Origin of the sequence: Pseudomonas nitroreducens TX1, from assembly GCF_000313755.1 — a bacterium.
GTDB lineage: Bacteria > Pseudomonadota > Gammaproteobacteria > Pseudomonadales > Pseudomonadaceae > Pseudomonas > Pseudomonas nitroreducens_A.
The window spans coordinates 57,672-105,451 of sequence record NZ_AMZB01000111.1 but is presented as its reverse complement, the minus strand read 5'-3'; the positions used below and the strand labels follow the sequence as shown (position 1 = coordinate 105,451).

At 62.1% G+C, this 47,780-nt stretch carries 37 protein-coding genes, 1 other RNA gene and 6 pseudogenes (1 of these 44 only partly in view); 18 read left to right on the top strand and 26 right to left on the bottom strand.

What is annotated here, in order from left to right:
- Nucleotides 1-103 precede the first annotated feature (103 nt).
- Both C167_RS0114525 and C167_RS0114520 read right to left on the bottom strand, forming a co-directional pair.
- The gene (locus C167_RS0114525; protein WP_017518999.1) at nucleotides 104-1,336 is read right to left on the bottom strand and encodes an MFS transporter; all 1,233 of its coding nucleotides are present in this window, start codon (nucleotides 1,334-1,336) and stop codon (nucleotides 104-106) included.
- A 13-nt stretch (nucleotides 1,337-1,349) separates the two neighbouring features.
- On the bottom strand, nucleotides 1,350-1,976 hold the full coding sequence (locus C167_RS0114520; RefSeq protein ID WP_026079051.1) for an isochorismatase family cysteine hydrolase: 627 nt from the start codon (nucleotides 1,974-1,976) through the stop codon (nucleotides 1,350-1,352).
- Nucleotides 1,977-2,188: 212 nt separating this feature from the next.
- On the opposite strand from C167_RS0114520, the gene C167_RS0114515 reads away from it, so the two are divergent.
- Nucleotides 2,189-2,686, top strand: coding sequence for a winged helix-turn-helix transcriptional regulator (locus C167_RS0114515; protein WP_017518997.1), 498 nt, complete (start codon nucleotides 2,189-2,191; stop codon nucleotides 2,684-2,686).
- 270 nt (nucleotides 2,687-2,956) lie between these two features.
- On the opposite strand, the pseudogene C167_RS33740 reads toward C167_RS0114515, so the two are convergent.
- A pseudogene (locus C167_RS33740) lies at nucleotides 2,957-3,121 on the bottom strand (GABA permease); the annotation flags it as partial.
- Between the two features lie 388 nt (nucleotides 3,122-3,509).
- Between C167_RS33740 and C167_RS0114510 the strand changes: the two are divergent.
- Nucleotides 3,510-4,523 (top strand): helix-turn-helix transcriptional regulator, encoded by a 1,014-nt coding sequence (locus tag C167_RS0114510; protein ID WP_017518996.1) that lies wholly within the window; start codon nucleotides 3,510-3,512, stop codon nucleotides 4,521-4,523.
- A gap of 157 nt (nucleotides 4,524-4,680) precedes the next feature.
- Nucleotides 4,681-5,784 (top strand): GTPase, encoded by a 1,104-nt coding sequence (locus C167_RS0114505; protein WP_017518995.1) that lies wholly within the window; start codon nucleotides 4,681-4,683, stop codon nucleotides 5,782-5,784.
- 265 nt (nucleotides 5,785-6,049) lie between these two features.
- Here the strand turns inward: C167_RS0114505 and C167_RS35120 are convergent.
- A pseudogene (locus tag C167_RS35120) lies at nucleotides 6,050-6,415 on the bottom strand (hypothetical protein); the annotation flags it as partial.
- Between the two features lie 68 nt (nucleotides 6,416-6,483).
- Here C167_RS35120 and C167_RS32585 point away from each other — a divergent pair.
- The gene (locus tag C167_RS32585) at nucleotides 6,484-6,957 is read left to right on the top strand and encodes a hypothetical protein (RefSeq protein WP_017518993.1); all 474 of its coding nucleotides are present in this window, start codon (nucleotides 6,484-6,486) and stop codon (nucleotides 6,955-6,957) included.
- A gap of 13 nt (nucleotides 6,958-6,970) precedes the next feature.
- Entirely contained in the window at nucleotides 6,971-7,093 is a 123-nt protein-coding gene (locus C167_RS35300; protein ID WP_017518992.1) for a hypothetical protein, read from the top strand.
- Between the two features lie 730 nt (nucleotides 7,094-7,823).
- On the opposite strand, the pseudogene C167_RS35475 reads toward C167_RS35300, so the two are convergent.
- Both C167_RS35475 and recC read right to left on the bottom strand, forming a co-directional pair.
- Nucleotides 7,824-8,327, bottom strand: a pseudogene (locus C167_RS35475) (ATP-binding domain-containing protein); the annotation flags it as partial.
- Nucleotides 8,326-10,671: pseudogene (recC, locus tag C167_RS0114475) on the bottom strand (exodeoxyribonuclease V subunit gamma); the annotation flags it as partial. The pseudogenes recC and C167_RS35475, both read right to left, overlap by 2 nt.
- A 79-nt stretch (nucleotides 10,672-10,750) precedes the next feature.
- Between recC and C167_RS34785 the strand changes: the two are divergent.
- Nucleotides 10,751-11,164, top strand: a complete 414-nt coding sequence (locus tag C167_RS34785) for a hypothetical protein (protein WP_235154321.1) — start codon at nucleotides 10,751-10,753, stop codon at nucleotides 11,162-11,164.
- 62 nt (nucleotides 11,165-11,226) lie between these two features.
- Nucleotides 11,227-11,904, top strand: a pseudogene (locus C167_RS32580) (IS3 family transposase); the annotation flags it as partial.
- Between the two features lie 30 nt (nucleotides 11,905-11,934).
- On the opposite strand, the gene C167_RS0114460 reads toward C167_RS32580, so the two are convergent.
- Together C167_RS0114460 and C167_RS32575 are read right to left on the bottom strand one after the other, a co-directional pair.
- Entirely contained in the window at nucleotides 11,935-12,513 is a 579-nt protein-coding gene (locus C167_RS0114460) for a plasmid pRiA4b ORF-3 family protein (protein ID WP_003291613.1), read from the bottom strand.
- Between the two features lie 3 nt (nucleotides 12,514-12,516).
- A complete protein-coding gene (locus C167_RS32575) occupies nucleotides 12,517-13,935 on the bottom strand; it encodes an ATP-dependent nuclease (RefSeq protein ID WP_017518987.1) in 1,419 nt (472 codons plus the stop codon).
- 552 nt (nucleotides 13,936-14,487) lie between these two features.
- On the opposite strand from C167_RS32575, the gene C167_RS35110 reads away from it, so the two are divergent.
- Together C167_RS35110 and C167_RS35105 are read left to right on the top strand one after the other, a co-directional pair.
- On the top strand, nucleotides 14,488-14,652 hold the full coding sequence (locus tag C167_RS35110; RefSeq protein WP_017518986.1) for an OprD family outer membrane porin: 165 nt from the start codon (nucleotides 14,488-14,490) through the stop codon (nucleotides 14,650-14,652).
- A gap of 40 nt (nucleotides 14,653-14,692) precedes the next feature.
- Nucleotides 14,693-14,929 (top strand): annotated as a pseudogene (locus C167_RS35105) (transposase); the annotation flags it as partial.
- A 7-nt stretch (nucleotides 14,930-14,936) separates the two neighbouring features.
- Here C167_RS35105 and C167_RS0114440 read toward each other — a convergent pair.
- The 3 genes from C167_RS0114440 to C167_RS0114430 are packed head-to-tail and all read right to left on the bottom strand — an operon-like array spanning nucleotide 14,937 to nucleotide 16,686.
- Nucleotides 14,937-15,509 (bottom strand): antitoxin Xre/MbcA/ParS toxin-binding domain-containing protein, encoded by a 573-nt coding sequence (locus tag C167_RS0114440; protein WP_017518984.1) that lies wholly within the window; start codon nucleotides 15,507-15,509, stop codon nucleotides 14,937-14,939.
- A 43-nt stretch (nucleotides 15,510-15,552) separates the two neighbouring features.
- Nucleotides 15,553-16,158, bottom strand: a complete 606-nt coding sequence (locus C167_RS0114435; RefSeq protein WP_017518983.1) for an MbcA/ParS/Xre antitoxin family protein — start codon at nucleotides 16,156-16,158, stop codon at nucleotides 15,553-15,555.
- A gap of 42 nt (nucleotides 16,159-16,200) precedes the next feature.
- The gene (locus C167_RS0114430; protein WP_017518982.1) at nucleotides 16,201-16,686 is read right to left on the bottom strand and encodes a hypothetical protein; all 486 of its coding nucleotides are present in this window, start codon (nucleotides 16,684-16,686) and stop codon (nucleotides 16,201-16,203) included.
- 439 nt (nucleotides 16,687-17,125) lie between these two features.
- Between C167_RS0114430 and C167_RS33725 the strand changes: the two genes are divergently transcribed.
- A complete protein-coding gene (locus C167_RS33725; RefSeq protein WP_081596674.1) occupies nucleotides 17,126-17,431 on the top strand; it encodes a MobC family plasmid mobilization relaxosome protein in 306 nt (101 codons plus the stop codon).
- Nucleotides 17,421-19,748: a relaxase/mobilization nuclease domain-containing protein gene (locus tag C167_RS33720; protein ID WP_157791843.1), complete on the top strand. Its 2,328-nt coding sequence runs from the start codon at nucleotides 17,421-17,423 to the stop codon at nucleotides 19,746-19,748. Before C167_RS33725 ends, C167_RS33720 begins: the two co-directional genes overlap by 11 nt.
- 124 nt (nucleotides 19,749-19,872) lie before the next feature.
- On the opposite strand, the gene C167_RS33320 is transcribed toward C167_RS33720, so the two are convergent.
- The 12 genes from C167_RS33320 to C167_RS0114355 form a co-directional block, all read right to left on the bottom strand.
- Nucleotides 19,873-21,180: a site-specific integrase gene (locus tag C167_RS33320; RefSeq protein WP_017518977.1), complete on the bottom strand. Its 1,308-nt coding sequence runs from the start codon at nucleotides 21,178-21,180 to the stop codon at nucleotides 19,873-19,875.
- 307 nt (nucleotides 21,181-21,487) lie between these two features.
- Nucleotides 21,488-23,950 (bottom strand): site-specific integrase, encoded by a 2,463-nt coding sequence (locus C167_RS33315; RefSeq protein WP_017518976.1) that lies wholly within the window; start codon nucleotides 23,948-23,950, stop codon nucleotides 21,488-21,490.
- A gap of 104 nt (nucleotides 23,951-24,054) precedes the next feature.
- Nucleotides 24,055-24,412, bottom strand: a transfer-messenger RNA (tmRNA) gene (gene ssrA, locus C167_RS33715).
- A gap of 74 nt (nucleotides 24,413-24,486) precedes the next feature.
- Nucleotides 24,487-25,164, bottom strand: coding sequence for a type 1 glutamine amidotransferase domain-containing protein (locus C167_RS0114395; protein WP_017518975.1), 678 nt, complete (start codon nucleotides 25,162-25,164; stop codon nucleotides 24,487-24,489).
- Nucleotides 25,165-25,250: 86 nt separating this feature from the next.
- On the bottom strand, nucleotides 25,251-26,264 hold the full coding sequence (locus C167_RS0114390) for a sodium:calcium antiporter (protein ID WP_017518974.1): 1,014 nt from the start codon (nucleotides 26,262-26,264) through the stop codon (nucleotides 25,251-25,253).
- A gap of 397 nt (nucleotides 26,265-26,661) precedes the next feature.
- The gene (locus C167_RS0114385) at nucleotides 26,662-29,946 is read right to left on the bottom strand and encodes an acetyl-CoA carboxylase family protein (protein WP_017518973.1); all 3,285 of its coding nucleotides are present in this window, start codon (nucleotides 29,944-29,946) and stop codon (nucleotides 26,662-26,664) included.
- A 151-nt stretch (nucleotides 29,947-30,097) separates the two neighbouring features.
- Nucleotides 30,098-30,364 (bottom strand): hypothetical protein, encoded by a 267-nt coding sequence (locus C167_RS0114380; RefSeq protein ID WP_017518972.1) that lies wholly within the window; start codon nucleotides 30,362-30,364, stop codon nucleotides 30,098-30,100.
- A gap of 86 nt (nucleotides 30,365-30,450) precedes the next feature.
- Nucleotides 30,451-31,851, bottom strand: coding sequence for a sensor histidine kinase (locus tag C167_RS0114375; RefSeq protein ID WP_017518971.1), 1,401 nt, complete (start codon nucleotides 31,849-31,851; stop codon nucleotides 30,451-30,453).
- Complete coding sequence (locus tag C167_RS0114370) at nucleotides 31,848-32,525, bottom strand: response regulator (RefSeq protein ID WP_026079049.1); 678 nt, start codon at nucleotides 32,523-32,525, stop codon at nucleotides 31,848-31,850. The genes C167_RS0114375 and C167_RS0114370 overlap by 4 nt, the downstream gene beginning before the upstream one ends.
- A 376-nt stretch (nucleotides 32,526-32,901) precedes the next feature.
- A complete protein-coding gene (locus tag C167_RS0114365; protein ID WP_017518969.1) occupies nucleotides 32,902-35,718 on the bottom strand; it encodes an FAD-binding and (Fe-S)-binding domain-containing protein in 2,817 nt (938 codons plus the stop codon).
- Between the two features lie 174 nt (nucleotides 35,719-35,892).
- Nucleotides 35,893-37,038 (bottom strand): FMN-dependent L-lactate dehydrogenase LldD, encoded by a 1,146-nt coding sequence (lldD, locus tag C167_RS0114360; RefSeq protein WP_017518968.1) that lies wholly within the window; start codon nucleotides 37,036-37,038, stop codon nucleotides 35,893-35,895.
- 155 nt (nucleotides 37,039-37,193) lie between these two features.
- The gene (locus C167_RS0114355) at nucleotides 37,194-38,870 is read right to left on the bottom strand and encodes a lactate permease LctP family transporter (RefSeq protein WP_017518967.1); all 1,677 of its coding nucleotides are present in this window, start codon (nucleotides 38,868-38,870) and stop codon (nucleotides 37,194-37,196) included.
- Nucleotides 38,871-39,213: 343 nt separating this feature from the next.
- On the opposite strand from C167_RS0114355, the gene C167_RS0114350 reads away from it, so the two are divergent.
- On the top strand, nucleotides 39,214-39,990 hold the full coding sequence (locus C167_RS0114350) for an FCD domain-containing protein (protein WP_017518966.1): 777 nt from the start codon (nucleotides 39,214-39,216) through the stop codon (nucleotides 39,988-39,990).
- Between the two features lie 36 nt (nucleotides 39,991-40,026).
- On the opposite strand, the gene smpB is transcribed toward C167_RS0114350, so the two are convergent.
- Complete coding sequence (gene smpB / locus C167_RS0114345) at nucleotides 40,027-40,506, bottom strand: SsrA-binding protein SmpB (RefSeq protein WP_017518965.1); 480 nt, start codon at nucleotides 40,504-40,506, stop codon at nucleotides 40,027-40,029.
- 164 nt (nucleotides 40,507-40,670) lie between these two features.
- On the opposite strand from smpB, the gene C167_RS0114340 reads away from it, so the two are divergent.
- Complete coding sequence (locus C167_RS0114340) at nucleotides 40,671-41,105, top strand: type II toxin-antitoxin system RatA family toxin (RefSeq protein WP_017518964.1); 435 nt, start codon at nucleotides 40,671-40,673, stop codon at nucleotides 41,103-41,105.
- Nucleotides 41,098-41,406, top strand: a complete 309-nt coding sequence (locus C167_RS0114335; RefSeq protein WP_017518963.1) for an RnfH family protein — start codon at nucleotides 41,098-41,100, stop codon at nucleotides 41,404-41,406. Before C167_RS0114340 ends, C167_RS0114335 begins: the two co-directional genes overlap by 8 nt.
- Nucleotides 41,407-41,477: 71 nt before the next feature.
- Here the strand turns inward: C167_RS0114335 and C167_RS0114330 are convergent, their stop codons facing one another.
- The gene (locus C167_RS0114330) at nucleotides 41,478-42,014 is read right to left on the bottom strand and encodes an outer membrane protein assembly factor BamE (protein WP_017518962.1); all 537 of its coding nucleotides are present in this window, start codon (nucleotides 42,012-42,014) and stop codon (nucleotides 41,478-41,480) included.
- 96 nt (nucleotides 42,015-42,110) lie between these two features.
- On the opposite strand from C167_RS0114330, the gene fur reads away from it, so the two are divergent.
- Nucleotides 42,111-42,515: a ferric iron uptake transcriptional regulator gene (fur, locus tag C167_RS0114325; protein ID WP_015478949.1), complete on the top strand. Its 405-nt coding sequence runs from the start codon at nucleotides 42,111-42,113 to the stop codon at nucleotides 42,513-42,515.
- Between the two features lie 150 nt (nucleotides 42,516-42,665).
- On the opposite strand, the gene recN is transcribed toward fur, so the two are convergent.
- Complete coding sequence (gene recN / locus C167_RS0114320; RefSeq protein WP_017518961.1) at nucleotides 42,666-44,342, bottom strand: DNA repair protein RecN; 1,677 nt, start codon at nucleotides 44,340-44,342, stop codon at nucleotides 42,666-42,668.
- 199 nt (nucleotides 44,343-44,541) lie between these two features.
- On the opposite strand from recN, the gene grpE reads away from it, so the two are divergent.
- The 3 genes from grpE to dnaJ form a co-directional block, all read left to right on the top strand.
- Complete coding sequence (gene grpE, locus C167_RS0114315; RefSeq protein WP_017518960.1) at nucleotides 44,542-45,105, top strand: nucleotide exchange factor GrpE; 564 nt, start codon at nucleotides 44,542-44,544, stop codon at nucleotides 45,103-45,105.
- A gap of 90 nt (nucleotides 45,106-45,195) precedes the next feature.
- Nucleotides 45,196-47,112 carry a molecular chaperone DnaK gene (gene dnaK / locus C167_RS0114310; RefSeq protein WP_017518959.1) on the top strand — a complete coding sequence of 639 codons (1,917 nt, stop codon included), beginning with the start codon at nucleotides 45,196-45,198 and terminating at the stop codon, nucleotides 47,110-47,112.
- Between the two features lie 123 nt (nucleotides 47,113-47,235).
- Nucleotides 47,236-47,780 carry the 5' portion of a molecular chaperone DnaJ gene (gene dnaJ / locus C167_RS0114305; protein WP_017518958.1) on the top strand. 589 nt of this gene lie beyond the right edge of the window, so only the first 545 of its 1,134 coding nucleotides appear in the window; the start codon lies at nucleotides 47,236-47,238; its stop codon lies off the right edge, out of view.

Here is a 47,780-nt window from a genome sequence, read left to right as displayed (position 1 = left end):
CCTCGGCCAGAGAATTTTGTTGGTTCGTACAGAGGCTGCTTCTGGCCGGTAGCGGTTTCTCGACAAGGGTAACAATTGGCTGATAGTCGTCAGTGGGAATGGCCTAGGGCACATCCTGAACGTCTGATTCAGAGCGAGTGTCATTGTGCGCGGCGCTGGAGTGGCGGGGAGAGAGCGCGTTAATCGCCATTGCGGCCAGCGCCAGCACGGCTCCTACGGTCGCCAAGCCGGCCCAGGCAGCCTGGTGAGCGCCATAGTTCCCCAATGCCGCGCCGATCGCGCCTCCCAGGAAATACGCCCCCATGAAAACCGTGTTGAGTCGATTACGAGCCTCGGGTCGCAAAGTATGGACGCGTGTTTGGTTGGCAATCAGGCCGGCACGGTTGCCGAAGTCGAGCAACACCATGCCGGGGATCAGCGCGACCAGGCTGTATCCACCAGCGGAAATGAACGCAAAGCCCACGGTTAGCGCCAGCGTGCCCGCCAGGACCATGGCGCGGGCGCCCAGGCGATCGGCTAGTGCCCCGATACGTGGCGAGGCGACGATGCCGACCAGCGCGGACAGACCAAACAGGCCAATGGTTGCCACACCGAAGCCGTAGGGTGGTTGTGAAAGAAGTGCAGCAAGTGAAGCCCACAGTGCGCTGAACGCGGCGAATATCAGGAAACCACTTGCGGCGCAGAAGCGCAGCACGGGCTCCTCGCGCAGCAGGCTGCCAAGCGAGCGCATTAGGCCGGCGTAGCTGATGATGCTCAGGGTCGCGGCGTCAGGCAGGCGCCTGGTCACGATGATCAGTAGCAGCAGGTCGATCAGCGAGGCCAGCACGAAGACGAATCGCCACCCGGTGTATTCGCCGAGGAAACCGCCGATGGTGCGTGCCAGGAGCAACCCCGCGGAGAGGCCGCTGAGCAGCATGCCGACGACACGCCCGCGTGCAGCGGGCGTCGCCAGGCCCGATAGAGCGGGAATGATGATCTGCGCGGTGATCGCCGTCACCCCGACGGCGAAACTGCTGGCGCACAGCAGCGCAAAGCTCGGTGCGAGTGCAGAGGAAAGCAGCGCGAGCGCATTCGCCGCAATCGCCAGCACCGCGAGCCTGCGCGGCTGCCGGCAATCGGCAAGTGGAACGATGAGTAGCAGGCCGGCCGCATAGCCGAGCTGCGTTAGGGTGGCGATCAACCCGGCCTGAGTTGGCGCAAGGCCGAAGGAGGCAGCCATCTGCGGCAGCAGGGGCTGATGGTAGTAAATGGTCGATACGGCGATCGCGCAGCAAACGGCCATCGTGGCGGCCAAACGAGCGGAGACTCCGCTCGTGGCAGCGGTTGGGATGGACATGGCAGCGTCCTCGTCAGTGCTGTTGCAGGGCCTGTACCAATCCCCGGGTGTCGACGATGTTGTGGGCGAAGGTCGGCCCGTTCAGCTCGTGCGCTGCATGCATCATTTCATGGCTGAATGCCGCGGTTGCATCACGGACCAGGGTGACGTGGAACCCAAGCTCCATGGCAAAGCGCGCGGTGGATTCGATGCAGGTGTTCGCCAGCAGTCCCACCACGATGACATGGGTGATGCCGTGCTGCTTGAGCTGGAGGTCGAGATCGGTGTTGGCGAATCCGCTCTGGCCCCAGTGTTCCTGGATGATGATGTCGCCGTGCTGCGGTACGAAGTCCGGATGCCATTCGCCGCCCCAGGTCCCTTTCGCGAATGTGTGGCGCTTCTGGATCAGGCGTTGAGTCGGGCTGGGATGGTCCCAGTGGTCGTAGTCACCGGGTTGCCAGCGACGGTGCGGTACGTAGAACACCTGGATGCCCTGTTCGCGCGCGGTGGCGACTGAGGTGCGCAGGTTCACGAGCAGGCGAACCTCCTCCGCGATGTCTTTCAGCATGGGGAATACCTTGCCGCCCTCGGACAGGAAGTCGTTATAGGGGTCGACCAGCAGCAGGCCGGTCCGCTCCGGGGAATACACAGGATGGGTCATTTCGGTGCTCCAGTTGAAGAACGTGCGCTTCAGGTCGCCTCTCACCAAGCGGCTTCTGTTTCGATGTCGCAGTTCGTGAGGCGGTGGAGATCATGGTAACTATGAAAATCATAGTGTCAACTGGGGTGGTGCTTACAGGCGATCAGAGGTGCTCTCACAAATCTTCGTGGTGTTACTATGAAAATAATAGGGTCTTCTAGGAGAGCGGCGTGATGCCCGTGCTGGACGAGACGATCGATACGGTGTGCCCGGTGGCGCGCTCGGTGGATGTGGTCGGGGACAAGTGGACGATCTTGGTGCTGCGTGAGCTGTACATGGGGGCGACGCGCTTCGAGGAAATGCAGATCCAGACCGCGGCGACGCCCCAGATGCTGACCTCGCGCCTGAAAGCGCTGGAAACCAACGGCCTGGTCGAGCGCCGGCCCTACAACGCAAAGCCGCTGCGCTACGAATACCATCTGACCGACAAGGGATGGGACTTCTACCCCGTCATCTACGCGCTGCGCGCCTGGGGCGAGACGTGGTGCAAGAGCGAGGATGAGGGCCTGGCCGTGCATTTCGTGCACCGCGCGTGCGGCCATGATGTGGGCGTGGCCAGCGTTTGTCCCCACTGCGGCACCCCGGTGGAACGCAAGGACCTGGAGGCGTCGATCAGCAATCTTTTCCTTGGCGAACGCGAGTCTCGCCGGGAGGCCTTCAAGCGGAAGTAGCTGATTCTGAGCGTCCGCTAATGGCCGGAAGCAGTCCCGATAGTTGATCAGACTCGTCTGCAATCGACGATTCTGTCTGACGATGCTGCAACATTTGTCTTAAGGATCTGAGCATCAACGTTTATGGATTTTGGTGATCCCATGACCAATGCACCCTTATCGGGGGCTGTGTGATGAGCAGCGGACGTGGCTTGAGCGAGCACTCATCCCGCGCTAAGTGCCACGGCGCGCCATCCATATCGCTCTTCCTTAGGATGCTTGGCATACCGGAATGACTGGGAACCATGCATGGAGGATGATTCCGGCGACATTTGCCTCCAATGGCAGCACAAGCACCCAGAACCACCAGTAAAGCCAACCGATAGTGAACCCAGCCCAGGGACCGATGGCGCGCTCTGCATAAGTCGAAAACGAACCAGTATCTGGCAATGCAACGGGCTTCCCGGGCTCCTCCACACACCCGCGACAGAATTTGACGCCGCCTCCAAGTACTGTGTCCTCCATCCACCCGATAGAGGAGACGCGGCAAATGCGAAAGGCACTGACCCATTGCTGCCAATGCTGTGACTGGCAGCAGACGTCGATGCTCGGCGACGGGGAAAGCATGCAGCAAGAGCTCTTCGATCACTGCCCCCAGTGCCGATCACCTCACCCACTTATGCGGCAGGCAACCCGACTGGAGGCCCTGGGGGCTGCCGCCGCCCGGTCGAGAAGAGCCACTACCTATCAGAACCATGGCAAACTGCCATCGAATAGGGGTAAATTCGCCATATAAGTGACGCCAACAAATGTCACTCCAGTTCAAGACGACAAGGAAGTAGTTATGTCCGAAGCCAAGGACACCCTCCTCAGGCAACTGACCCTTTTGCGCCTGATCCCCGAGTACCCGCGCTACACCTCTTCCCAGACGTTGCACGAAAAGCTGAAGGACCGTGGCTACAAGGTAGAGCTCCGTACTGTACAGCGGGATCTGAACCGGCTTTCCGCGCCCTTCTCGCTGACCAACAGCAAGAAGGGTGGGCGCAATGAATGGAGCTACACAAAAGGCACGCCGCTGGATCTGAGAGATATGGAGCCCTCGACGGCGCTAGCCCTCTACCTGGCCGAAAGCCACCTGAGCACGCTGCTGCCGCAGAGCGTACTGGACCTGCTGGGACCGCAGTTCAACAGGGCTCGCAACTACCTCGACAACCTCGGCCAGAACGATCTTGCTCACTGGGCCCGACGCGTCCGCACCCATCCCAACGGCAAGGCCCTGCAGCCCGCCCAGGTCGACGCCGACGTCTGGCGGGCAGTCTCCGGCGCACTGCTGGCGGCCCGCCAGCTGCAGGTCGACTACCTAAGCCGCAGCAAGGGCGAGCCCAAGACGCTGCTGATCCACCCCGCCGGCCTGGTCTCCCGCCAATCCATTGGCTACCTGATCGGCACCGTCGATGGCTACGACGACCTGCGCCAGTTCGCCCTGCATCGCATTCGTAAGGCCGAGTGCCTGGAAGCCCCGGCCCGCGTCCGTGACGACTTCGATATCGACCGCTACATCCGCCAGGATCTCAACACCACCGCACCCATCGAACATGTAGAACTGGTCGCCGATGTATCAGCGCAGATCGCCTGGCTGCTCGGTGAAACTCCGTTGAGCCCGAAACAGAGTCTGGAGCCGCTACCCGATAGCGACTGGCAACGGCTCCGCGCTGTCGTGCCGGATGATCAGGAGACGCTGTGGTGGGTGTTTGGGCTGGGGGAGAACGTGAGGGTTTGGGAGCCGCAGGGGTGGTGCAAAGCTATCAGCAACAAAGCAAATAAGCTGGGGGCCTTGTATGCGCATCAACTTTCATAAGGCGGCAACTGCGCGAGAAGCTGAACTCCCTACGATGAAGCCGACCCTCTCACCAAGACGCGATCTTCACTTGATAAATACCACTCTCGGCAAGCAAGACAACGAAGCCGGATACCGCAAAATTTACTAAGCAAAAACCCAGATATGGAGCATTCCTGTGAGCACACCAGAAATCCAGAAACAAATTGATGATGCGATCAAAGACGCTGTAAGAGGTTCTGGCAAAGTGAACGTAATTGTGGCAGGAAAGACCGGGGTTGGCAAAAGCACATTGATCAACAGCGTGTTCCGTGGCGAGCTGGCAAAAACAGGCTCCGGACAACCGGTCACACAACGAATAGAAGAAATTTCCAAGGAAGGCCATCCGATTGTAATCATCGATTCCAAAGGCCTGGAGCTTAAAGATTACGAAAAAATCATCAGCGAACTGCGCGATGAGATAACCGAGCGTTCACAACACCACGACGAAAACAAACATATTCATGTGGCCTGGATTTGCATACATGAAGACGGCCGGAGAATTGAAGAGGCCGAGCAACACCTGTGCGAGATGCTCAAAGAAAAAGGCATCCCCGTCATCGTAGCGATTACCAAGTCTCGCTCAGACAACGGCTTCCGCGAGCAAGTCAGGGCCGCACTGCCGTCGGCCAAAGCTGTCGTGTCGGTCAGAGCCATCCCCGAGAAAATTGAAGATGACGGCGAAGTCATAACGCTCAAGGAAAAAGGCATCAACGAACTGATAACCGAAACAGCCAAACTCTTGCCTGATGCAAAGCAGAGAGCCTATGCCAACGCACTCAACTCGCGGCATACCGCAGCGACCAAGCTGAAAATCGAGCAAGCCGAACGTGAAGTCAATATTGCTGCCACGGCCGCCGCTGCAGCTGGCGCAACCCCCATTCCTTTTGCCGATGCCGCACTTCTGGTGCCGATCCAGGTCGGCATGCTGGCGAAAATCGGCATTACGTTCGGTATGGAAACCAGCACCACTGCACTGACGACCCTCGTAACCTCCGCATTGGGCGCTGGAGCTGCCACCCTGGCAGGCCGCACGGTTGTAACTGGCATCTTGAAAATGATCCCGGGAGTCGGGACCTTGGCGGGCGGTGCTATTGCCGCAACGACCGCAGCAGCCCTTACCAAAGGACTGGGAGCTGCCTACATCTCGATTCTGACCAGTTTCATCGAGAAGAACCCCGGCAAACCACTGGATATGGATCTGATTGCCAGCGAGCTGAAAAATAAGCTCTCGTTCTCCTAGCGAACTATCGATTCGGGCCAGGTGCTCATGGAGAGCGCCTGTCTGAATCATTCTGCCGCTCAATTAAAGCTCTGAACGCTGAAGTGAACAGCGTAACGGTCAATATTCGCTTTTTTTCGGAAGAGCACCACAGCCACTACCTCTCTCGGTTTGAACGGCGAACTCGGCTGCTCAAACATGTTCTGACCGACCAAACATCAGATTGACAGGTGCACACGATGCAAAAAGAAACCATCTTCCAGAAGCTGCAAAGGTCCATTGATAACCTGCAGATATACAAGCGGTTGAACAGTACACCGAGCAGCGCCGGGGTGTTACTGCTGGCCAGGGCTAGATGAGCGGCTCGCTTGCCGCTGGCGAAACGGGTTTTCCAGGTGCTTTCGTCAATCTTGCCGCTCTGGTGATCCCAGAAGCTCTGGAACACGTACTGGTTATCCAGCAGCGCGCGGATGCTGCTGGAAAATTCCTGCCAGATCAGCGCATCGATGCGCTTCTTCTCGTCCAGCAAGCAGAGTTTTTCCAGAAAGGCCTTGAAGGTCTCCTGCTCCGAGAGACGCTGCCGATCGTCGATCTCGCTGGCATAGGCGGCGTTGAAGGCGATCCACAGGAAGATGAAGCGACCGTCGAGGTCAAAGTAGTACGAACCAGTGGTTCTACGAGGAAAAGGGCGAACGCAAGGGTGGCGCCAGCGAACAGGAGATGGTCGAGCTGATCCGTACTGGTCGTCTCGGCTACGGCAGCTCCGTGTGGATGAACGGTTTCCGCGAGTGGGCGAAGCTGGAGGACACCCCGCTGCGGCAACATCTGCTGCAGACACCGCCACCACTGGTTGGCGGCCAGGTGAACAACACCCTGGTCTGGGTGCTCGCCTTCGCGCCCATCATCGGCTACCTGATGGAATGGTTCGCCGCAGGCGCGCTCAATGGCAGCGAAGCGGCGGCGGCGCGAGCGATGGAAAACGCCAGTTACTGGTACATCACGCTGGCGCTCAACCTGCTGCTGTCCTTCTTCGACGAGAAGCGTCTGCAAAAGGCCGGGCACAATACCAGCCGCTTCAGAGGCTGGGTCTGGCTGGTACCGGTGTACCTGTATCAACGCGCCAAGAATCTGCAGCAAAACCTGGCCTACTTCGTTGTCTGGCTGGTGTGTTTCGCGCTGGTTCTTCTGGCCTGACGGAGTCCACCGCATGCTCAAGAACATTCTTGCCACCGTAGGGTTGGCTGTCGTACTCAAGGCTGCCTTCGAACACTACTGCGAGTTCCGCGAGCTGAAGCGCGAGAAACGGGAACGTACGGAGCCGACCACCTGAATACTGCGAGTTTCGGAGCAGCGACTGGCCGTTTCGGTTGATTGCGACCGATCTCCAGCCTGCTCCGAAACTGGCGATCATGGTGATCTGGCGACAGCCTTACCCCTCGTTGCGCACGACCCGAAGCGCTCCTCACCCTCCCCCACGTTCGGGAGGCAAGACCATCGCCTCATGACACAATCACTTCTAAAGGTCCCCGGCGCGGATCGGGTCGAGTTTTTCCGGAAGCGATTCCAATGGTGGAGCTTACGCCGGATTGATTTGCCGAGATGTCACTAACTCGGTGGCCAGCGTCTTATCGAAGGTCCACTGATAGCGTGCATCCGCCATCCGCATGCATGAATAAAGCGGTGTAGATAATCAGCCACGGCTGCTGCGTGTTGCATGAAAACTCTTTGAATGCACGAAGAATAGGAATGCTCTCGACATCAGTACCGAGTTGGCCTGAACATCCGCCTGAGTTTGGCTTTGAGAATTTCCGCCTGAGAAGCCGGCCGCCACCCCAGTACCTCACATCCACATTGAGGGCATTTGTCGAACCAGTCTCGTCCGAGGTCTAGGACATCGCTGAGCGGAATGACGGTTTTCTTCCAGGAACAACCTGTACAGCTGTAAACACTGGGCTGAGAAGGCATCGGCATGGAAAGCACTCATGAGAACCAGGTACAGCCAGCCTGCCGGACGGGTACGACAAACCCTGTCGCACCCGTCACCGTTGCGGCTCGATGAGCTAGCCATCACCCAGCAGTGATTCCCTCAATCCGCTGCGTCGCTCGACGCGGCGCTGTACGGCCTGCTCGAAGATGCCGGCGCAGCTCTCGATCAGGCTGAACCAGTGCCGCGCGCGGGTGATGCCGGTGTAAACCAGTTCCTTGGTCAGGACCGGATTCAGGGTGTCCGGCAGGATCAGCGCACCATGGGCGAATTCCGAGCCCTGGGACTTATGCACCGTCATGGCGAACACGGTTTCCACCGCTCCCAATCGACTCGGCAGGATATGCCGCAGCGCGCCGCTGCCATCGTTGCGCGGGAACACCACCCTTAGCACCTGCCTCAGCGGCGCACCGGGGAACTCCGGCGGTTCCGGCAGACGCAGTGCGATACCGATGTCGCCGTTCATCAGCCCCAGACCGTAGTCGTTGCGCGTCACCATCACCGGGCGCCCCTCGTACCAACCGTGGTCCTGTTCCAGCAGCCCCTGGCGCTGCAGTGCCTGTGCGATGCGCTCGTTCAGCGGCGACGACATGCAGCACATAAGGACGCAGCAGGCGATGCCACTTCCAGGTCTTTTCCTTGGCCAGCGCGCCGGGCGACAGCTCAAGGCGCGCCAGGCCACCATCGGCTTTCTTGCGCAGGCCGCCGAGCCAGCCATCCAACTGCACCTCGCCCAACTTGAAACTCAACTGCTGGGGCGACTCCAGCAGCTCCGGCCAAAGCACGCAGAGGCGTTCATGGCGGAGCAACTGTGCCGGAAGCGGCTCCAGCAGGCCGCGACGATACTGATCGCCAAAACCGGCCAGGGGCAGGACGCCGCTGCGCTGCAGCCGGTCGGCGGCCTCGGTCAGGGCGACCTGTGCATCACCGTCCCGGGCGAGCACGGCGGACTTCAACAGGCGCTCCTGCAACTGGTAGTGTTCCAGGGCGTTGAGGGCGAACGGGATGGCGCGCATCGGCATCAGGGTGCAGAAGTTCACCGCGCCGGCGAGGAAGCGCTGACTCAGGCGGCCCTGGTCAAGGTCGCCGAGCCAGGCCTCGCGCACCACCGGCAGCGGCAGCGCTTCTTCCAGGCCGCCGGCTTCGCAGAGCGCCAGCCAGCCGTCGAGGGCATCCAGCAACCGGGTGTGCAACACCTCCTCGCGATCGCCCCGGGGCAGGAAGAACCTGTCCAGCAGGCCGCGCAGGCGTTCCCCCCAGAGCACCGGCGAAGCGGGCTCGCGAAGCTGTTCCAGTTGACGGTCGAGGGCTTCCAGCAGACGGGTTAGCGGACCGATCAGGGCAGCGTCGAGGCCGCCGATTTCGTCGTAGGGCTCGATACCGGCATAGGCGCCCGCGTCGCCGACGGTATAACCCAGCAGCATGCGGCGCAGGCCAAAGCGCCAGGTGTTCTGCTCGAGCCCTTCGCCCAGGCCCAGGGACTCACGCTGGTGGGCATCCAGGCCCCAGCGGATGCCCGCGCCTTCCAGCCAGCGACGCAGGGTGGGCAACTGGTCTTCGGCAATGCCGAAGCGCATGCGCAAGGCTGCGACGTCCAGCAGATCAAGTACCTCGCTGACGCTGAAGCGGCTGTCCGGCAGCTGCATGAGATGCTCCAGGGCGATCACCAGCGGCTCCTTTCCGCGCAGCCCTTGGTCCGCGAGGGTGAAGGGGATGTGCCGCGGATCGTCGCTGGCGAACTGGCCAAACACCGCCTGGATGTGCGGCGCATAGGTATTCACGTCCGGCACCATGACGATCACGTCGCGCGGGAGCAGGGTCGGGTCTTCGCTGAAGGAGGCGAGCAACTGATCGTGCAGCACCTCCACCTCACGCTGGGCACTGTGGGCCACGTGGAAGCGCAGGGAACTGTCGTGAGCCGGGTCCACGGGCGGCCATGCCTTGCGGGTTTCCGCCAGGGGGCGCAGATCGAGGATGTCGTTCTGCAGTTGACCGAGCAGGCTGTCCTCCCGTGCCGGGCTGAACAGATCGATGCGCTCGAACTGCTCGCGGTAGCGCTGGGGCTCGTCGTACTGGTCCAGCAGGTTGATGTAGTCGCGGCCCTGCTTGCCCCAGGCGGCCAGCAGCGGCTGGGCGTGCTGGTGCAGCGTTGCCTGATCGAACAGGCCGATCTGGCCGGCGCCGCCGCCCTTGCGCTGCTGGCGGCGGTACTCGTGGCGCAGCAGGTCCTTGTCTTCGACTATGTCGCCCCAGTGGTGCTGGCAGGGGTTGTGCACGTAGAGCATCACCTGGCTGAAACGGGCGATGGCAGTCAGCGCCTCCAGCACCTGGGCGGGTAGCGAGGAAATGCCGAACACCGTGACGCGGCGGGGCAGGCCGGGCGGCGGCGCATCCAGCTCCCGCAGGCGAGCGACGAAGCGCAGGTGTACACCGGCGCGGCTTTCCGCCAGATGCTCCTCGCCCACATCGGCCAGCAGCGCGCGCCACAAGGCCGGCTGCCAGCGCGAGGCGTCGTCCAGCTCGCGCTCGCCGCCACGCGAGGTACGCAGAATGTCGCGACCTTCAGCCCAATCGGCCAGCCAGTCGGCGCGGTAGACCTGGTACTGATCGAACAGGTCGGCCAGGCGCTCGGCCAGTTGGTGTCGTTTGCGCAGGTCGCCATCATCAGCGAGGAAGCGCCGCAGCGGGGCGAAGACGTCATCGGCCAGCAGGCCGGGCAACAGGCGCATCAGGCGCCAGGTCAGCGGGGCCTTGTCCAGTGGCGACTGCTGGGGAATGGCATCGCGGCCGAGCACACTGCGGTAGGCCTGCCAGAGGAAACGCGCCGGCAGGTTCACATCGAGGGCTGCAGAAATACCGCAGCCATCCCGCTCGGCCAGCGCCAGCTTGAGCCACTGCCCGGAATGCCACTGGCCCCTGAACACCCAAAGGCATGAGGTGAGCTGCGACTCTGCCTGGTGCCGGGACAAGAAAAGCCTCTTTCTCAGAGACGGCACGAAGCTCGTGAACCGCGTGAATAACAGCCACCTTGAGGGCCAGGATGCCCAAGAAAGGCTCATGCTTAATCCAGCCTTATGGAAGTTCACGCTGCAGCCGGGATTGCTGGAACTGTCCTTGGCACACGCCCTGACCGAGAGAGGTTACGAAGTAGAACTTTGGCCTAACGTCGATCGAACAGATCTTCGTATCCGTATGGGCCAAAGCACTCAGGATATCGACGCAAAAGTGTGGGTATCGGCCCACGAACTCGCCAAACACATTGAACAGATTCCGTCCCACCTACCTCGATGGATCGTGATCCCCGACTACCAGAAGCAGAACATACCTCTACTCCGAGAGCACTGTCCTATGGGTGTGCGCGTGTTCACCCAGAACCAATGTGTACAGGAGGTGCAGAAGCATGCGTCCTCTTTCTGACATCGCGACCACACTGTTCCTGGCTATCGCTGTGCGCTACGTCACCGACGAACCTACGCTGCCCGGTACGCCTGATGTGCCGTTGCCTGAAGGTTTCCGCCAGCGGCTACTATGCCTGGCAGGATCGCGAGCCAAGCTCACGTGCTCAAGAGAATGCGCGCCTGGTGAGGCGCATTCGTGAGATTCACGAAGACAGCCGTGGTGTCATCGGAGCACCACGCATGCACGAGGATCTGCGCGACGAGGGCGAAACCGTCAGCCTGAATCGCGTTGCTCGCCTGATGGCGGCTGAGCAAATTCAAGGCTGGCCACGCCGGAAGCGGCGTGGCTTTGGGAGAGTGGCCAGCAGCCGTCCAGCAGGCGTGAAAAACCTGCTGGAGCGCGACTTCACCGCGCAGGAACCAGAGCGCAAGTGGGTCACGGACATCACGGAAATCGCCACCCAGGAAGGCAAACTCTTTCTATGCGTGGTGCTCGACTTGTACAGCAAGCTGGTGATCGGTTGGTCGATGCACCACCGCCAGGATCGGCAGATGGTGATTCGAGCGGTGGAGATGGCGATCTGGCAGCGCCAGGGTGACTGGTCAGTGATCCTGCATTCGGATCGCGGCAGCCAATTCACCAGCGCCGACTACCAGCGCTTTCTCAACCGCAACACGTTGGTTTGCAGCATGAGTGCCGTCGGGCATTGCGGCGATAACGCTGCTTGTGAAGGCTTCTTCGGTCAGCTCAAACGGGAGGTAAGCGTCCGCTCTCTACCGTCTTGACCCTCAGACTTTAATCCGCTTCAGACGCTGATTGATGTCGTCGCGGTCAAATGCCGTGGGATCGAAGGTATCGCCGTACCAGTCGAGCATGTCCAAGTATTCGGGATGTTCGGGGTCGGCAAGCGCGTCCAGAAAATCCGCGTAACCCGGTGCACCGCCGACATCCTCCGGCGGGCTGGCATTGGCGCCGTCGATGCAATACAGCACATGCGGGCACGCAATGGCCGGCAACAGCCGCTCGATCTTGATCCGGTGCTCCCAGTTGTCGCCAAAGTCATAGACGTAACGAAACGCCTTCGACCCATACAGCACCTTTGTCAGCGTCTTGCGCTGTTCCGAAACGACCGGAGGGCCCCAGTCGGGATCGGGAATACCGTAGCTTTCGCCAGCGATTTCAAACTCATGAAGATGGGTGTCACTCCAGCCCATCACCGCCTGAATAACCTGGTGCAGTTTGCTCAGGGTGATGCGCTCGGGCACGGCGACCCGGCGCCAGATGGCGGGTTTTATCCACGTCAGTTCGATGTGCAGTTGCAGGAGACGGTCGTTCGCCGGCTTGGGCAAACGGGTGACGTTGGGCATGGGTCAAGCGGCCTCATGTTCTAGGGTAACCTCTGAGCCCTTTGGGTCGTAGTCGGTCAGCACGACGAATGGGATGTCGAGCCCTTGGGGCCCCAGCAGCTTCACGTAGGGAGCGAAATTGGTTCCGGCAATCGAGCAGACGGTTATGCCCAAGGCATCGAAATCGAAGGCCTCGTCGTACAGCTTGGCCAGCGTAGGCAGGAGGAATTTCTCTGCATCCCCCTCCACCAAGATGACACCCTTCGAGAAGAACAGCTCACCGCGCGTGACGTCGATGTAGCGCTCCAGATCCTCTCGGTCAGCTGCTCCAAGCGCGATTCCCTTGAGGGATCGAGCAACCGTATGCCTTTCTCTTGGAACATTTGTTAGCACTACGACGTTGGCAAGCGGGGCAACGCTCGCGACGTTTGGCGAGTGCGTTGTCAGTAGGATGCTGCGCAGTTCTCGTCCTTGCTGCCCCTCATCGCGCGCTTTGAGGTAGTTCCGGTAGATCAGGCGCTGAAGGTGAGGGTGCAGGTGGGCCTCGGGCTCTTCGATCGCCAGGAACGTGTGCTGACGCTCCCCTTCTTCCACCAGGTACTGATGCTCCAAGTGCTTCAACGCAAGGTACAGCACGTTCGCGGAGCCCAGGCTTGCCTCTGCGACCCCCCTTTTGCCGCCATCGATCATCATCTGCAGCGCACGGAGCAACCGTTCAGGCTCCGTCGGCGCAAAGCCCAGGGCTGTCTCGATTGCATGATTCTCGCCGATCATTGCCGTGAGCTGGCCATTGACCTGCTTCACCACATCATCAAGCTGGGGCAAACCAGCGATCCTTGATGTCGTTGCATGTACCTCCTCGGCGATCTCTTTCAGTTCTTCCTCATCAATGGTCTGAGCGGCTCGATCCAGCAACGGCCGAAGTGGGGAGCGGGTCCACCGAGCAAGGTCGGATTCCGCATCGCGAAGCGCGGGGAACAGGTCCATTGGCATCCAGCGCCGCATCTCGTAGCCGACCGAGTTTTCTGGGCGATCGCCACCGAAGATCACAAACTCATAATCCGCTTCGCTGCGTGGCGCTCGATCGAGGCCTGCGATTGGTTGGAAACGGTACGTGACCTTCGCCACCATGGGCACGGGCTGAATCAGGTGGTCGGCGAGCACTGCCAGCAGCTCTTCGCTGTCTTCGAAGTCGCTGAACTCCACCGAGATTTCGATTGCATCATCAGCCTTCAGAGGCCTGGGCAGGCCATCCCAGAAATCATCAAGACGCAGCCTTCTTGCAGAGTCAGGTAAAGTCGGATCCAGGATCATCCGCAGAGCAAACAGCAGGTTCGTTTTGCCTACCTTGTTCTCGCCGAGCACAACAGCATGCTGCCCCAAGCACACGTCAAGGTGCTTGAAGTTCCTGAAGTTCTTAATTGTGATTCGGCTCAGCTGCATAAAAACTCTCCTTCCCTAGATACCGTGTTCGAGCACGGGGCTGCCGCAAGAAACGACCGCCATGATGGCATATGGCCGTCCGGCGCGTACGAGGCAATCGCGGATGCTTGCAAGCTCACACATATTGGTCGGCAAGAGCAAAAGCCTCGAACGAGGCGGAGGCGACCTCATGAGACATACGTATCCCAGCTGGGAAAGAGGTCCCGTCACAGGTAGGAAATCAGCCGATGCCGCAGTCAAAATCGGTCGAAAAATGACGTAAAATTAGAAAAATCGGGCCGCTCTATGGTCAAGTCTCGTAGTTCAGGCGATGAGCAGGGCCGACGCGTGACTCAAATGGCAAGCTACGGCGTCATATGATTTATATCGGTACCGCATAGCAACAACGGCATTGCAGGTCGCCAGAACCTCAGCCGAGTACCTTTTTGAGTATCCTTTTTTAAGGTGAAACGAAGAAAACCCCCTGTTTCTTGGGCTTTGACAGGGCTGGTTCGACTCCTGGTGCCGTACCATCAAATACAAGCACGAAGGCCCGCCTCTCAGCGGGCCTTCGTGTTTCCGATCAACGCATTGCTCAGTGCGGGGCGCTTGAACGCGGACCTGCGTCTGCTCTCCAGCAATGAGCAGGGCGCCGCCCGCGCCGGCAAGGTCGACAACCGGGCCTTCAATGGTGTGATCGGCTACTCGATAGGCATGCAGAAATTCAGCGTCGCCTAGGCAAACGACTGTATTTATGACTGCCAGCAAAGACAAAACCATCGAAGTGCTTGGCCAGGAGCGGCATCTCCGCTGGAGCGTCGAGGAGAAGCTAGCCATGATGCGCGAGAGTCTTGAGCCCGGGCAAAGCGTCTCGGTGGTGGCCCGGCGTAACGGTATAAACCCCAACTAACTGTTCCACTGGCGCAAGCTTTACCAAGACGGCAGCCTCTCGGTGATCAGTGCCGGTGAAGCCGTGGTGCCTGCCTCGAGGGTGACCGAATTGATCGAGTCACTCGGCTTCATCATCGTTCCAGATCGAGAATACTGAGAACTCGGGCGCAAGACTGATCTTCGATGAGGACTGCGAGCGGCTGTTCGCCGCCCAGGTCGGGGTGTGCTTTGAGCAACCACTGGGCCGCATCACTTCCAAACTCTGTAACCAACAACTCGACGGCCTCGGCTAGCTCATCCACGAACTGCTTGTCGACGACGTAGGCATTAGAAAGGTCTCTAGCAGACAGCCCGCGATGCTCTTCGCAACGCACAGCCGCCCAGCCTCCATGGATGTCGGAAAACCCCAGACGCGAACACGCATCGCACATGCTGTCAGAGAGCACGACGGCAACACTGAAGCACGCTTCGATCAGCTCATCACCTCCTCGATGGTAGATTCGCAGGCCTGCGAACTTCTCTTTCACCTGAAGGACTCTCAGCCCAAGCTCCTTCGCTTCGTTTCTTCTGAATGCGAATGAAAGAGCTGCATAAACTGCCGGATACCAGCCGCTCCCGCACTCGAATGGGAAATACCGAGTTCCCCGAATCGAGTCCAATATGCTTTCGAAAGTGTTTAGTTTGTCTTCGAAGATCTTATCCATTCGCCCTACCTCCATCGGTCATGGGGGAAGCTAAGCGACTCGATTACCGGAGTACTCCATGTTCAATCCGCCCGATCAGAGTCATCACATCACGAAAGCCGTTGTGCTCTTGCAGTTGTTCAATAGGGGATTTCATATCAAAGGCTCTCGCCGGAGATACCAACCAGCGGGATGTTTGGGTTGGATTGAAGGCGAAGAGCGCGATTGCTGCTTCCAGTACCTCAGTCAGCGATTCCCCTTGCCTGAGCCAGGCGCTCGAATCTGACGGTGGTGTTTCATTGCATTGCTCATGTCGTTGGCAACGAGCGCCGAGCCAGCCATCGCGCTCGCGGATGCAGCCCGGGCCCCCGCATAGCTCGCAAACTGACACTGATAGTTGCTCCACAAGGTCCACTACGGCCGTGACGTAGTCATCACCTCCGTGGTGGTAAAAACGAAGCCCGCCAAATTTTTCCTTTATCTGGGAGGCAATGGCCTGTTCCGAACCTGTGTGATCGATGTGCTGTTGTACCAAATCGCATGCCGCGTAGATCAGACCGAACCAGCCGTCCTGGCATTCGCAGCCGAATAACTGAATGCATCCGTGCCCCTGCGCAGGGAGAAGCTTGGGGTACCGTGAGCACAGGACGGTTTCCAGGTTTTTTTCCATGGGTGTTTCCCTCACTCAAGAGCTGCGTGATGCGCTTTGCTGTCAGAACCATGAGTCTTCTAGTGCAAAACCATGGCGTTCGAGTATTTCGTTGATCGCCCCACAGGTACGTTCGCACCGGCGCAATTCGCAATCGGTGAATGACACTGCAAGGGCGAGCAGCCAGGCCAACTCGTGCGAGCGAATCTCCAGAGGATCGCAGTACCAGACCTGTACGATCGAGATGCTCGGGTCCTGGAAGTGGAAGCTATCGACAAGCTGAAGCGACCCCTGCCTGTCTCGCCAGCCGTCAAGGCTGATGGCATAGGTTTTCTGCCAGTTGTCCGCCAGCATGCTGATTTCACTCAGGGCACTGATACCGGCCAGCGGAAGACCCGATGCGTCGAGATCCCGCACGTAGAAGTCCCGGATCCTGGGGTTCGAGATGCAGTCTCTGACTTCTGTCAGGGAGATCATTCCGGCCTCGTAAAGGCTGGATTGCACCTGCTCGACCAGTCCAGGTTCATTGATCATACGTAGCTGGGCCATTGGCACCCCCTCTCCCAATTCGGTTTTTCTTCGGCGATTTCGGTGGCAATGAGCCAAATACGGCAGACGACTACCGCGTATGGCCACGTGCGGCCGAAGTCGGAATGGCATGGCCGAATTCGGACATTAGGTGTCCAAATTTGGAAAAGAAAGGCCTGAATGGGAAAGACACTCGACGACTGTGCGCTCATAAAAGGTGGCTAACCTGGGGGTAAATTACCGAATTTCCCTGGAAAAAGACCAAGTTTCCCTGTCGGCGTTTTTCGCAGGTTTAGCTGTGAGATACTTTATTTGAGGCCGCGCGATTGCGAGCAAAGGCGTTGTACGTCACTTCGTTCCTCCCCACGCGGCTCGCTTTTTCTGCGCTTCGCTTGAAAAAGAAAAGGCGTACTTAATACGTCAATAGCATTGACATAAAAATAATAACAAGGTGCTCATCATGGATAGAAAAACAGCGAGGCTATGCCTCCGAATAACTCCTCACGACAAGAGAATCATCACCGCCAAAGCCCGTGGTCTCCATCTCAGCGTTGCCGATTGGCTGGTCCGGGCCGCGCTGGATCGCGAAATCATTCCGCCGATCCCAGTCTGGGACGCTGAGTCGATCAATCACTTGTCTCGCATCGGCAACAATCTCAATCAGTTGGCTCACTCGGCCAATGCTGGACTGCTTGTGGATGACGCAGCACTGCGTGAAATCGCAGCCGAACTGCGTGCCCTGCGGGGGCTGCTGGATGATTTTTAAGGTCCGCAAACATCGCTCGAAGCGACATTTGCGCATCCTGGTTCGGTATCTGCTGTCTCGTAAGGGTGAGTCAAATGAGCGCGTGCTGCGGCATGAGTCGATCAACGCGTTGCCGATGTTGCCCGGCGAGACACCGCTCAGCTATGCGAAACAGTGGGCTGCTGCGCTGTGGGAATTCACTGCTCGGGAGCGCTGCGGGAAAAAGCCACCGGAGGATTATTTTGTACATTCCGTGCTGAGTTTTTTCCCCGGAGATACCGAGCACAAGGCTGATCAACTGACAGCTGAGCAGGCGATTGAATTGGCTAAAGAGGCGATGGTTGAAGTCGCTCCTGGAGATCGGCAGGCGATGTATGTCGTGCATGGCGATAAGGCTCACCTGCATGTCCACATCGTATTTTCTGTCGTCGAGCGTGGTGGACGGATCTGGAATCCGCGCATGGATTTTCGACTCTGGGAAGCTGCCGCAGCTCGGCTGGAAGTGAAACATGGCTTGTATCAGGTGACCGCTGGACGGCCTGGTGGGGAACCGGCTCGGAAAAGGTCGCCAACGGGCAATGAGCTGAATATGGCCATTCGCACCGGGCAGCCCTCAAGCCGAATGTTGCTTCAGCAAATAGTCGATGTGGCGTTGGCTGGAAATCCCCCATTTCCTGTTTTCTGGCAGCGCCTGCTCGATGCCGGTGTCACGCCAATCCCCCGTATAGCGAGTACTGGTCGAGTCTCTGGAATCTCGTTTCAGTATGGGGATGGGTTTCCTATGAAAGGAAGTGACCTGGGGAAGGGCTACTCATGGTCGGCGCTCGCCAAACAGCTCAACTTTGCGCCATCGCAGCATCTTCACCTGCTACGGCCTTTCGCGGTTGATCCCGTCGATCCGGGGTCGATACACATGGAGGCCGATCCTTCCGTACCGGCTTTGCCACAAGGGAAGCCTCCAACGCTCAAGCGATTTATTGCCAAGCCTGTCAGTGATCAACGCATCGATTGGGTATGGAGGAACAAGCCGACACGGACCGCATTCATCGAGTCGCCCAAGGTGTGCGTTGCCAGATCCGCCCATCAATCTGTTTACGAGGCAATGGCCGAGCGTTCTCGGCTGCGTGGGGTGAAGCGAGTAGGTGTTACCGGAGGTGAGGTATTCCGCAGGCGGATGTGGTTCGAGCTGGCGCTGCGTGGCATTTCGGTTGTGGGGTATAAACCAACAGAAGCAGATAGATTTCGATTGGAATGGTGGATGAATGAGCAAGCTGAAAATGGCCGAGGAGATGGCTCGGCAGGAGGTCCAACTCCGGACGGAGGAGATGTCTCTGGCCCTGTCCGTAAAGTTGGATGCCATGCGGAGGGCGAAAGTGTCGACCAGCGAGGAACTGGCGGAGGCGATGTACCCATTGCTTCAGGGCATGACATCACTGGCACTGGAGAACCAGATGCTGCTCAAGGAAATGCGTGTGTTGATGCGCAACGAGGTTCAGGAAATGAGGGCGGAAATGAGCGAGCTTCGAGCGATGTTGATGGAGTTCAAAACCGTGTTGAGGTCCTCGTATCCGCAGGTGCAGGACTGAGACCCGAGCCTCACTTCACGCCCTATATGCGCCGAGCCTCTCGCCTGGGGAAGGCGGCATTGCTGCGCCAGGGTGTGCATTCTGCGCTCGAAACCGAGGACTTGCAGACCATTATGGACATGGTATGGGAGCTGGATCGCAGGTTTACGCGGTGGAGTATCGCGTGCGCTAGACCCGGCAATGAGCCACTCTGCAATTTGACTGCGAGTGAGCAGGTTCACTCTGCTTGGTCCAACTTACAGGTGCTGAACAGCCAGGGCTGCAATGTGCAGTTGTCACTCTCATCGGCTGACAGCTGGCTGCATCTGGTCAATGTAACTGAGGCGGATCTCTTGGTGCTGAGCGCACGGGGAGTCGAGCCGACCATCCAGTTCACCCGGAACGGTGTGACCGAGATCTTCGTTCACGTGAACTATGGATGTGAGCGCCGTGACGTTATGGATGGCTTGGCAGAGCAGGTGCAGATTGGGCTTCAGGCGAGCGTTCGGGGGCACATCGGCAGCGTGTCCTTCCCATTGCCTGGGTTTGACTGCTGGCATGATGAGCAGCTGCAGCTCTGTAGTGCTTTCAGGCTCACCCCAAAAACGATGGGAATGCAGTTTTCGAGTCAACTGCGGCAGTTGAAGGGCGAGGTGGGCCCCCCCAGGATGCTAGGAGCTGTACCCATACAACGTTCTCAGGTCATGGATGAGCACGATGAAGGGCTGCTGAATGGGCGACCTCGTCCCCAGCCGGAGTCGCCTGCTCCGTGAGTCGTGGGCGACTTTGCGGGGGACATTGTGCCTCGCTCGTTAAAGCAGCCAACCCATCGACAGCCAGGAGATTGGCCATCTCCTGGAAATGGCCTCTCGATGGGCTGCCCTCAAGTCAGCAGCGCTAAGATGCCGCTCGCCTGTTTTTCTGGCAATGCGGTTTGAGCCGCTGCAGGCGTTGGTAATTCGCCCAGGCGATGTGCGAGAGATCGATATCCAGACGAAGTTGAGCGAGTTTCTCGTGTCGTTGGGCCAGGGAGAAATTCTGGCCATAGTTGATGGTCATGTCGTCCTCCAGTGCATGGCCGGCAAGCGTCTTGATCATCATCTCCTGCACCCCGGCTTTACGCAGTAGATCAATAAACGTGTGGCGAAAGCTGTAGAGGCAGTAGCCCATTCCTTTACTGAGGCCGCAGGCGCTGAGGTAACCCAGATCAGTACTGCCTTGGCCACTGAACCACCGGGAGGCCGCGCGGGCATGCCCATGCCTCCGGTCATAGGGCAACTCGGGGAACAGCGGTTGGAACCGGCCACCCTGCTGGCGTCGCATGGCGACGAAGTCGAGGAAACCAGCAGCGATTAGTTGAGGATGAAGTGGTATGTCCCGGGCGCTGGCGTCGGTCTTCAGGCGCTGCAGGGGGCCTCTGTCGGTGATGCGTACGACGGGGAGGCCGGACTCCTCGAATACATCACCGGCATTCAGTTGGCACAGCTCACCTGGGCGCGCACCCGTGAACACGCCAAGCAACGGGAGCCAGAAGCAATAACTGTAGGGCGTCCAGCGGAACCGATCCGTCGGTTCAGTGGTGTAGACACGACTGCTGAAGATCGCATTGAGCTCGGTCGAGTCGAACGTTGCGTAGTGGTCCGTACTGGGGGATTGCCCGGCAAGTTTTACGCTCATATCTATCTGGCCGAGCGAATACTTGGATTCCTGGCAGAAAACGATGAACCGCTTCAACAGGTTGAAGTAGCGGTAAATGGTTTCGCCGCCGATATTGCCTTCGATGTTTGCATCGTGAATCCGCGAGGAGTCGATCGCAGGTAGACGCAAGGAGTTCTTGCTCTTGAACTTCAGGGAGTCTTTCAGCGTAGTGAGATCGCTCGTACACAAGGAGCTCGTCAGACGATCAGGCCCCAGCAGATTAATGATCTGCTGCAGTTGTGAGCGGTATTTGTAGGTGGAGCCATACTCCCAGTGTCCAAGTGCGGCGTACTCATGGACCATGGCGTTGGCGGCATATTGCAGCGTCACCTGTTGCGACGGAGCGGGTGTGCTGTGCGGGACGGCGGTGTCTCGTTGAGACTGCCCGGGGAAGGTGCCCAAGTGCTGGGGGTTATTGAGCAGCGCTTGAATCGTGACGGCCAGCGTGAGTGGGTCGAGCGTATTGTGCTGCGGGACGGTAAAGGTCAGGGTATTAGTGCATGACATTGCAACTCCTTGGCTCCAAAGTGAGGCCATAAGGAGACTCTTTCTATGACCAAGCCTGGGGCTACCAAGCTTGTGGTCCCAATATAGAAACGGTTTTAGCTCTGTCAAGAGAGTATGAGCTTTGCTGCATGTCGATATGTTTTAAAACGGTGCTTGATTATTTTTAAACCTCCGGCTGGCTGAGGTTGTAGAAAAATCAATAGATAGAGTTTTTTGCGTGAATGGGAACACAAAGGGCGGGCTGAGGCCGTGAATACGGTCGATGGTGACGCCGGCAATCTGCACCGGCGCCTGGCATTCAGACGGGTTACTGCTGTGGGTCGTGTTGTTGCCTCAGCCAATCCACCAGTGCCTGGTTGTCCGGCTTCTCGGTCGGCGAGGTGTTTCGGATCGCACTGGTAGGATGTCGTGCTGATGTGGGGCGACCGGGACGAAAGCTGCGTTTCTGTAAGGCCTGAAAGCGCTCATAGCTGACATGGCTGAGATCGAGGTTGAAGCGCAACATCTCCACGGTTTCCTGCTTGAGCTCCATGCTGTAGCCATTGCCATACTCCCCGGTCGTCGAGTCATTGGTATGCCCTGTCAGCGCTTGAATACGTGGCTGATCCACGCCGGTCTGGCGCAACTGGTTGACGAAGGTATGGCGCAGCGAATGGAAACTGAGGCCATTGCGACGTGGGAAGCCACATTGTTGTAAGTAGCCGACCCGTTGCGGGTCGCCACAGAACCAGCGCGAGGCGAGGTGACTGTGAGCACGGCGAATGTCCGCGCGCATTTCGGGAAACAGCAGCTCCTTGCGCGATGAGGCTTCGGCACCGCGTTGCGCGAGGAACTCCAGAAAACCTTTCTCGATGAGCACCGAGTGCAGCGGAATGTCCCGTTCACTGCTGGCGTTTTTCAGCAGCTTGTGTGGATGGTTGAGGTTGTGGCGCATGACCCAGATTCCTCCGGGGCTCTGGCAAATATCCTCCAGGGTGAGCTGACAGAGTTCGTTGAGCCGGGAACCGGTGAACAACCCGAGTAGGGGGAGCCAGAATTTGTAGCTGTCCATCCGCCAACGGGGAACATCGTGGGCAGTGTATACCGGGCCATTGAACAGCATCTGCAGCTCCTGCTGCGTATAGGCGCGACGAACGCGGCTGCTCTTCTTGCGGGCGATTTCCTTGAGCCGAACCGGGCCCGCGATGTCGCGGGCGATCCACTCATTGTCGTAGGCGAAGCGAAACATGCCCTTGGCCAGATCGAAGTACTTCTTCGCCGTTTTGGCGTGAATGGCTTCATAGCCCCCTTGTGCGATCAGGACGTGGATCGGTGTGTCGTTCAGCTCGCTGATCTGTCGGCGGTTGCGGGGGTACATCAGCAGCACGGTGCGCAGATTGCGAAAGTCTTCGGTGGTGATCGACGCAATGGGGCGCGTAGGCCCCAACAGCTCGCAGACTACTTCCAGGCGTGCGCAGTTGAGAAAGCGCGTGCCTTGATGGGACCACTGGCCGGTCAGCTCCTGCTCACGCCGGTAGCGCTCCATCAGTTGATGGACACTCATCTGGCCCTCAGTGCGCTGTTCGCTGCGGGGCTGGAAGCCGTTGGCGAACAATGCGCCGAGGGGATTGGCTGGCACCGTATCGGCGTGCGCGCTGGGCAAGGTCCAACTGGCGTCTCGCGTTGAGGCGGCAGCGTCGGGTTGCGTGGGGCGCGGAGGCTGGGGATGGTCGTCATCGGGGCGTAAGCGGCCCCGAATTGCCTCCACGTGCAGACGCAATTCGTGCAGGCTGGGAATGCCTCCGCCAAAGTGCTGGCTCTGCCTCACTAGGTCGGTCAACCAGTCGAAGCGCTCCAGCACAAAGCCCGCCTTCAGCACAGCCTCGTGCAGATCCTGTGTGTGCAGGTCGAGGGTCAACTGATCCGGCAGTTGGGGGTAGTGCTCGCGCAGCAGTTGAGGCGTGCTGATGTCCAGCCGATGTGCGCCGCCGGTCGCTGGATGCAACCGATGGCTCGGTGTGTCGGAACCGGCCTGGGGGTCTAGACGGCGTAGGTGCTCGTGGTCGCGCTCGCGCAAATCCTGTGGGCGCAGTGGCAGCCAGCGCGGGTCATGGTGAAAGTGCAGGCCGTGTTCCGGAAGCAGGTAGCGACGCAGGGCCTCGAGATGGAAGCTGGCCTGGTAGAGGGGCAGCCATTCACCGCGATCCAGGCAATGTTGAAGCCGCTCGTTCAGCTCCGCCAGGCCTTGCAGGATGAAAGCGGCACGCTGCTCGCCTTCCTGGGGATTCAGGGTGTGCAGGTCGAACACCTGGGTTTTCAGCATCAGCGGGTAGGCGGCTCCGAGCAGCTCCGGCAAGGGGGCCTGCACTGTGAGCTGGTGCTCGTCACGCAACAGAAAGGTCGGCGTCAGGCGCAGTTGTTCGAGGCGTTGACGGCCGACACTGAGGCTCAGGTCCAGGACCGGGCAGGCGGCCTGCGAACTCTGGGCGCGCGCCGACGGACTGGGGGCACTCTGGCGACTCAGTGGCGGAATCGAGCCTTGAATCCGTTGGAGCTCCTGCTGCAGGCCTTCGGCGGTCTTGATGTCGCCCAGACGGAAGCGCAAATCGCGAATGCGCCGAGCGAGATTCAGGGCCAGCTCCCGAGCGTCGTCCAGTGGGACGCCGTCGAGCGACCAGCGAATTTCGCGGCCCACGGAGGGAAAGCGTTGTTGCAGGAGGCTGGGCAGGATCAGCCGGAAGGTCAGGCGATCTGCGTGGTCGCGGTACAGGTAATGAGAGAGATGGATCATGGGGTTCAACCTCGTCGTAATTGGAAATTTGCGAGAAATTTCCAGACTCGGTTTGAACCCCTTGATCAGTTAAGTCTTAAAAATCAAAGACTTAACGATTTGATTGGTGGAGCCGGGGGGATTTGAACCCCCGTCCGCCAGTTCTCCGCTGTCGGTTCTACATGCTTAGCCATCTCTATTAGGTTAACTCCTTGCGGCCCGAGTGGCAGGGCGCTTGGAGCGAGCTGTATGAGTTTTAGCCGTTACGTCTACAGCGAACTTGGCGGCGATCCTGTTCTATATGACAGACCTAATCTTCGGGTTTACAGGCATCCCCTAGGGTCTGCTAGCGGCACTTAGGCTGCTAGGGCGTAGTTGTCGTCGTTGGCAACTATAAAGTTGTGGCAGCTGATTTACGAGAACTGTCACCTACTCGGCATGCCCCTCGAGTTTTGTTACCGGCGTCGAATCCTAATCGGCCCCAAAACCTTTCAAGGTCGAGGTCCATTCTACGGTAAAGCCGCCCCGATAGCCACCCGGGGCGGCGCAAGGTATTGTCAGGCCAGGAATTTCAGCACGGCTTCGGCCACGGCCTCGGAGGAGGCGGGGTTCTGCCCGGTGATCAGGCCGCGGTCTACCTCGACGTGACTCTGCCAGTCCGGGCCCTTGCTGTAGCGAGCGCCGTTGGCCTTGAGCATGTCCTGGACGAGGAAGGGCACCACGTCGGTAAGGCCAACAGCGTCTTCCTCGCTGTTGGAGAAGCCGGTGACGTGCCGGCCCTGCACGAGCGGCTGGCCGTCCACACCGCGCGGGTGGCGGAACACGGCCGGAGCATGGCAGACAGCGGAGACGGTCTTGCCACTGGAGTGGAAGGCTTCGATCAGCGCTACCGAGGTGCGGTCCTCGGCCAGATCCCAGAGCGGGCCGTGGCCGCCGGGGTAGAACACCGCGTCGTAGTCGTCGGCTTTCACCTCGCTGAGCTTCACGGTGTTGGCGAGCGCGGCCTGGGCTTCGCTGTCCTGGCGGAAGCGCAGGGTGGCTGGGGTCTGGGCGCCTTCCTCGTCGCTCTTGGGGTCGAGCGGCGGCTGGCCGCCCTTGGGCGAGGCCAGGGTCAGGCTGGCGCCGGCATCCTTGAACACGTAGTAGGGCGCGGCGAACTCCTCGAGCCAGAAGCCGGTTTTCTTGCCGGTGTTGCCGAGCTGGTCGTGGGAGGTCAGGACTACCAGGATTTTCATGCTCACTCCTTCGGCGTATCGCTAGTCGTGCGGCTGCCGCCGAAACGGCAGCCCGGACTGTCAGTGTAGGCAATGAGCCGACCGCGTCAGCGCGATAGGGTGATACCCAGATAGGCGGCGTACAGCACGCCGTTGAGCATGAGTACCCAGATGGGCAGGCCAGCGCCGCGCTGGGCGTTGATTCGCAGCCAGAGCGCAGCGCCGAGGGTGACGAGCACGCCAGTGAGGACCTCGATTCGCGGCTCCCAAGGCGTGAGCAAGATGCCAATGGCGGGCAGCAGGGTGCCCTGGAACACCATGGCGCCGCTGATATTGCCGAAGGCCAGGGTGTCCTTGCCGCGGCGCACCCAGAGGATGCTGTTGATCTTTTCCGGCAGCTCGGTGGCGATGGGGATGATCAGCAGGGACAGCAGTAGCGCCGAAATGCCCAGAATGTGCGACAGGCCTTCCACGCCATGGATGAAGCCCTTGGCGCCCAGCACCAGCAGCGCTAGGCCCAGCAGCAGTTGCAGCAGGATGCTGGCGAGGTTGGTCGGCAGGCCGATGCGCGACAGGTACATGCGGTGGTCGGCTTCGGTGCCGTGGCCGTCTTGCACCAGGCCTTGCGACGCGCGCAGGGTGAGTGTGATGTAGCCGATGTAGGTGAGCACCAGCAGCATGCTGAGGGCGATGCGTACGCCGCGCAGTTCGGCCGGCACGAACATGGCGATGGCGGCGAAGCTGAAGGCGACCAGGAAGAAGTTCAAGTCGCGCTGCAGGCCGGTGCGCTCCGGGCGGATGCGCCCGAGCAGGCCGCGGGCGCGCCAGGCGACGCAGGCCATCAGGCAGGTGGACAGGGTGGAGAGCATCAGCGGCGCGCCGAGAATGGCGCCGACGCCGACTTCCTCGTTGAGGTTGACGTTGCTGGTGCCGGCGAACAACGCCAGCAGCGGGATCAGGGTTTCCGGCAGGGCCGTGCCGACGGCGGCGAACAGCGAACCGGTGACGCCTTCGGAAATTCCCAGGCGCTCGCCGAAGTGTTCCAGGGCGTTGGTGAAGAGTTCGGCGGCGATCAGGATCACCAGCAGCATGCCGAGCAGTTCGAGAAGGAAGGTCAGCATGCGCGCGGCTCCAGGCGGGTGGAGCGAAGAGTGGGGTGAGTCACGGTGAAGCTCCCGGCCGGTGTAGTACCCATGACCACGCATCTCCCCGGCCGTTGCGGAGATCACGTGGTCAAAGGTCTTGCCAGGCTAGTCTGCTGGCGACGCCATGGCCTGAAATCCGTCTACGATCTGCTGCGCGTCGGCATAACTGCGTTGAGAACAGCTGAGAAATGCTCATTTACTATTCGTAAACTGCGCTTTCTCCGCTGCGCTCGCTTTGTTCTGCTCTAGCTCGCGAGATCGTCAACTGATTTGGGCCAAGTGTGTTGACGTCGCCCCCGTTCACGAAACGGTCGGCTACTCCCCAATGACGCCGCGCATTCTAGCGGATTGGCCGGGCAGCTCAACCCGGGCGTCACCAGGTATCGATCAGTGGGCGCTTTTTCCCCTGGCGCGGAGCAGGCCTGGGCGTCGATGCCAGCCCGCGCAGCAGCCAGCGGCGGGTATCGGCCGGGTCGATGACGTCGTCGATCTCCAGGTAGCTCGCCATGTTCAGCCCCTTGCCGTTGCGGTAGGCGGCGGCCACCAGCTTGTCGAAGAGCTTTTGCCGTTCCTGTACGTCCTCGATGGCTGCCAGCTCCTTGGCGTAGCCAAGACGAATCGCTCCCTCCAACCCCATGGCGCCGAACTCGCCGCTGGGCCAGGCCACGGTGAACAGCGCGGCGTGGAAGCTTCCGGCGGCCATGGCCTGCGCGCCGAGGCCGTAGCCCTTGCGCAGGACCACGGTGAAGAAGGGCACGGTCAGGCTCGCGGCAGTGACGAACATCCGCGAGACATGGCGCACGGTGCCGGTCTTCTCTGCTTGCGGGCCGACCATGAAGCCGGGGGTGTCGCACAGCGAGATGATCGGCAGATCGAAGGCATCGCACAGTTGCATGAAGCGCGCGGCCTTGTCGCCCGCCTCGGCGTCGATGGCGCCGCCCAGGTGCATGGGGTTGTTGGCCATCAAGCCGAAGGGCTTGCCCTCGATACGCACCAGCGCGGTGACCATGCCGGCGGCGAAATGCCGGCGCAGCTCCAGCACCGAACCGCTATCGGCCAGTTGCTCGATGACCTGGCGGATGTCGTAGACGCGCAGGCGGTTCTCCGGCACCGCGTGGCGCAGCAGGCGCTGGTCGGCGCACTGCCAGTCTGGAATGTCGCCCTGGAAATAGGCGAGGTACTGGCGGGCGATGCGGGTGGCTTCAACCTCGTCTTCCACCAGGACGTCGATTACGCCGTTGGCGCTCTGTACGTCGCTGGGCCCGACTTCCTCGGGGGCGAAACTGCCCAGGCCGCCGCCCTCGATCATTGCCGGGCCGGCCATACCCAAGCTGGTATCGCGGGTGGCGATGATCACGTCGCAACAGCCCAGCAGCGCCGCGTTGCCGGCGAAGCAGCGGCCGGAGACCACGCCCACCAGCGGCACCAGTCCGGAGAGTCGCGCCAGGCCGACGAAGCTCATGTTGTCGAGCCCCGCCACGCCGACGAAATCGCTGTCGCCCGGACGCCCGCCGCCACCTTCCGCGTAGAGCACCAATGGGATGCGCCATTGCTCGGCGAGGTGCAGCATGCGGTCGGTCTTCTTGTGGTTCATCACCCCCTGGGTGCCGGCGAACACCGTGTAGTCGTAGGCCAGCACCAGGCAGCGGGCCTTGTCGTCGCCGAACTGCGCAGCGTTGATGCTGCCCAGGCCGCTGACCAGGCCGTCGGCGGGGCTGCTGGCGATCAGCTCCTCGACGCTGCGGCGACGGCGCTGTGCAGCGATGGCCAGCGCGCCGTACTCGATGAAGCTGCCGTCATCGAGCAGGTCGGCGAGGTTCTCGCGGGTGGTGCGCTTGCCGATCTTGTGGCGCTTGGCGACAGCCTCCGGACGTCGCGCGTCAAGGCCGATGGCGTGGCGCTCAATGACTTCGGCGAGGTCGGCGCGGAGGGCGTCGAGATCGATGGAGGTGCTGGTTTGATGGTCCTGCGCCTCGATATCCGCGGGCTCGACGAACAGCAGCGCGTCTCCCTCGCCGAGGCTGTCGCCCGGCGTGGCGGCGAGGCTGTGGACGATGCCACTGGCGCTGGCTTTCACCTCGAATTCCATCTTCATCGCCTCGACGATGGCGATGGTCTGGCCCTGGGCGACCGCATCGCCAGTGGCCGCGCCAAGGCTGACCAGTACGCCTGCGCTGGGCGTAGCAAGCGGGAGGCATCCAGCTGGCACTGCGCTGGTGCGCTGGGCTGGCGCGGTTGCACCGGCATGGCTGAAGAAGCGGTGCGGATGCGCGTGCTGCTGGGCACCCAGTAGTGTGGCCAGGTGTTCTTCGATGTAGCGGGTGGTGACCTGGTTGTCGGCCACTGCGCGCTGGCGCAGCAGATTGAGTAGCAGCGGGATGTTGCTTGCCACACCTTCAAGACGGAACTCGCACAGAGCACGGTAAGCGCGCTGCACCAGCTGTGGATAACCACCGTTGCCGTGGACGATCAGCTTGGCCAGCAGCGAGTCGTAGCCGGCGCTGTTGCGGTAGCCGGCATAGCCGTAGCCATCCACGCGCAGACCGGGGCCGCTGGGCGGCTCGTAGGCGCTGAGGGTGCCGCAGGCGAGGTGCGGCGTACCGTCGCTGGCGATGCTCTCCAGGTTGATCCGCAGTTGCAGGGCGTGGCCGCGCGGCGCAGGAAGCTCGGCCTGGGTCAGGTTCAGTTCGGCGAGGCTGGCGCCTGCGGCGATTCGCAGTTGCGCCTGGACCAGGTCGACGCCAGTCACCGCTTCGGTGATGGTGTGTTCCACCTGCAGGCGTGGGTTGGCTTCCATGAATACGAAGTCGCCGCTGTCCTCGTCGATCAGGAACTCGAAGGTGCCCAGTCCTTGATAACCCACCGCTTCGGCCAGTCGCACGGCGGCGGCGAGAATGGCGCCGCGCAGGCGTGGGTGCAGGTCGGGGCTGGGGGCGATCTCCAGCAATTTCTGGTGGCGTCGCTGCAGGGTGCAGTCGCGTTCCCACAGGTGGCTGACGGTGCGGCCGTCGCCGATCACCTGCACCTCGATATGGCGGGCGCGTTGGATCAGGCGCTCGACATACAGACGATCATCGCCGAAGGCAGCCCGGGCTTCGGCCTGGCAGCGGGCGTAGGCGTCAGTGATTTCCTCGAGGCTTCCCACCGCACGCATGCCGCGTCCGCCGCCGCCGGCGAGGGCCTTGATCATCATGCTGGAGCCGGCGGGCAGTTCGCGGAAGAAGCGTTCGGCGTCCTCCAGGGAAGTGGCGCGGTTGCTGCCGGCAGCCAGTGCGACGCCGTGGTCGCGGGCCAGGTCGCGGGCGCGGGCCTTGTCGCCGAAGACGTCGAGCGCTTCTGCCGAGGGGCCGACGAAGGTGAGCCCGGCGGCTTCGCAGCGGCGGGCGAAGCCGGCGTTCTCGGAAAGGAAGCCATAGCCCGGATGCACCGCATCGCAGCCGTGGGACTGAGCGATGTCGATGATCTGCTGCTGGTCGAGATAGGCGCTGGCGCCACGCCCTTTCAGGGCTGCGGCCTGGTCGGCCTGTCGTGTGTGCAGCGAGGCGGCGTCGTCCTCGGCGAAGATCGCCAGCGTCTGGATTCCCAGCTCGGCAGCGGCGCGGGCAATACGGATGGCGATCTCGCCACGATTGGCGATGAGCAGGCGGGTGACGGGCATGGCGATTCCGTTTTTGCTTCTTGTGGTCGGGAATCGCACCATCTTAGGGAGCGTGCGGGGCGGGGGAATGAACCACGGCCTTGCGAATGGCGCAGGCTTCGTCTGCCTTATGGGCGGCGACCGGCTCGATGGCCGGTCGTCGCGACCGAGGTCACCCGTTGGCTCCACCGTCGCCGGTGTTGTCCTTGAGCAGCTTGAGGGCTTTTTCGGTGTGTGCGATGCATTCCTTGGTATTGCCGGCGGCCTGGGCCTGGGCGGCCTTTTCCTGCAGGCGCATGGCCTGTTCCTGGGCCTGGGTGTTATTGGTGGTGGTTTTTACCGCGTCGTCGACTTTCTGCAGGTTGGTGCTGCACAGGTCGTCAGCAAAGGCCGGCGAGGCCAGCAGGGCGGCGGTAATGAGCAGGGCGGCGCGTTTCATGGCAGTACTCCTGTCACGTTTGACCGATGGTCGGCGGACCGCATTAGCGGGTCGTACAGGGTGGACTGCGCATTTTTGCGCCGGGTTCAGAGTATTTGCCCAACGGTTGTCGGAAGCTCGACGCAGACGCCCAGGCCGGCGCCATCCAGCCCCCCGTGCAGCGAGATACGCCCGCGGTGGATCTCCACGATGCGTTTGACGATGGGAAGCCCCAGTCCGCTGCCGTTGCTGCTGGCGACGTTCGGGCTGCGATAGAAGCGGGTGAAGATCGCCGCTTGCTCGGCGGGGGCCACACCGGGGCCGTTGTCGCGCACCCAGAGGACCAGGCGATCGTGGTCGACCTCCAGGCTGACAGCCACGCGGCCGCCTTCGGGGGTGTAGCGCAGGGCATTGCCGACCAGGTTGGTCAACATCACCCCAAGCCATGCGGCAACGCCACGCAGTTTGGCATCCTGGCTGTCCAGCGTCAGGTCGATCTGCTTGTCGATGGCCTGCGGCGCGAGGTCGGCGATGGCGTCTTCGGCCAACAGGCGCAGGTCCACCGGGGCGAAGATTTCGTGCAACTCTTCGGCATCGAGCCGCGCCAGCAGCAGGATCTGTTCCATCAGGGCGCTGATCCGCTCGACGCTGCGACTGACCTGCTGCAGACCGTGGGCATGGGCTGCGGGATCGGACGAGCGCAACGCGACCTGGGCGTGTGTACGCAGGCTGGCCAGTGGCGTGCGGATTTCATGGGCGGCGTCGCTGGTCAACCGTCGCTCGGCCTCCATTGCCGAGTTCAGGCGCTCCAGCAGCAGGTTCAGCTCGTTGACCAGGCTGTGCACTTCCACCGGCGCCCGGCTCAGGGCCAGTGGATGGAGGCTGTGGGCGCCGCGCTGGTGGACCTGCTCGATCAGGCTGCGCAATGGCGCCAGGCCCTGGCGCACGCCGAACCACACCAGCACGCCGAACAAGGGCAAGGCCAGCAGCAGTGGGAAGAGGGCGCTGAACAGCAGCAGGTGCAACGTCTTGTGGCGATAGTGCAGGTTCTCGAAAACCCAGATGCGCACTTCATCGGCCCCGGGCGTGTGCATCTGCAGGACGCGCCAGTTGACCTCGCCGCTGTACAGGTCGGAGAAGCCCGGTGGCTGCGCTTCTATGCCTTCGGGCGGTCTGTGCGTGGCAAGCAGCGGTTGGCCGCGGTACCAGATAGCGTAACCGAGGGTGGCTTCGCGGCGGACCAACGGCAGCCCTTCGATGGCCTTGCGGCTGCGGGCGAGGATTTCCATCGCGTCGCTGGACTGCGGGTCGATGGCGTCGGCGACGTCGATCAGGCTCAGGGCGGCCTGGCCGAAGTCGATCATGTCCTGATCGTAGAGGCGGTCCACCTGCTCGCGGGTCAGGTGGTAGGTGAACAGGCCGGCCGCCAGCCACAGCAGGGAAACGCCGCCGATCAATGTCAGCAGCAGGCGGCGGCTGATGGAGCCGGCGCGGCGCGTGGTACTCAAGGCTGGGGCGCACCTTCCGGGCGGTCGATGCCGTAGCCGATGCCGCGCACGGTGCGGATCAGGCTGTTACCCAGCTTGCGCCGCAGGTGGTGGATGTGGACTTCGATGGCGTTGCTTTCCAGATCGCCGTCCCACCCATAGAGCGCTTCCACCAGGCGGGCTCGCGACAGCACCTTGCCGCGCTGTTCCAGCAGCAGGCGCAGCAAGGCGTACTCGCGGGGCGCGAGGTCGACCGGCGCGCCCGCCAGGCTGACCTTGTGGGTAGCCGGGTCCAGTGCCAGTTCGCCGTGTTGCAGCAGCGGCGCGGCGCGGCCCGTATGACGGCGGGTGAGGGCGCGGACGCGGGCGAGCAGTTCGTCGAGGTCGAAGGGTTTGGTCAGGTAGTCGTCCGCGCCCGCGTCGAGGCCGGTCACGCGGTCTGCCACCTTGTCGCGCGCGGTAAGGATCAGCACCGGTGTCAGGTCGCCGCGCCGGCGCAGGCTGCGCAGGACTTCCAGGCCGTCCTTGCGTGGCAGGCCGAGGTCGAGAACCAGCAAGTCGAACTCGTCGGTGGACAGCGCCTGATCGGCGGCTACGCCATCGCTCACCCAGTCCACGGTGTCGCCTTCCAGACCGAGCCCGGAGCGGATGCCGTCGCCCAGCAACTGGTCGTCTTCTGCCAATAGAATTCTCATCGTGGTCCCCTCACCGGCCTGTGCAGCAGGATAGCTGGCGCCATCCGGTTCGGGCAGAGGGTGCCAGCGCTCGCTTAACGAGGGGTTAAGAAAAGTGGCCGGGTTGGCGTGGCATCGCGACGAGGACGAGGCCCGCTGCGTGATGGGGGCCTGCAGGCTGACCGTTGGTGCTGGGCTTCCCTCTCCCTAACCCTCTCCCTGAAGGGAGAGGGGACTGAGCGGCATCAAGGGAGGTGCTAAGCTGGCCGGCGGCACCGAACGGCCCCCTCTCCCTTCAGGGAGAGGGCGGGGCTCCGTCGCGATGTCTCAGGTAGGAAAGGTCCGCCTGACGTCCCGCGGTGAGGCCAAGCCGCACTGTTCGCGAGCAAGCTCGCTCCTACGAAGAGCGTTGCGTGGCGCGGGTCACGCGATCCACCAGGTAGACCACGCCGCGATAATCGATGCCGCCATGGGTGGACAGGCCGATCTCGCAGGTGCGGCTGGTGGAGACGCCTTCCTCGCAATACTGCACCGCGTCCTTGAGCGTGCGCAGCGAGTGTGCGTTCAGCTCGGGCGTGGTGAAGCCCTTGTCGCCAGCGAAGCCGCAGCAGTGAATGCCCTCGGGGACTATGACTTCGCGGGTGCAGCGCTTGACCAGATCGATCAGCGCCTGGCTTTCGCCCAGGTGCTGGGTGCTGCAGGTGACGTGTACGGCCACCGGCTTGTCCTGCGGTTGGAAGTCCAGGCGCTCGACCAGGTGGGTGCGGATGAATTTCACCGGGTCGTAGATCTTCAGCCGGTCGTCCGCCAGCTCCTGCACCAGGCGCAGGGTGCAGGGACTGGTGTCGCAGTAGATCGGGTCGAGGCCGCCACGGCTGGCGCGCAGCAGTTCGGCGAGCAGCTCGTCGCGCTTGGCGTCGGCTTGGCTCTTGTAACCCTTGGAAGCGAAGGGCTGACCGCAGCAGAGGTTGTCGGCATTGTCCGGGAAGACCACCTGGTAGCCGGCCTTCTCCAGCAGTTGGCGGGTCTTGTCGATCAGCGGCACCTGCTCTTCGTCCGCGGCCGCCGGGCCCATGGCGCGGGACACGCAGGCGGTGAGGTAGACGACCCGCGGCTTGCCGTTATCCACAGGCTGCGACGTGGCTGCGAGACGCACGGGCTGCGGCATGGCCGACGTCCACTGCGGTACGCGACCCTTGCTGGCATGGCTGATGGAGGCGCTGAGACGAGCCAGCCGCGGCGCGCCCAGCAGCATGCGCGCACCGTTGGCAGCATGCAGCACGAATTTCGCCCCCTTGAGGGCAGTGGCGAAATTGCGCGCGAGCCAGGTGGCGGTGCCGGCGTGATGCGCCTCCTCGCTGCGCAGTTTGCGGATCAGCTCGCCGGTGTTGATGTTCACCGGGCAGCGTTGTGCGCACAGGCCGGTGGCGGCGCAGGTATCGATGCCCTGGTAGTGGTAGTCGCGCTCAAGCTCTGTGGTGTCGATGCCGGCGCGGCGCCTGGCCTGGATGTCGCGCCACATGACGATGCGCTGGCGCGGGCTCAGGGTCAGCCCCTTGGACGGGCAGACCGGCTCGCAGAAGCCGCATTCGATGCACTTGTCGACGATGGCGTCGGCGGCGGGGAGTGGCTTGAGGTTCTTCAGGTGCAGTTGCGGATCGTCGGTCAGCACCACGTCGGGGTTGAGGATGCCGGTGGGGTCGAGCAGTCGCTTCAACTGCCACATCAACTGGTAGGCATCATGGCCCCATTCCAGCTCGACGAAGGGCGCCATGTTGCGCCCGGTGCCGTGCTCGGCCTTGAGCGAGCCGCCGTATTCCACCGCGACCAGATGCGCGACGTCGTCCATGAAGGCCGAGTAGCGCGCAATCTGCTCAGGTGATTCGAAGCCCTGGGTGAAGACGAAGTGCAGGTTCCCTTCCAGTGCATGGCCGAACAGGATGGCTTCGTCGTAGCCATGCTTGTCGAACAGCCCGATCAGGCGGTTGACGCCTTCGGCCAGCTGTTCGACGGGGAAGGTGACGTCCTCGATAATCACCGTGGTGCCGGTCTCGCGTACCGCACCGACAGCCGGGAAGGTGTCCTTGCGGATGCGCCAGAGCTGGTTGTAGACCACCGGGTCTTCGCTGAAGTCGACCTGCTTCTCCACCGGGTAATCGACGATGGAGGCCATGATCTGCTCAAGCTGTTCGTGCAGCAGCGACTGGGTCGCCGCGCGGGATTCGATGAGCAGTGCGCAGGCTCCTGCTGAAAGGCTCTTCACCCACTCGGGCATGCCCTGCATGTTCTGAACCGAGCGCAGGCTGCGGCGGTCCAGCAGCTCCACGGCGGACACCGGCTGCTGCTTGAGTACCGTCACGGCCTTGCAGCAGGTTTCCACGTCGGGGAAGACGATCAGCGCGCTGGCCTTGTGCGGGTGGTCCGGCACGGTGTCGTAGGTCACCGCGCTGATGAAGCCCAGTGTGCCCTCGGAGCCGACCATCAGGTGGGTCAGGATATCCAACGGCTCGTCGTAGTCGACCAGCGCGTTCAAGGACAGGCCGGTGGTGTTCTTCAGGCGGTACTTGTGGCGGATCTTCGCGGCCAATTCGGTGTTGGCGCGGGTCTGCCGGGCCAGCTCGGCGAGTTGGTCGAGCAGCGCGCCGTGGCTTTCGCGGAAGGCTGCGACGCTGTCGGGCAACTCGCTGTCCAGCAGCGTGCCGTCGGCCAGCAGCAGGCGCATGCCGGCCAGGGTGTGGTAGCTGTTCTGCGCGGTGCCGCAGCACATGCCGCTGGCATTGTTGGCGACGATCCCGCCGATCTTGCAGGCGTTGATCGAGGCCGGGTCCGGGCCGATCTTGCGGCCGAACGGAGCGAGCCAGGCGTTGGCCTGCGCACCGATGACGCCGGGCTGCAGGCGGATCTGCGTGCCGCCGTCGCGGATGTCACGGCCGTTCCAGTTGTCTCCCAGCACCAGCAGCACCGAGTCGCTCACGGCCTGGCCGGAGAGGCTGGTGCCGGCGGCGCGGAAGGTTATCGCCACCTGATTGGCGTGGGCGGCCTTGAGCAGGGCGGCGACTTCGTCTTCGCTCTCGACGCGGATCACCAGTTTGGGGATCAGCCGGTAGAAGCTGGCGTCGGTGCCGAAGGCCAGGGTCGAGAGCGGGTCGTCAAAGCGGCGCTCGCGAGGGATCAGGTGTTCTACCGTGTCGAGGAAAGCGGCAGGGAGACTCATGGCGGCTCCAGTCATCATCGGTGAGCGTGGACCGCTGGGCGGCCCATCGGTGTTCTTATATCGAACGCGCCGAGGCACGGTCTGGCTTGTAGGAGCGAGCTTGCTCGCGAACCGGAAAGGCACGGAGCTGGGCGGGTTCGCGAGCAAGCTCGCTCCTACAGCAATACAGGGCGTTTACGCGCCCAGTTCGCGCACCAGCGAGTCGCGGGTGATCTCGCCGATGGTCTTGGCGCCGGTGAGCACCATGGCCACGCGCATTTCCTTTTCGAACAGGTCCAGCAGGTTCTTCACGCCCGCTTCGCCATGGGTCGCCAGGGCGTAGAGGAAGGCGCGGCCGATGAGCACGGTGTCCGCGCCCAGGGCGATCATGCGCACCACGTCCAGGCCGTTGCGGATGCCGGAGTCGGCGAGGATCTTCAGGTCGCCTTTCACCGCATCGGCGATGGCCGGCAGGGCGCGGGCGCTGGAGAGCACGCCATCAAGCTGGCGGCCGCCGTGGTTGGATACGACGATACCGTCGGCGCCGAATTTCACCGCGTCCTTGGCGTCTTCCGGGTCGAGAATGCCCTTGATGATCATCGGTCCGTCCCAGAATTCGCGGATCCACTCCAGGTCCTTCCACGAAATCGACGGGTCGAAGTTCGCGCCCAGCCAGCCGATGTAGTCGGCCAGGCCAGTGGGGTTGCCACGGTACTTGGAGATGTTGCCCAGGTCATGGGGCTTGCCCAGCAGGCCGACGTCCAATGCCCAGGACGGGTGGGTCATGGCCTGCCAGACGCGGCGCAGCGGCGCGTTCGGGCCGCTCATGCCGGAGTGGGCATCCCGGTAGCGCGCGCCGGGTACCGGCATGTCGACGGTGAACACCAGGGTTTTCACGCCGGCGGCCTTGGCGCGCTCGAGGGCGTTGCGCATGAAGCCGCGATCCTTCAGCACATAGAGCTGGAACCACATGGGCCGGTCGATGGCTGGGGCGACCTCCTCGATGGGGCAGACCGACACTGTGGACATCGTGAACGGAATGCCTTTCGCGGCGGCCGCACGGGCTGCCTGTACTTCGCCGCGCCTGGCGTACATGCCGGTCAGGCCGACCGGGGCCAGGGCGATGGGCATGCTTAACGTCTCGTCGAACAGCTTCGTCTCAAGACTCAGTTCGGACATGTTCTTCAGCACGCGCTGGCGCAGGGCGATGCCCGCCAGGTCGTCGACGTTGTTGCGCAGGGTGCGCTCGGCGTAGGCGCCGCCGTCGGCGTAGTGGAAGAGGAACGGCGGCAGTTTGCGTTGGGCCGCGGCGCGGTAGTCGGTAGAGGCAGAGATGATCATTGGGCTCTTCCGTTTTGAGAAAAAAGTTTTGGATCGAGCGAGCTGGAGCGAGACAAGGCGGAAATGGCCGAGGGAGCGGAGCCTACAACTGTAGGTGAGCATCCCGAGGCCATTTCCAACGCAGTATCGCCGACGCGCAGCCGATCAGTGCTCGGTCAGTGAACCAGCATGCCGGTGAAGATATAGGCCTGGGCCAGGGTGATCAGACCCACCAGGGCGGCGAACATCAGGCTGTGCTTGAGGGTAAAGCGGAACAGATCGGATTCCTTGCCGACCATCCCGGTGGCGGCGCAGGCCACCGCGATGGATTGCGGCGAGATCATCTTGCCGGTCACGCCGCCGCTGGTGTTGGCGGCGACCAGCAGGGTGTCATTGACGCCGATCTGGTGCGCGGTGGTGGACTGCAGCGAGCTGAACAGGGCGTTGGAGGAGGTATCCGAACCGGTCAGGAACACGCCCAGCCAGCCGAGGAACGGCGAGAAGAACGGGAACGCCGCGCCGGTGCCGGCCAGGACCAGCGCCAGGGTGGTGGACATGCCCGAATAGTTGGTGACGAAAGCAAAGGCGAGCACCATGCCGATGGAGAGAATCGGCCATTTCAGCTCGATCAGGGTCTCCTTGAAGGTGGTCAGACCAGTTTTCGCCCCGATGCGCAGGATGAACATCGAGACCACGGCGGACAGGAAGATCGCGGTGCCGGTGGCCGAGACCGGGTCCAGCTTGAACACCGCGGCGATCGGCGTCGGGTTGGCGACAATGGGCGCGGTCTTCACCACCAGTTGGTCCAGGTGCGGGATGGGGAAGTTGAATACCAGGTTGTACAGCGCGCCGCCCGGAGCGAAGAGCGCCTTGAACGGCTTCAGGGTCCAGAGGGTGACCAGCACGGTCAGCACCAGGAAGGGCGACCAGGCCTTGAGGATCTCGCCGAAGCTGTAGGGCGACGGCTCGGTACCGCGCGGGCCGCTGCCGCCCAGGACGGCGGCGCCGCCAGCGGTGGCGACTACTTCACGCTCGCCGGCCGGTTGCCAGACCTTGAGGAACAGTGTCAGGCAGATCAGGCTGACCAGGGCGGAGGTGATGTCCGGCAGTTCCGGGCCGATGAAGTTGGAGGTGAAGTACTGGGTGATGGCGAAGCTGCCGCCGGCGACCAGTGCGGCCGGCCAGGTTTCCTTGACGCCCTTGAAACCGTCCATCATGAACACCAGCCAGAACGGCACGAGGATCGACAGGAAGGGCAGTTGGCGGCCGGTCATGGCGCCGATCTTGAAGGCGTCGATGCCAGTGACCTGGCCTGCGACGATGATCGGGATGCCCAGCGCGCCGAAGGCCACCGGCGCGGTGTTGGCGATCAGGCACAGGCCGGCGGCGTACAGGGGGTTGAAGCCCAGGCCGACCAGCAGGGCGGCGGTGATCGCCACCGGTGCGCCGAAGCCCGCGGCCCCTTCGAGGAAGGCGCCGAAGGAGAAGCCGATCAGCAGCACCTGCAGGCGCTGGTCGCCGGTGATCGACAGCACTGAGCTGCGGATCACCTCGAACTGGCCGCTCTTGACCGTGAGTTTGTAGAGGAACACCGCCGCGACGATGATCCAGGCGATCGGCCACAGGCCATAGGCGAAGCCATAGCCGGCGGCGGCAATGGCCATATCGGCGGGCATGCCGAAGGCGGCGATGGCGATGATGATCGAGAGGGCGAGGGTGATGCTGCCGGCGACGTGGCCCTTGAGGCGGAACACGGCGAGGGCGAGGAAGAAGAACACGATCGGGATGACGGCGACCAGCGCGGACAGGCCGAGGCTGCCGAGCGGGGTGTAGATCTGCTGCCAGGTTTGCATCTGGTTGGCTCCCTAATTGTTTTTGGGTGGAGGGCCTGGTTGCCGGTCGGGCGATTCCGATGCGCTTGTGGCGCGTTGGGCAGGTCGGACGACTGATCGCGGCTTATTTTTCGTGAACTGTTGTGGTTCGGTTCGGCTTTCGGTAAATTGGTAAGACCAATTTACAAAGGCGAGCGCTAAGGGTAAAAGCCCTGCTGGCGGCATGTCAATTTGCGGCTCTGCGACTTTTGTCGAGCGTGATCTGAAAAGCGAAGTACTCGTGTTGTTGGGCGCGGCGCTGCGCAGGTTGTGGTGCGCTGCGCAGCTCGCGAGCTAGAGCGGGATATCGGGAGGGCACACCCACATGAGTTTTGGTCAGGTCAAGCAGCGCCGTCTGTCGGACGACATTGTCGAACGGCTGGAAGCGATGATCCTCGAGGGCACCCTTAAGGCCGGCGAGCGGCTGCCCGCCGAGCGCGTGCTGGCCGAACAGTTCGGTGTGTCGCGGCCGTCACTGCGCGAGGCGATCCAGAAGCTGGGAGCGAAGGGCCTGCTGGTCAGTCGCCAGGGCGGCGGCAACTATGTCAGCGAAGGGCTGGGCTCGATGTTCAGCGACCCGCTGCTGCAATTGCTGGAAAGTAATCCGGAGGCGCAGCGCGACCTGCTCGAGTTTCGCCACACCCTGGAAGGTTCCTGCGCCTTCTACGCGGCGCAGCGTGCGACAGAGGTGGATCACCAGCGCCTGAAGCAGGCCTTCGATACCCTTCAGGATTGCTATCAGCGAGTGGGCAAGGTCAGTCGTGCGGAAGAGGGCGCGGCGGACGCTGCCTTCCACCTGGCCATTGCCGAGGCCAGCCACAACGCCGTATTGCTGCACACCATTCGCGGCCTGTTCGACCTGCTCAAGCGCAACGTGGTGACCAATATTGGCGGGATGTACGCGCAGCGCGACGAGACCCGCGAGCAGTTGATGCGTCAACACCGCGAACTGTACGAGGCGATCATCGGCGGGCACGCGGAAGCTGCGCGGGAGATTTCCCAGCGGCATATCGACTACGTGCAGGAAGTGCTGGCCGAGGTGCAGGCTGAGGAGTTGCGCCTGCAACGGGCACAGCGACGCCAGGGCGCGGTGGACGCCTGATCGGCAGCGCGCCCTCAGGCGAGGGCGCGACAGGCTTCAGTCGTCCTTGCCGTGACGAATGGCGCGCTGGATTTCCCGGTCGGAGTCGCGCTCCTTCTCGGTGCCGCGCTTGTCGTACTCTTTCTTGCCCTTGGCCAGTGCGATCTCGCACTTGATCAGGTGCTTCTTCCAGTACATCGACAGCGCGACGCAGGCGTAGCCCTTCTGCTGCACGGCACCGAACAGCTTGCCCAACTCCCGCTTGTGCAGCAGCAGCTTGCGCGTGCGCACCGGGTCGGCGATGACGTGGGTGCTGGCAGTGGTCAGCGGCGTGATGTGACTGCCCAGCAGCCAGGCTTCGCCATCCTTGAGCAGCACGTAGCTGTCCACCAGCTGCGCCTTGCCGGCGCGCAGGCTTTTCACTTCCCAGCCGGCCAGGGCGACGCCCGCCTCGAAGCGCTGCTCGATGAAGTAGTCGTGCAGAGCCTTCTTGTTCTGCGCGATGGTCCCCGAAGGGTGTTTCTTCTGTTTAGCCATAGGCCGCGCATTATAGGGAGTCCCTCGCCGCGCCGCTATCGGGACAGCGTGTCACGGCATGCAAGCTTGAGGGTGCGTGGCTAATCTCGGAGAATGCGCGCTGTTTTTTTGATCGGCGGGCATCGATTGCGGTCAGATGCCCCACAACACAAAGCGAGAAGTCTATGAGCACGCATATCCAGCGTTCGGCACTGTTGCCCTATCCGGCGAAGGCGCTGTACGACCTGGTCAACGATGTGGCGCGCTACCCGGAATTCCTGCCCTGGTGTTCGGCTTCCACCGTGCTGGCGGCAAGCGATACCGCCATGCGCGCCGAGCTGACCGTGGCCAAGGGCAGCATTACCCAGCGCTTCACCACCCGTAACGTGCTGGTGCCGGGGCAGAGTATCGAGATGAACCTGGAGGAAGGTCCGTTCACCCAGCTGCACGGCGTGTGGACCTTCAAGGCCCTGGGCGACAAGGCCTGCAAGATTTCCCTCGACCTGACCTTCGACTACGCCGGCGCGTTGGTGAAGGCTACCCTTGGCCCGCTGTTCACCCAGGCGGCGAACACCATGGTCGACGCCTTCTGCCAACGTGCCAAGCAGTTGCATGGCTGAGTCCGCGAGCATCGTCATCGAAGTGGTGTATGCCTTGCCGGACAAGCAGGCGCTGCTGCGCCTGAGCGTCCCGCGCGGCACGCGGATGCGCGAGGCCGTGGAGCTTTCCGGCATCGCCTCGCAGTTTCCGGGTCTGGATATTTCGAACTGCCCGCTGGGCATCTTCGGCAAGGCTGTGGCCAGGCCGGAGGAGCGTGTGCTGCAAGAGGGCGAGCGGGTGGAAATCTACCGGCCGCTGATCGCCGATCCCAAGGAAGTCCGCAAGCAGCGCGCTGCGCGCGCCAAGGCGGCGCGCGGCTGATACTGCCGGGTAAGATCGCAGGCAACAAAAAGCCCGGCATTGGCCGGGCTTTTTTTGTTGGAGCGAGTCCCTTACTGCGGATCCTTGTCCAGCGGTTCGGGAGTCGGGATCGGCACGGTTTCCACCTGGTCGACCTCCTTCTGGATCTGCTCTTCCACGGAGCCGGGCTTGGCTGGTTCGTCCTTGGGCTGTTCGGGCTGCTGCTGCGGTGCCTCCGGAGCCAGCGGCGGAGCGACGCCATCCTTGCCGAGGATCGACTCGTCGCGGCTCACGCCGGGCATGAAGTCGCCATTGAGGCCGATCAATTGGTCGTTTTCACCGAAGAACAGGCTCATGCGCTCCTGCTGACGCTGACCGCCGCCGGGCTGGATGCTGTAGAGGTAGTCCCAGCGATTGGGGTGGAAGGTGTCCACGATCAGGGGGTTGCCCATGATAAACCGCACTTGGCGCCGGGTCATTCCGGGCTTCAACTGGTCTATCATGTCCTGCGTTACAACGTTGCCCTGCTGGATGTCGATCTTGTAGACCCCCGGGAACGAGCAACCGGCGAGTGCGGCGAGTCCCAGCCCGAAAGCGAGACTGGTCAGCATGAGCTTGGCGTTTTGCATCAAGGGGTGACTTCCACTATCTTGGCTGAGCGACGAAATCCCGATCATACCTGTATTGAGAGATGCTGCGAAGCATTCCGCGCCGAGAAAGCACACATGGTTGAAAATAGCGAACTGCGCAAAGCCGGACTTAAGGTCACACTGCCGCGCGTGAAGATCCTCCAGATGCTCGATTCCGCCGAGCAGCGCCACATGAGCGCAGAGGACGTATACAAGGCGCTGATGGAGGCGGGCGAGGACGTTGGCCTGGCCACCGTCTACCGTGTCCTGACCCAGTTCGAAGCCGCCGGCCTGGTGGTGCGCCACAACTTCGACGGCGGCCATGCCGTCTTCGAACTGGCCGACAGCGGTCACCATGACCACATGGTTTGCGTCGATACCGGCGAAGTCATCGAGTTCATGGACTCGGAAATCGAGAAACGCCAGAAGGAGATCGTTCGCGAGCGTGGCTTCGAGCTCGTCGATCACAATCTGGTGCTCTACGTGCGCAAGAAGAAGTAAGCGCACGCAGATGCAGAAACGGCGACCCTCGGGTCGCCGTTTTCGTTTGTGCGGCTTCCGGGTGGAAGCGAGCTTGCTCGCGAACCGTGCAACGCCGACGCTGCCGGAAAGCTCCGTTCGCGAGCAAGCTCGCTCCTACTGGTTCGTGCCTCAGCTCTGGACGGCGGAATCGACCATCTTGCGGGCGTGGGCCAGGGATTCCTTGGTCAGGTCGACGCCACCGAGCATGCGGGCGATTTCCTCGATACGCTCGGCTTTCTTCAGGTTGGCCACGGCGGTGCGGGTCTCGCTGGTGTCGCGGTCCTTGTGCACGAACAGGTGCTGATGCCCCTGGGCGGCGACCTGCGGCAGGTGGGTGACGGTCAACACCTGGCCACGATCGCCCAGGCGACGCAGCAACTGGCCGACCACTTCGGCGGTGGGGCCGCCGATACCGACGTCCACCTCGTCGAAGACCAGGGTGGGAATGCGCGAGGTCTGCGCGGTGATCACCTGGATCGCCAAGCTGATACGTGACAATTCGCCGCCCGAGGCGACCTTGGCCAGGCCCTTCATCGGTTGGCCGGGGTTGGCGCTGACCAGGAACTCCAGTTGTTCCAAGCCGCTGACCTGCGGCTCGTCCGAGCTGCTCTGGCGTAATTCGATGGCGAAGCGCCCGCCGGGCATGCCCAGGCGCTGCATTTCCACTTCAACGGCCTTGGCCAGCTTGGGCGCGGCTTCCTGGCGGATGCGGCTGAGCTCGTCGGCCTTCTCCTGATAGTGGCGGGCGTAGGCGGCCAGTTCGTCGCCCAGGCGCTCCACGGCTTCGTCGTCGGCGTTCAGCGCCTCCAGTTCGTCCAGCAGGCGCTGCTGCAGGTCCTGCAGTTCGTGGGGCTGTACACGGTGCTTGCGCGCGAGGCTGTAGATGGCGTCCAGGCGCTCTTCCAATTGTTGCAGGCGCATGGGGTCGGCATCGAAGTGGTCGACGAAGCGGTTCAGCTCGCCGATGGCTTCCTCCACCTGGATCTGCGCACTGGAGAGCAGATTCACCGCTTCGCCCAATGCGGCCGGCTGGCTCTGGAAGGCCGTGAGGCGATTAAGGCTGGAGGTCAGCGCAGAGAGCACGTTGCCGGCATCGTTTTCGCTGCATAGCTCGACGACCTGACGGCAAGCCGCGATCAGGCTTCCTGCATTGCTCAGGGTCTTGTGTTCGGCTTCCAGCGTCTCCAGTTCGTTGTCACCCTGGCCGAGATTTTCCAGCTCCTCCAATTGGTAGCTGAGCAGCTGGTGGCGGGCGCGCTGTTCGTCGCCATTGCGCGACAGGCGGTCCAGTTCCTGGCGGGTCTGCTTCCAGCGCTGCGCGGCGAGATGCACCTGGCGCGCGAGGTCCTGACTGCCGGCGTATTCATCGAGCAGGCGGCGGTGGGTGTCGGCCTTGAGCAGCGACTGGTGTTCGTGCTGACTGTGGATATCGATCAGCAGCTCGCCCAGGTGCTTGAGGTCGCCCAGCGGGCAGGGTGTGCCGTTGATGTAGGCGCGGGAGCGACCTTCAGCGGTGATCACCCGGCGCAGGATGCACGGACCGTCCTGTTCCAGGTCGCGCTCGGCGAGCCAGTCGCGAGCTTCGGCAATCGCGCTGACATCGAAGCTGGCGAGAATGTCGGCCTTGTCCGAGCCGGGACGCACCACGCCGCTGTCGGCACGGTCGCCCAGGGCGAGGCCGAGGGCATCGAGCATGATCGACTTGCCGGCACCCGTTTCGCCGGTGATCACGGTCATGCCGGCGGCGAGCTCGAGATCGAGGTGCTCGACGATGGCGTAGTTGTGCACAGACAAATGAACCAGCATGGACGGCGGCTCCGTAGATAGGTCTGGTTATTTATACAGTATTTTTTGCCGCTGGCAATTCTCCTTCGTCGGCGGTGAGTGGTGTACTTGCAGTCTCGGCCCTTGAAGTCAAAAAAAGCCGCCCCATATACACGGCAGAGCCGCGGACCATTGGGTTCGCCTTGTTTTCAAAGGCTTATTTTCTTTTTAGGAGAGTGGCATGTCTGACGAACAACAGACTCAGGATTCCCAGTTCAACGAGCAGCCGGACACCGGCGCTGCCGGGGATCTGAACGCCCGCGTGCTGGAGTTGGAAGAACAGGTTGCCGCGGCGAAGGACCAGAGCCTGCGCGCCGTTGCCGAGCTGCAGAACGTCCGCCGTCGTGCCGAGCAGGACGTGGAGAAGGCGCACAAGTTTGCCCTGGAGAAGTTCGCCGGCGACCTGCTGCCGATCGTCGATACCCTCGAACGCGCGCTGGAGATGTCGAACCCGGAAGACGAAGCGATCAAGCCGATGCGCGAAGGCATCGAGCTGACGCTGAAGATGTTCCACGACACCCTCAAGCGCTACAGCCTCGAGCCGGTCGATCCGCACGGCGAGCCGTTCAACCCCGAACACCACCAGGCCATGGCCATGGAAGAGAGCATTCGTCTCGAGCCGGGCAGCGTGGTCAAGGTGTTCCAGAAGGGCTACCTGCTCAACGGTCGCCTGCTGCGCCCGGCCATGGTCGTGGTCAGCAAGGCGCCGGAACAAACTCCGCCTTCGATCGACGAGAAGGCTTGAAATCCACCACCCGGTCCCCATCTGGGTAATCAACCGAGCCAAAGACCCGCAACAGGGTCAGCGCGGAATCTAATTTCTGGAGAGTGAACTATGGGCAAAATCATTGGTATCGACCTGGGGACCACCAACTCCTGTGTGTCCATCCTGGAGAACGGTAACGTCAAGGTCATCGAGAACGCCGAAGGCGCTCGTACCACCCCGTCGATCATCGGCTACGCCAACGACGGCGAAATCCTGGTTGGCCAGCCGGCCAAGCGCCAGGCCGTGACCAACCCGAAGAACACCCTGTACGCGGTGAAGCGCCTGATCGGTCGTCGCTTCGAAGAAGACGTCGTACAGAAAGACATCAAGATGGTGCCGTACGCCATCGTCAAGGCTGACAACGGCGACGCCTGGGTCGAGGCCAAGGGGCAGAAGATGGCCCCGCCGCAGGTCTCCGCCGAAGTCCTGAAGAAGATGAAGAAGACCGCCGAGGACTACCTGGGCGAGCCGGTCACCGAAGCGGTCATCACCGTTCCGGCCTACTTCAACGACAGCCAGCGTCAGGCCACCAAGGATGCCGGCCGTATCGCCGGTCTGGACGTCAAGCGCATCATCAACGAACCGACCGCGGCGGCGCTGGCCTACGGTCTGGACAAGGCCAAGGGCGACCACACCATCATCGTCTATGACCTGGGCGGCGGTACCTTCGACGTTTCGGTGATCGAGATCGCCGAAGTCGATGGCGAGCACCAGTTCGAAGTACTGGCCACCAACGGTGACACCTTCCTGGGTGGTGAAGACTTCGACCTGCGCTTGATCGACTACCTCGTCGAAGAGTTCAAGAAAGAGTCCGGCATGGACCTCAAGGGCGACCCGCTGGCCATGCAGCGCCTGAAGGAAGCTGCCGAGAAAGCCAAGATCGAGCTGTCCTCGACCCAGCAGACCGACGTCAACCTGCCGTACGTCACCGCTGACGCCTCGGGCCCGAAACACCTGAACGTGAAGGTATCCCGCGCCAAGCTGGAATCCCTGGTGGAAGACCTGGTCAGCCGCACCATCGAGCCGTGCCGCGTTGCACTGAAGGACGCAGGCCTCGACGTCTCGAAGATCGACGAAGTGATCCTGGTCGGCGGCCAGACCCGCATGCCGCTGGTGCAGAAGACCGTCGCCGAGTTCTTCGGCAAGGAAGCGCGCAAGGACGTCAACCCGGACGAAGCCGTTGCCATGGGTGCTGCCATCCAGGGCGCCGTTCTGGCCGGCGACGTGAAGGACGTGCTGCTGCTCGACGTCACCCCGCTGACCCTGGGTATCGAAACCCTCGGTGGCGTGATGACCGCGCTGATCGACAAGAACACCACCATCCCGACCAAGAAGTCGCAGGTGTTCTCCACCGCCGATGACAACCAGGGCGCCGTGACCATTCACGTGCTGCAGGGCGAGCGCAAGCAGGCCGCGCAGAACAAGTCGCTGGGCAAGTTCGACCTGGCCGACATCCCGCCGGCTCCGCGCGGTGTGCCGCAGATCGAAGTGACCTTCGACATCGACGCCAACGGCATCCTGCACGTCGGCGCGAAAGACAAGGCCACTGGCAAGCAGCAGTCCATCGTGATCAAGGCCTCTTCGGGTCTGTCCGAGGACGAGATCCAGCAGATGGTCCGCGACGCCGAGGCGAATGCCGAGGAAGACCGCAAGTTCGAGGAACTGGCCGCTGCCCGCAACCAGGGTGACGCGCTGGTCCACGCGACTCGCAAGATGGTCACCGAGGCTGGCGACAAGGCCACTGCCGAGGAGAAAGCCGCCATTGAGAAAGCGCTCGGCGAGCTGGAAGTTGCCGTGAAGGGCGACGACAAGGCCGAGATCGAAGCGAAGATGAATGCGCTGTCCCAGGCGTCCACCCCGCTGGCGCAGAAGATGTACGCCGAACAGCCGCAGCCGGGTGCCGCCGCGCAGGGCGAGGCCGCTGACGACAAGGCTGGCGACGATGTCGTCGACGCCGAGTTCGAAGAGGTCAAGGAGAACAAGTAAGCCGCGTGCTTGCTTTCCGCTCCGGCGCACCGACCAGCGTGTCGGTGCGCATGAAACGTCACGCGGGGGCTTGCTCCCGCGTTGGCGTGTCTGGGGGAGAGGTTTTTAAGGTGCGAAGAATTTATGGCCAAACGTGATTTTTACGAGGTACTGGGTGTCGAGCGTGGCGCCAGCGAGGCGGACCTGAAGAAGGCCTATCGCCGGCTTGCCATGAAGTTCCACCCGGACCGCAATCCCGGCGACAAGGAGGCCGAGGACAAATTCAAGGAGGCCAACGAGGCGTATGAGGTCCTGTCCGACGCCAGCAAGCGTGCGGCCTACGACCAGTACGGCCATGCCGGCGTCGACCCGCAGATGGGTGGCGGCGGTGCGGGCTTCGGTGGCGCGAGCTTCTCGGACATCTTCGGTGATGTCTTCAGCGACTTCTTCGGTGGCGGCGGTGGCGGCCGTGGCGGTTCCCGTGGCGGCCCGGCGCGTGGCGCCGATCTGCGCTACACCCTTGACCTAGACCTGGAAGATGCGGTGCGCGGCACTACCGTGACCATCCGCGTTCCGACCCTGGTCGGCTGCAAGACCTGCAGCGGCAGCGGCGCCAAGCCCGGCACCACGCCGGTCACCTGTACCACCTGCGGTGGTATCGGCCAGGTTCGCATGCAGCAGGGCTTCTT

Coding starts and splice junctions, on each gene's coding strand:
- C167_RS0114525 (WP_017518999.1), bottom strand. CDS start 1,336: ATGTCCATCCCAACCGCTGCCACGAGCGGAGTCTCCGCTCGTTTGGCC.
- C167_RS0114520 (WP_026079051.1), bottom strand. CDS start 1,976: ATGACCCATCCTGTGTATTCCCCGGAGCGGACCGGCCTGCTGCTGGTC.
- C167_RS0114515 (WP_017518997.1), top strand. CDS start 2,189: ATGCCCGTGCTGGACGAGACGATCGATACGGTGTGCCCGGTGGCGCGC.
- C167_RS0114510 (WP_017518996.1), top strand. CDS start 3,510: ATGTCCGAAGCCAAGGACACCCTCCTCAGGCAACTGACCCTTTTGCGC.
- C167_RS32585 (WP_017518993.1), top strand. CDS start 6,484: ATGGTCGAGCTGATCCGTACTGGTCGTCTCGGCTACGGCAGCTCCGTG.
- C167_RS35300 (WP_017518992.1), top strand. CDS start 6,971: ATGCTCAAGAACATTCTTGCCACCGTAGGGTTGGCTGTCGTACTCAAG.
- C167_RS0114460 (WP_003291613.1), bottom strand. CDS start 12,513: ATGCCCAACGTCACCCGTTTGCCCAAGCCGGCGAACGACCGTCTCCTG.
- C167_RS32575 (WP_017518987.1), bottom strand. CDS start 13,935: ATGCAGCTGAGCCGAATCACAATTAAGAACTTCAGGAACTTCAAGCAC.
- C167_RS0114440 (WP_017518984.1), bottom strand. CDS start 15,509: ATGGATAAGATCTTCGAAGACAAACTAAACACTTTCGAAAGCATATTG.
- C167_RS0114435 (WP_017518983.1), bottom strand. CDS start 16,158: ATGGAAAAAAACCTGGAAACCGTCCTGTGCTCACGGTACCCCAAGCTT.
- C167_RS0114430 (WP_017518982.1), bottom strand. CDS start 16,686: ATGGCCCAGCTACGTATGATCAATGAACCTGGACTGGTCGAGCAGGTG.
- C167_RS33725 (WP_081596674.1), top strand. CDS start 17,126: ATGGATAGAAAAACAGCGAGGCTATGCCTCCGAATAACTCCTCACGAC.
- C167_RS33720 (WP_157791843.1), top strand. CDS start 17,421: ATGATTTTTAAGGTCCGCAAACATCGCTCGAAGCGACATTTGCGCATC.
- C167_RS33320 (WP_017518977.1), bottom strand. CDS start 21,180: ATGTCATGCACTAATACCCTGACCTTTACCGTCCCGCAGCACAATACG.
- C167_RS33315 (WP_017518976.1), bottom strand. CDS start 23,950: ATGATCCATCTCTCTCATTACCTGTACCGCGACCACGCAGATCGCCTG.
- C167_RS0114395 (WP_017518975.1), bottom strand. CDS start 25,164: ATGAAAATCCTGGTAGTCCTGACCTCCCACGACCAGCTCGGCAACACC.
- C167_RS0114390 (WP_017518974.1), bottom strand. CDS start 26,264: ATGCTGACCTTCCTTCTCGAACTGCTCGGCATGCTGCTGGTGATCCTG.
- C167_RS0114385 (WP_017518973.1), bottom strand. CDS start 29,946: ATGCCCGTCACCCGCCTGCTCATCGCCAATCGTGGCGAGATCGCCATC.
- C167_RS0114380 (WP_017518972.1), bottom strand. CDS start 30,364: ATGAAACGCGCCGCCCTGCTCATTACCGCCGCCCTGCTGGCCTCGCCG.
- C167_RS0114370 (WP_026079049.1), bottom strand. CDS start 32,525: ATGAGAATTCTATTGGCAGAAGACGACCAGTTGCTGGGCGACGGCATC.
- C167_RS0114365 (WP_017518969.1), bottom strand. CDS start 35,718: ATGAGTCTCCCTGCCGCTTTCCTCGACACGGTAGAACACCTGATCCCT.
- lldD (WP_017518968.1), bottom strand. CDS start 37,038: ATGATCATCTCTGCCTCTACCGACTACCGCGCCGCGGCCCAACGCAAA.
- C167_RS0114355 (WP_017518967.1), bottom strand. CDS start 38,870: ATGCAAACCTGGCAGCAGATCTACACCCCGCTCGGCAGCCTCGGCCTG.
- C167_RS0114350 (WP_017518966.1), top strand. CDS start 39,214: ATGAGTTTTGGTCAGGTCAAGCAGCGCCGTCTGTCGGACGACATTGTC.
- smpB (WP_017518965.1), bottom strand. CDS start 40,506: ATGGCTAAACAGAAGAAACACCCTTCGGGGACCATCGCGCAGAACAAG.
- C167_RS0114340 (WP_017518964.1), top strand. CDS start 40,671: ATGAGCACGCATATCCAGCGTTCGGCACTGTTGCCCTATCCGGCGAAG.
- C167_RS0114335 (WP_017518963.1), top strand. CDS start 41,098: ATGGCTGAGTCCGCGAGCATCGTCATCGAAGTGGTGTATGCCTTGCCG.
- C167_RS0114330 (WP_017518962.1), bottom strand. CDS start 42,014: ATGCAAAACGCCAAGCTCATGCTGACCAGTCTCGCTTTCGGGCTGGGA.
- fur (WP_015478949.1), top strand. CDS start 42,111: ATGGTTGAAAATAGCGAACTGCGCAAAGCCGGACTTAAGGTCACACTG.
- recN (WP_017518961.1), bottom strand. CDS start 44,342: ATGCTGGTTCATTTGTCTGTGCACAACTACGCCATCGTCGAGCACCTC.
- grpE (WP_017518960.1), top strand. CDS start 44,542: ATGTCTGACGAACAACAGACTCAGGATTCCCAGTTCAACGAGCAGCCG.
- dnaK (WP_017518959.1), top strand. CDS start 45,196: ATGGGCAAAATCATTGGTATCGACCTGGGGACCACCAACTCCTGTGTG.